55 protein-coding genes, 1 tRNA gene and 1 pseudogene (1 of these 57 cut by a window edge) are annotated in these 55,273 nt (G+C 67.6%); 28 read left to right on the forward strand and 29 right to left on the reverse strand.

Annotated elements, in window-relative coordinates:
* The coding region (locus L540_RS19505; RefSeq protein ID WP_197085672.1) for a hypothetical protein at positions 1-695 on the reverse strand (695 nt) is incomplete at its 3' end.
* A gap of 531 nt (positions 696-1,226) precedes the next feature.
* On the opposite strand from L540_RS19505, the gene L540_RS19510 reads away from it, so the two are divergent.
* Positions 1,227-1,961, forward strand: a complete 735-nt coding sequence (locus tag L540_RS19510; protein ID WP_043212239.1) for a FadR/GntR family transcriptional regulator — start codon at positions 1,227-1,229, stop codon at positions 1,959-1,961.
* Positions 1,962-2,040: 79 nt separating this feature from the next.
* Positions 2,041-3,951: an LTA synthase family protein gene (locus L540_RS19515; RefSeq protein ID WP_043212237.1), complete on the forward strand. Its 1,911-nt coding sequence runs from the start codon at positions 2,041-2,043 to the stop codon at positions 3,949-3,951.
* A 51-nt stretch (positions 3,952-4,002) separates the two neighbouring features.
* Here L540_RS19515 and fahA read toward each other — a convergent pair whose 3' ends face one another.
* Entirely contained in the window at positions 4,003-5,316 is a 1,314-nt protein-coding gene (fahA, locus tag L540_RS19520) for a fumarylacetoacetase (protein WP_043212234.1), read from the reverse strand.
* A 62-nt stretch (positions 5,317-5,378) separates the two neighbouring features.
* Positions 5,379-6,677 (reverse strand): homogentisate 1,2-dioxygenase, encoded by a 1,299-nt coding sequence (gene hmgA / locus L540_RS19525; RefSeq protein ID WP_043212232.1) that lies wholly within the window; start codon positions 6,675-6,677, stop codon positions 5,379-5,381.
* A 150-nt stretch (positions 6,678-6,827) separates the two neighbouring features.
* Here hmgA and L540_RS19530 point away from each other — a divergent pair, with 150 nt between their 5' ends.
* Positions 6,828-7,736 carry a LysR family transcriptional regulator gene (locus L540_RS19530; RefSeq protein WP_043212263.1) on the forward strand — a complete coding sequence of 303 codons (909 nt, stop codon included), beginning with the start codon at positions 6,828-6,830 and terminating at the stop codon, positions 7,734-7,736.
* 25 nt (positions 7,737-7,761) lie between these two features.
* Here L540_RS19530 and L540_RS19535 read toward each other — a convergent pair whose 3' ends face one another.
* From L540_RS19535 to mutM, 4 genes are all read right to left on the reverse strand, one after another.
* A complete protein-coding gene (locus L540_RS19535; RefSeq protein WP_043212229.1) occupies positions 7,762-7,965 on the reverse strand; it encodes a DUF2783 domain-containing protein in 204 nt (67 codons plus the stop codon).
* A gap of 10 nt (positions 7,966-7,975) precedes the next feature.
* Positions 7,976-9,652: an FAD-dependent oxidoreductase gene (locus L540_RS19540; RefSeq protein WP_043212227.1), complete on the reverse strand. Its 1,677-nt coding sequence runs from the start codon at positions 9,650-9,652 to the stop codon at positions 7,976-7,978.
* Between the two features lie 96 nt (positions 9,653-9,748).
* The gene (locus L540_RS19545) at positions 9,749-10,702 is read right to left on the reverse strand and encodes an MBL fold metallo-hydrolase (protein ID WP_043212225.1); all 954 of its coding nucleotides are present in this window, start codon (positions 10,700-10,702) and stop codon (positions 9,749-9,751) included.
* A gap of 116 nt (positions 10,703-10,818) precedes the next feature.
* Complete coding sequence (mutM, locus tag L540_RS19550) at positions 10,819-11,646, reverse strand: bifunctional DNA-formamidopyrimidine glycosylase/DNA-(apurinic or apyrimidinic site) lyase (RefSeq protein WP_043212223.1); 828 nt, start codon at positions 11,644-11,646, stop codon at positions 10,819-10,821.
* Between mutM and L540_RS19555 the strand changes: the two genes are divergently transcribed.
* The 13 genes from L540_RS19555 to L540_RS19615 all read left to right on the forward strand — a co-directional run bounded on the left by L540_RS19555 (position 11,645) and on the right by L540_RS19615 (position 22,676).
* Positions 11,645-13,534: a tetratricopeptide repeat protein gene (locus L540_RS19555; RefSeq protein WP_043212221.1), complete on the forward strand. Its 1,890-nt coding sequence runs from the start codon at positions 11,645-11,647 to the stop codon at positions 13,532-13,534. The two genes, mutM and L540_RS19555, sit on opposite strands and share 2 nt — an antisense overlap.
* On the forward strand, positions 13,531-14,127 hold the full coding sequence (gene lolB, locus L540_RS19560) for a lipoprotein insertase outer membrane protein LolB (protein ID WP_043212219.1): 597 nt from the start codon (positions 13,531-13,533) through the stop codon (positions 14,125-14,127). The genes L540_RS19555 and lolB overlap by 4 nt, the downstream gene beginning before the upstream one ends.
* On the forward strand, positions 14,124-15,050 hold the full coding sequence (gene ispE / locus L540_RS19565) for a 4-(cytidine 5'-diphospho)-2-C-methyl-D-erythritol kinase (protein ID WP_043212216.1): 927 nt from the start codon (positions 14,124-14,126) through the stop codon (positions 15,048-15,050). Before lolB ends, ispE begins: the two co-directional genes overlap by 4 nt.
* Position 15,051: 1 nt before the next feature.
* Positions 15,052-15,128, forward strand: a tRNA-Gln gene (locus tag L540_RS19570).
* 116 nt (positions 15,129-15,244) lie between these two features.
* Positions 15,245-16,195, forward strand: coding sequence for a ribose-phosphate pyrophosphokinase (locus L540_RS19575; protein WP_029578322.1), 951 nt, complete (start codon positions 15,245-15,247; stop codon positions 16,193-16,195).
* A gap of 118 nt (positions 16,196-16,313) precedes the next feature.
* Positions 16,314-16,910 carry a 50S ribosomal protein L25/general stress protein Ctc gene (locus L540_RS19580; RefSeq protein ID WP_043212215.1) on the forward strand — a complete coding sequence of 199 codons (597 nt, stop codon included), beginning with the start codon at positions 16,314-16,316 and terminating at the stop codon, positions 16,908-16,910.
* Between the two features lie 90 nt (positions 16,911-17,000).
* Positions 17,001-17,588 (forward strand): aminoacyl-tRNA hydrolase, encoded by a 588-nt coding sequence (gene pth, locus L540_RS19585; protein WP_043212212.1) that lies wholly within the window; start codon positions 17,001-17,003, stop codon positions 17,586-17,588.
* On the forward strand, positions 17,588-18,319 hold the full coding sequence (locus L540_RS19590; protein WP_043212210.1) for a CPBP family glutamic-type intramembrane protease: 732 nt from the start codon (positions 17,588-17,590) through the stop codon (positions 18,317-18,319). The genes pth and L540_RS19590 overlap by 1 nt, the downstream gene beginning before the upstream one ends.
* 171 nt (positions 18,320-18,490) lie before the next feature.
* Positions 18,491-19,582, forward strand: a complete 1,092-nt coding sequence (gene ychF / locus L540_RS19595) for a redox-regulated ATPase YchF (protein ID WP_043212209.1) — start codon at positions 18,491-18,493, stop codon at positions 19,580-19,582.
* Between the two features lie 367 nt (positions 19,583-19,949).
* Positions 19,950-20,771: a hypothetical protein gene (locus L540_RS19600; RefSeq protein WP_131726033.1), complete on the forward strand. Its 822-nt coding sequence runs from the start codon at positions 19,950-19,952 to the stop codon at positions 20,769-20,771.
* 164 nt (positions 20,772-20,935) lie between these two features.
* Positions 20,936-21,367 carry a hypothetical protein gene (locus L540_RS19605; RefSeq protein ID WP_043212204.1) on the forward strand — a complete coding sequence of 144 codons (432 nt, stop codon included), beginning with the start codon at positions 20,936-20,938 and terminating at the stop codon, positions 21,365-21,367.
* Positions 21,368-21,386: 19 nt separating this feature from the next.
* Complete coding sequence (locus L540_RS19610; protein ID WP_043212202.1) at positions 21,387-21,578, forward strand: hypothetical protein; 192 nt, start codon at positions 21,387-21,389, stop codon at positions 21,576-21,578.
* Positions 21,579-21,713: 135 nt separating this feature from the next.
* A complete protein-coding gene (locus L540_RS19615) occupies positions 21,714-22,676 on the forward strand; it encodes a Bug family tripartite tricarboxylate transporter substrate binding protein (protein WP_043212199.1) in 963 nt (320 codons plus the stop codon).
* 1 nt (position 22,677) lies between these two features.
* On the opposite strand, the gene L540_RS19620 is transcribed toward L540_RS19615, so the two are convergent.
* Genes L540_RS19620 through L540_RS19645 form a run of 6 tightly spaced genes read right to left on the reverse strand, consistent with a single transcriptional unit; the run spans position 22,678 to position 29,709 of the window.
* Positions 22,678-24,171: a class I adenylate-forming enzyme family protein gene (locus L540_RS19620; RefSeq protein WP_043212197.1), complete on the reverse strand. Its 1,494-nt coding sequence runs from the start codon at positions 24,169-24,171 to the stop codon at positions 22,678-22,680.
* Positions 24,172-24,173: 2 nt separating this feature from the next.
* Complete coding sequence (locus tag L540_RS19625; protein ID WP_043212195.1) at positions 24,174-25,541, reverse strand: MmgE/PrpD family protein; 1,368 nt, start codon at positions 25,539-25,541, stop codon at positions 24,174-24,176.
* Between the two features lie 20 nt (positions 25,542-25,561).
* Positions 25,562-26,746 (reverse strand): acyl-CoA dehydrogenase family protein, encoded by a 1,185-nt coding sequence (locus tag L540_RS19630; protein WP_048026690.1) that lies wholly within the window; start codon positions 26,744-26,746, stop codon positions 25,562-25,564.
* Positions 26,747-26,766: 20 nt separating this feature from the next.
* Positions 26,767-27,702: a hydroxymethylglutaryl-CoA lyase gene (locus L540_RS19635; RefSeq protein WP_043212193.1), complete on the reverse strand. Its 936-nt coding sequence runs from the start codon at positions 27,700-27,702 to the stop codon at positions 26,767-26,769.
* 10 nt (positions 27,703-27,712) lie between these two features.
* Positions 27,713-28,525, reverse strand: coding sequence for an enoyl-CoA hydratase/isomerase family protein (locus L540_RS19640; RefSeq protein ID WP_043212191.1), 813 nt, complete (start codon positions 28,523-28,525; stop codon positions 27,713-27,715).
* A complete protein-coding gene (locus L540_RS19645; protein ID WP_231584903.1) occupies positions 28,522-29,709 on the reverse strand; it encodes a CaiB/BaiF CoA transferase family protein in 1,188 nt (395 codons plus the stop codon). Before L540_RS19645 ends, L540_RS19640 begins: the two co-directional genes overlap by 4 nt.
* A gap of 135 nt (positions 29,710-29,844) precedes the next feature.
* Between L540_RS19645 and L540_RS21330 the strand changes: the two genes are divergently transcribed.
* The 3 genes from L540_RS21330 to L540_RS19660 all read left to right on the forward strand — a co-directional run bounded on the left by L540_RS21330 (position 29,845) and on the right by L540_RS19660 (position 32,586).
* Positions 29,845-30,639, forward strand: coding sequence for a GntR family transcriptional regulator (locus L540_RS21330; RefSeq protein WP_053073265.1), 795 nt, complete (start codon positions 29,845-29,847; stop codon positions 30,637-30,639).
* A 63-nt stretch (positions 30,640-30,702) separates the two neighbouring features.
* Positions 30,703-31,665 (forward strand): Bug family tripartite tricarboxylate transporter substrate binding protein, encoded by a 963-nt coding sequence (locus L540_RS19655; RefSeq protein WP_043212189.1) that lies wholly within the window; start codon positions 30,703-30,705, stop codon positions 31,663-31,665.
* Positions 31,666-31,737: 72 nt separating this feature from the next.
* Entirely contained in the window at positions 31,738-32,586 is an 849-nt protein-coding gene (locus tag L540_RS19660) for a fumarylacetoacetate hydrolase family protein (RefSeq protein ID WP_043212188.1), read from the forward strand.
* A gap of 18 nt (positions 32,587-32,604) precedes the next feature.
* On the opposite strand, the gene L540_RS19665 is transcribed toward L540_RS19660, so the two are convergent.
* From L540_RS19665 to L540_RS19675, 3 genes and pseudogenes are all read right to left on the reverse strand, one after another.
* Entirely contained in the window at positions 32,605-34,026 is a 1,422-nt protein-coding gene (locus tag L540_RS19665; protein ID WP_043212185.1) for a PepSY-associated TM helix domain-containing protein, read from the reverse strand.
* A 10-nt stretch (positions 34,027-34,036) separates the two neighbouring features.
* A pseudogene (locus L540_RS21665) lies at positions 34,037-34,237 on the reverse strand (TonB-dependent siderophore receptor); the annotation flags it as partial.
* Between the two features lie 277 nt (positions 34,238-34,514).
* On the reverse strand, positions 34,515-34,913 hold the full coding sequence (locus L540_RS19675; protein ID WP_043212181.1) for a DUF2946 family protein: 399 nt from the start codon (positions 34,911-34,913) through the stop codon (positions 34,515-34,517).
* 459 nt (positions 34,914-35,372) lie between these two features.
* Between L540_RS19675 and L540_RS19680 the strand changes: the two genes are divergently transcribed.
* Both L540_RS19680 and L540_RS19685 read left to right on the forward strand, forming a co-directional pair.
* The gene (locus L540_RS19680; protein ID WP_043212179.1) at positions 35,373-37,862 is read left to right on the forward strand and encodes an AsmA family protein; all 2,490 of its coding nucleotides are present in this window, start codon (positions 35,373-35,375) and stop codon (positions 37,860-37,862) included.
* Positions 37,859-38,242 carry an MOSC N-terminal beta barrel domain-containing protein gene (locus L540_RS19685; protein ID WP_043212178.1) on the forward strand — a complete coding sequence of 128 codons (384 nt, stop codon included), beginning with the start codon at positions 37,859-37,861 and terminating at the stop codon, positions 38,240-38,242. The genes L540_RS19680 and L540_RS19685 overlap by 4 nt, the downstream gene beginning before the upstream one ends.
* On the opposite strand, the gene L540_RS19690 is transcribed toward L540_RS19685, so the two are convergent.
* From L540_RS19690 to rsmD, 4 genes are all read right to left on the reverse strand, one after another.
* Positions 38,239-39,450: a benzoate/H(+) symporter BenE family transporter gene (locus L540_RS19690; RefSeq protein ID WP_043212176.1), complete on the reverse strand. Its 1,212-nt coding sequence runs from the start codon at positions 39,448-39,450 to the stop codon at positions 38,239-38,241. The two genes, L540_RS19685 and L540_RS19690, sit on opposite strands and share 4 nt — an antisense overlap.
* Positions 39,447-39,701 carry a YfhL family 4Fe-4S dicluster ferredoxin gene (locus L540_RS19695; protein WP_029578347.1) on the reverse strand — a complete coding sequence of 85 codons (255 nt, stop codon included), beginning with the start codon at positions 39,699-39,701 and terminating at the stop codon, positions 39,447-39,449. The genes L540_RS19690 and L540_RS19695 overlap by 4 nt, the downstream gene beginning before the upstream one ends.
* Before the next feature lie 62 nt (positions 39,702-39,763).
* Entirely contained in the window at positions 39,764-40,276 is a 513-nt protein-coding gene (gene coaD / locus L540_RS19700) for a pantetheine-phosphate adenylyltransferase (protein WP_043212174.1), read from the reverse strand.
* A 23-nt stretch (positions 40,277-40,299) separates the two neighbouring features.
* Positions 40,300-40,920: a 16S rRNA (guanine(966)-N(2))-methyltransferase RsmD gene (rsmD, locus tag L540_RS19705; RefSeq protein WP_043212173.1), complete on the reverse strand. Its 621-nt coding sequence runs from the start codon at positions 40,918-40,920 to the stop codon at positions 40,300-40,302.
* Positions 40,921-40,991: 71 nt separating this feature from the next.
* Here rsmD and ftsY point away from each other — a divergent pair, with 71 nt between their 5' ends.
* Entirely contained in the window at positions 40,992-42,167 is a 1,176-nt protein-coding gene (ftsY, locus tag L540_RS19710; RefSeq protein WP_043212171.1) for a signal recognition particle-docking protein FtsY, read from the forward strand.
* Between the two features lie 5 nt (positions 42,168-42,172).
* Here ftsY and L540_RS19715 read toward each other — a convergent pair whose 3' ends face one another.
* The 7 genes from L540_RS19715 to L540_RS19745 all read right to left on the reverse strand — a co-directional run bounded on the left by L540_RS19715 (position 42,173) and on the right by L540_RS19745 (position 49,172).
* Positions 42,173-43,750 carry a CYTH and CHAD domain-containing protein gene (locus L540_RS19715; RefSeq protein ID WP_043212169.1) on the reverse strand — a complete coding sequence of 526 codons (1,578 nt, stop codon included), beginning with the start codon at positions 43,748-43,750 and terminating at the stop codon, positions 42,173-42,175.
* 195 nt (positions 43,751-43,945) lie between these two features.
* Positions 43,946-44,767 carry a phosphonate ABC transporter, permease protein PhnE gene (phnE, locus tag L540_RS19720; RefSeq protein ID WP_043212166.1) on the reverse strand — a complete coding sequence of 274 codons (822 nt, stop codon included), beginning with the start codon at positions 44,765-44,767 and terminating at the stop codon, positions 43,946-43,948.
* Complete coding sequence (gene phnE, locus L540_RS19725; RefSeq protein ID WP_109842495.1) at positions 44,764-45,627, reverse strand: phosphonate ABC transporter, permease protein PhnE; 864 nt, start codon at positions 45,625-45,627, stop codon at positions 44,764-44,766. Before phnE (L540_RS19725) ends, phnE (L540_RS19720) begins: the two co-directional genes overlap by 4 nt.
* On the reverse strand, positions 45,615-46,385 hold the full coding sequence (phnC, locus tag L540_RS19730; protein WP_043212164.1) for a phosphonate ABC transporter ATP-binding protein: 771 nt from the start codon (positions 46,383-46,385) through the stop codon (positions 45,615-45,617). The genes phnE (L540_RS19725) and phnC overlap by 13 nt, the downstream gene beginning before the upstream one ends.
* Before the next feature lie 2 nt (positions 46,386-46,387).
* The gene (phnD, locus tag L540_RS19735; protein WP_043212163.1) at positions 46,388-47,392 is read right to left on the reverse strand and encodes a phosphate/phosphite/phosphonate ABC transporter substrate-binding protein; all 1,005 of its coding nucleotides are present in this window, start codon (positions 47,390-47,392) and stop codon (positions 46,388-46,390) included.
* Between the two features lie 164 nt (positions 47,393-47,556).
* Positions 47,557-48,357, reverse strand: coding sequence for an IclR family transcriptional regulator (locus L540_RS19740; protein WP_043212160.1), 801 nt, complete (start codon positions 48,355-48,357; stop codon positions 47,557-47,559).
* A 5-nt stretch (positions 48,358-48,362) separates the two neighbouring features.
* Entirely contained in the window at positions 48,363-49,172 is an 810-nt protein-coding gene (locus tag L540_RS19745; protein ID WP_043212158.1) for an HAD-IIB family hydrolase, read from the reverse strand.
* A gap of 130 nt (positions 49,173-49,302) precedes the next feature.
* Between L540_RS19745 and ribBA the strand changes: the two genes are divergently transcribed.
* The 6 genes from ribBA (at position 49,303) to L540_RS19775 (ending at position 53,621) form a co-directional block, all read left to right on the forward strand.
* Positions 49,303-50,478, forward strand: coding sequence for a bifunctional 3,4-dihydroxy-2-butanone-4-phosphate synthase/GTP cyclohydrolase II (ribBA, locus tag L540_RS19750; protein WP_043212157.1), 1,176 nt, complete (start codon positions 49,303-49,305; stop codon positions 50,476-50,478).
* Positions 50,479-50,487: 9 nt separating this feature from the next.
* On the forward strand, positions 50,488-51,009 hold the full coding sequence (gene ribH / locus L540_RS19755; RefSeq protein ID WP_043212155.1) for a 6,7-dimethyl-8-ribityllumazine synthase: 522 nt from the start codon (positions 50,488-50,490) through the stop codon (positions 51,007-51,009).
* A 19-nt stretch (positions 51,010-51,028) separates the two neighbouring features.
* The gene (nusB, locus tag L540_RS19760; protein ID WP_043212153.1) at positions 51,029-51,520 is read left to right on the forward strand and encodes a transcription antitermination factor NusB; all 492 of its coding nucleotides are present in this window, start codon (positions 51,029-51,031) and stop codon (positions 51,518-51,520) included.
* Between the two features lie 7 nt (positions 51,521-51,527).
* Positions 51,528-52,496: a thiamine-phosphate kinase gene (gene thiL / locus L540_RS19765; RefSeq protein ID WP_043212151.1), complete on the forward strand. Its 969-nt coding sequence runs from the start codon at positions 51,528-51,530 to the stop codon at positions 52,494-52,496.
* 67 nt (positions 52,497-52,563) lie between these two features.
* Positions 52,564-53,067 carry a phosphatidylglycerophosphatase A family protein gene (locus L540_RS19770; protein ID WP_043212252.1) on the forward strand — a complete coding sequence of 168 codons (504 nt, stop codon included), beginning with the start codon at positions 52,564-52,566 and terminating at the stop codon, positions 53,065-53,067.
* Positions 53,064-53,621, forward strand: coding sequence for a CinA family protein (locus L540_RS19775; protein ID WP_043212149.1), 558 nt, complete (start codon positions 53,064-53,066; stop codon positions 53,619-53,621). Before L540_RS19770 ends, L540_RS19775 begins: the two co-directional genes overlap by 4 nt.
* Before the next feature lie 4 nt (positions 53,622-53,625).
* On the opposite strand, the gene pyrF is transcribed toward L540_RS19775, so the two are convergent.
* Positions 53,626-54,444: an orotidine-5'-phosphate decarboxylase gene (gene pyrF / locus L540_RS19780; RefSeq protein ID WP_043212147.1), complete on the reverse strand. Its 819-nt coding sequence runs from the start codon at positions 54,442-54,444 to the stop codon at positions 53,626-53,628.
* A 5-nt stretch (positions 54,445-54,449) separates the two neighbouring features.
* On the reverse strand, positions 54,450-55,273 hold the 3' portion of the coding sequence (locus L540_RS19785; RefSeq protein ID WP_043212145.1) for an NAD(P)/FAD-dependent oxidoreductase. The gene runs 490 nt beyond the window's last position; 824 of the gene's 1,314 nt are visible here — the last part of the coding sequence; its start codon lies off the right edge, out of view; it ends in the stop codon at positions 54,450-54,452.

The following is a 55,273-nucleotide window of genomic DNA, read 5'->3' on the forward strand; positions in this document are numbered from 1 at the left end:
CCCGCGGTCAGCGTGCCGCCGGCCTGGGCCTCGTCGTCCGGGCCGCCACCGATGAGGACCTGGCTGTGCTTGCCGGCGAGATGGAGGGTCTGATCACCGAGGTCCAGGGCGCCGCGGTTGGAGAGCTGGATGCCGGCCTTGCTTTGCAGTTTGAACGTCCCTTCGGAATGGTGCCACCGGGATCCCTCGCCATCGACAAGAATGCGGGTCGTTCGGATCTCGTAGCGCTGGTACATCTTCAGTCTTGGGGTGCCGAAGGTGGCGGCATGCTTGCTGATCAGGCTGCCGCCGTCCTGGATCTTGATCGTGGCGGCGCCGCCCATCGTGGAGTTCAGGCCTTTGTTGAGGGTGACGACGCTCGATGCGCCGCTGACCAGCAGGGTTCCGGCATCGTCAGGATGGAAGGTGAATTGGGCAGTGGCATGCGAGATAACGGTGCCACCGTCCTTGACCTCAAGCGTGCCGTTGCCGTCCCAGCCGACGTAGTTTTTGGGATTTCGGCCGAGAGCGAAGGCGCCGTAGTCGCGGATAGTGAGGCTGGAGCCTGGGCCGCTGACCACGGTCTTGCCTTGATGCAGATTGAGCGTGTGTACATGCAGCCGGCCTTGGTTCTCCACGTGTAGCGTGGGGGTTCTGCCGCCGAGCAGGATTTCGCCGGTGACAAGCGAGGACCCTGGGCCCGTGATATGCACCACGCTCCTATCCCCGCTCAGGGTCACCCCTGAGCCGGGCGCCCAGGTGCCCCCGTCTTTGACGGTGACTTTCGCAGTGCCCTGCAAGGTGATCCGGTGTTTGTGGTGCAAGTCGCGCGGGGTCGCACCGGGCATGACCTCCAGCGCTTGTTGTGTACGGATCGTGGCGTCAACGTTTTGTCCATGGACGATCGACGGCCCGATCAGCAGGGGAAGGCAAAGCGCGATTGGGGTAGGACGAAATGACGGGGGGGGGGGGGGGGGGGGGCGAGGGGCGTTGAGTGTATGGCATATCGGTTGACCTGATACGTGTTGATGACCTTGGGTATTCGGACGTCACACATATGATCAACAGCGCCCTGTTTGATCGAGGGGCTTGCCACCCCGATTAAGACCAGTCTGCTACTAGAAAGACTTTCCCGGATACGCGGGTAGCGTTGTCGTACAATTTTCCGTCAGTATTCGTACAACCCCGCCGGTATAATCGGCCGGGTTTTTTCCTCCGCCCGGCCGCAGGCCACCGGGGTCTTCTCGATGACTGTTCCCTACGAATCGCAGGCCGTGCCACGGCGCCCGCGCAACCTGGCCCAGGGGCTGGTTGAGAACTTCACCGGGCGCATCCGCGCCGGCGATATCGCGCCGGGGCAAAAACTGCCGACCGAGTCGGAGATCATGCGTCAGTTCGGCGTGAGCCGCACGGTGGTGCGCGAGGCGCTGTCGCGCCTGCAGGCTTGCGGCCTGGTCGAAACCCATCATGGCGTCGGCACCTATGCCTTGCGGCCCAGCGGGGAGGACGATTTCCGCGTCGATCCGGCCGGTCTGGCCACGGTGCAGGATGTGCTCGTCCTGCTGGAATTGCGCATCTGCCTGGAGACCGAGGCCGCGGGTCTGGCGGCCCAGCGCCGCACGCCCGAGCAGCTGGCCGCCATGCGCCGCACGCTCGACGCCTTCCAGGCGCGCTTGCGCGCCGAGGGCGACACCGTCACGCCCGACTTTGAATTCCACCTGCTGATCGCCCAGGCGACCGGCAACCGGTATTTCGCCGGGCTGATGTCGCACCTTGGTTCGGCCGTCATTCCCCGCACCCGCATCAATGCGGCGCGCATGGCCGGCGATGACAACGAGCCCTATCTGGTGCGCGTCAACCTTGAACACGAGACCATCTTCGAGGCCATCCGCCGCCAGGATGCCGAAGCCGCGCGCGCGGCCATGCGCACGCACTTGAGCAATAGCCGGGAGCGCCTGCGCCGCCTGGACGGGCAGCGCTGACAGTCCTTAATATCCGGCGGGAGACACCCGCCGCCTTCATCCGGACCGGGTATCGGCCGGCTTGTCTACGGAGCGGATTTTGCGCAGATTGACTTTACGATTCGTGATCGCGGCCTTGCTGTTGCTCACGGCAAGCCGGCTGGGCCTGGCCTGCTGGCAATGGGACCGCGTGGAGGCGGCCGGCGGCCTCTGGCCGATTGTGTTCGGCGGCTGGCGCATCGATCTGGTGATGGTGGGCATGGTGATCGCCATCCCGGCGGTCTTTTCCTATTGGTTTGGCCACCGGCCGCTGGCCGTGCGTATCACCGCCTGGTGGTTCCGCCTCTGGTGGATGCTGCTGGTGCTGCTCGAGGTGTCCACGCCGCAGTTCATCGCCGAATACGATACCCGTCCCAACCGCCTGTATTTTGAATACCTGGTCCACCCGCGCGAGGTCGCCGGCATGCTCTGGGAGGGCTATAAGGGGGTGTTGCTGGCGGCTTTGCTCGTGCTGCTGCTGGCGGCCTGGGCGGCGCGGCGCCTGTTTCCCACGGACAGGATCGATCCGCGCATGAAGTGGTGGAAACGGCCGCTGGCTTCCGTCCTCACCCTGGCCGTGGTCGTGCTGGCCATACGCGGCACGCTGGAACACCGGCCCATCAATCCGTCTGTCGTCGCCTTCAGTGGCGACGCCATGGTCAATACCCTGCCGCTGAACTCGCTTTACAACGTGCTGGACGCGGCCTACCGGCTGCAGGATGAGCGCTCGTCCGCCGCGCTGTATCCCAAGATGCCGGTCGGGCGCATGAATGAAGCGGTGCGCCGGGCCGCCGGCCTCGAAGGCCCGCCGCTGGATGCCGACTTCCCCAGCGTGCACGCCCAGAAGGCCACGGTGCGCCGCGACAAGCCGCTGAACCTGGTCATCATCCTGCAGGAGAGCCTGGGGGCTCAGTACGTGGGCAGCCTGGGCGGCGCCAACCTGACGCCGGAGCTCGACAAGCTGGGCAAGGAGGGCTGGATGTTCCACCGCGCCTATGCCACCGGCACCCGCTCGGTGCGCGGCATCGAGGCGGTGACGGCGGGCTACCTGCCCACCGTGGCCGAAGCCGTCGTCAAGCTGCCGCGCTCGCAGACCAATTTCTTCACGCTGGCATCCTTGCTGCGCACGCACGGCTACCAGTCGCGTTTCGTCTACGGCGGCGAGTCGCACTTCGACAATATGCGCGGCTTCTTCCTGGGCAATGGCTTTGACCAGATCGTCGACCGCAAGGACTTCATCGATCCGGTGTTCGTCGGCTCCTGGGGCGCTTCGGACGAAGACATGTTCACCCAGGTGGATCGCCTGCTGCGCCAGGACGGCGACAAGCCGGTGTTCACGCTGGCCTTCTCGGTGAGCAACCATTCTCCCTGGGAGTATCCGGCCGGCCGCATCCAGCCGCAAGGAGAGCCGGCCTCGGTCGAGAACACCGTGCGCTACGCGGACTGGGCCATCGGGCAGTTCTTCGAGAAAGCCCGCAAGGCGCCGTATTGGGATAACACGGTGTTCCTGGTCATCGCGGACCATGATTCGCGCGTCTTTGGCGCCAACCTCGTGCCCGTGCGGCATTTCCAGATTCCGGCCCTGATCCTGGGCGGCAGCATCGCGCCGCGCCAGGACGAGCGCCTGGTCAGCCAGATCGATATGGCGCCGACCCTGCTCTCGCTCATGGGCGTGGACAACGTCAATCCCATGCTGGGCAGCGATCTGACGCAGCGCGATCCCAATCGCGCCATCATGCAGTATGGCGACAACTTCGGTTATCTGCGCGGCGACTCGCTGGTGGTCATCGAGCCGCATAAGGCGCCGGCTGCTTTCCGCTATGTGCGCTTGCCGCGCGATCAGGAGGACAGGTTCGAGCCCGTAGCCGAAGACGCCGCGCTGACCGAAGAGGCGCTGGCCTATGCCTTGTGGCCGAGCTGGGCCTACCGGGAAGGGCGCTACAAGACGCCGCCCCAGACTTTGGGCCGATAACAAGCAAGCGGGCCTGGCATAGCCAGGCCCGCTTGCTTTGGCGCAGCGCGCTTACAGGCGCGCCGGCGTCACCGTGCCCGCGCACTGGCCGAAGCCGATGCGCGGATAGCCGGGTTTGACGCACTCGGCCCGGATGATGATCTGGTCGCCGTCCTCCAGGAAGGTGCGCGTCTCGCCCCAGGGCAGCGCGACGGGCGTCTTGCCGCCCTGGCTCAGTTCCAGCAGCGAACCAGCCTCGCTGGCGCCAGGACCGGACAGCGTGCCGGTGCCCAACATGTCGCCGGCTTGCAGATTGCAGCCGTTGACGGTGTGATGGGTGATGAGCTGGGCCACGTTCCAGTAGGCGTCGCGGAAGTTGCTGCGCGACAGGCGGGCCGGCGGGGCCTGGCGCGCGCGCGAGGCTTCGGTGGTGATCAGGACTTCCATCTGCACATCGAAAGCGCCTTGGGCGCGGTTGGCTTCCGACGCCAGGTAGGGCAGGGGCTGCGGATCGCCTTCGGGGCGCTTCCATTGCGTGCGGAAGGGTTCGAGCGCTTCAAGCGTGACGATCCAGGGCGAGATGGTGGAGGCGAAGTTCTTGGACAGGAAAGGCCCCAGGGGCTGGTATTCCCAGGCCTGGATGTCGCGCGCCGACCAGTCGTTCAGGATGCCCAGGCCGAAGACATGCTGTTCGGCCGAAGCCAGGGCGATGCGATCGCCCTGCGCATTGCCCTGGCCGACGAAAATGCTCAGTTCGAGTTCATAGTCCAGGCGCTTGCAGGGACCGAACAGCGGCGCCTCGCCTTCGGCGGCGGGGCGTTGCTGGCCCACCGGGCGGGGAAAGCGCTGCTCCACGCCGATGGAGGAGGCGCGGCCGTGATAGCCGATGGGAACCCACTTGTAGTTGGGCAGCAGCGGGTTGTCCGGGCGGAACTGCTTGCCCACGGCGGTCGCGTGATGCAGCGAGATATAGAAATCGGTGTAGTCGCCGATGCGCGCCGGCGTGGTGAACTCCGCCTCGGCCTGGGGCACCAGCAGGGGTTCGATCAGGCCGCGCTGCGCGGCGCCTTCGCGCAGGGCGCGCGACAGGGCCAGACGCAGGGCGCTCCAGGCCTGGGGGCCCAGGGCCATCAGCGTGTTCAGCTGCGTGTCGGCGCAGGCTTCCAGGGCCCGCGCGGCGTCACCCTCGAAGGGGCGGGCGGCGCGCAGCGCGCCCAGGTCCACGATGGCCTGGCCGATGGCCACGCCGGGGCGGAAGGCCTCTTGCGAGCCGCGGCGGCGGAAGGACGCGAAAGGCAGGTTCTGGATGGGAAAGTCGGTCTGGCCGTCGTTGGCGCTGGCGACCCAGCTCTTCAAGGACGGGTCATGGGTTTCGTTCAGGGTCATGTCGCTTGGATCTCGGTTGCCGGCCGCCAGGGGCGGCCGGGTATTGTTCTTTTGATGGGGCCTTAAGCGCGTTCGGGATTGAAATGCTTCTTCAGTCCCTGCCAGCACTGATAGTAATCGCCCTGCAGCTGCGGGGACTTCAGGGCTTGTTCGGTGGGGCGGATGACACGGCGCGTCTCGAACATGAAGGCCATGGTGTCGCGGATGTAATGCGGTTTGCTGGTGTCGGCCACGCTGGCCTTCTCGAAGGTGTCGGCGTCCGGGCCGTGGCCGCTCATGCAATTGTGCAGGCTGGCGCCGCCCGGCGCGAAGCCTTCCGCCTTGGCGTCATAGACCCCCTGGATCAGGCCCATGAATTCGCTGGCGATGTTGCGGTGGAACCAGGGCGGACGGAAGGTGTCTTCCATCGCCAGGATGCGCGGCGGGAAGATGGCGAAATCCATATTGGCCGTGCCCGGCGTGTCCGAAGGCGAGGTCAGCACCGTGAAGATGGACGGATCCGGATGGTCATAACTGATGGAGCCGACCGTATTGAAGCGGCGCAAATCGTATTTGTAGGGCGCGTGCGTGCCGTGCCAGGCCACGACGTCCAGCGGCGAATGCGCCAGCGGCGCGCGCCAGAAGCCGCCGCTGAACTTGGCGATCAGCTCGAAATCGCCTTCGACGTCTTCATACCAGGCCACGGGTGTGAGGAAGTCGCGCGCATTGGCCAGGCCGTTGGAGCCGATGGGGCCGAGTTCGGGCAGGCGCAGGGCCGTGCCGAAGTTCTCCAGCATGTAGCCGCGCGCCTGGCCGTCGGGCAGCTCGACGCGAAAGCGCATGCCGCGCGGCAGCACGGCGATCTCCAGCGGCTCCAGGTCGATAAGGCCCATTTCGGTGGCAAGGCGCAGCCGGCCTTGCTGCGGCACCAGCAGCATCTCGGCATCGGCGTTGTAGAAGAAACGTCCCTGCATGCTCTGGTTGGCCGCATACAAATGGATGCCGACGCCGCTGTGCTCGTCCGGACTGCCGTTGCCGCCCCAGGTCTGCATGCCGTCAATGAAATCCGTGGGTTCGCTGGGCAGGGGCAGCGGGCTCCAGCGCAGCTGGTTGGGGGTGACAGGGCCCTGGCCGAAGTCGGACAGCCAGCGGCGCGCCCCGGCATAGGGCTGGAACGGCCGGTGCACCACGCCCGGACGGATGCGGTAGAGCCAGGAGCGGCGGTTTTCGCCGCGCGGGGCGGTGAAGGCCGTGCCCGACAGTTGTTCGGCGTACAGGCCGTAGGGGCATTGCTGCGGCGAATTGCGGCCGGCGGGCAGGGCGCCGGGCAGTGCTTCCGTGGCGCAGGCGTTGCCAAAGCCGGATTGGTATTTCAGGGACATGGTTTGTCTCCGGTGGGCCGCGCATGGGCCCGATCGTTATGAATGCCGGGCGAGATGCCCGCAGCTGAGTCGATTTTGCGCAAAATTGCCTAGCGTGGAAATGGGAATGTATAAATACAAACTATAAATTTCATGAATAATGCTGCCGCCATGGACGAATTGCGCAAACTGGATCTCAATCTGCTGGTGGTGTTCCAGCATCTGCTCGAAGAGCGCAACATCTCCGCCGTGGCGCGCCGGCTGGACCTGTCGCAGCCGGCCGTGAGCAATGCGCTGCGCCGGCTGCGCGAGGCCTTCGGCGACGAGCTTTTCGTGCGCACGGCCCGGGGCATGCTGCCCACCCCCCTGGCCGAGGGCATGGGCGGGCCGGTGGGCGAGGCGCTGTCGCTGCTGTCCCACCTGACGGACGCGGCCCAGCCTTTCGAACCGGCCACCACCCAGCGGCGGCTGCGCATCGCCATGTCGGATGTGGGCGAGATTCATTTCATGCCCAGCCTAATGGAACTGTGCGCGCGGCACGCGCCCGGCGCGCGCATCGATTCGCTGCGCCTGGCCGGCGCCGATCTGCAGCGCGAGCTGGATGCCGGCCGCGTGGACCTGGCGCTGGGCGCTTTCGAGGGGCTGGGCGGCGGCATCGTGCAGCGCATGCTGTTTCGGCAGGGCTACGCGACCCTGTTCCGCGCCGGCCATCCGCGCGCCCATGCGGGGATGACGCTGCGCGCCTTCCGTGCCGAGCGGCATCTGGTCGTCTCGCGGGCCGCGCCCGACGGGCAGGTCAACCAGGCCTTGGAGCGCGCCGGCGTCGTGCTGGCCGACCAGTTCAGCGTGCCGCATTTCGCGGCCGTGCCTTATATCGTCAGCACCACCGATCTGCTGGCCACCGTGCCGCAGAAGCTGGCCGCCAGCGCCGCGCCTCACTTCGGCCTGCGGGTGCTCACGCCGCCGGTGAAGGTCCCGTTTCTGCAGACCAATCTGTATTGGCACCGCCGCTTCCAGCGCGACGGCGGCAACCAGTGGCTGCGCGCGCTCATCATCGAGACCTTCGCCGACCGCGCCTGAGCCGGCCGCGCCTAGCCGGCCGCGCCTAGTTTGACCGCGCCGCCGAGGCGCGGGCCACGGCCAGCGCCTCGGTGAGCACCGCCATGTCGCCGATATGGTTGGACAACACCAGGATGAGGGCCGCGTTCATCTCGCGGCTTTGCTCGTCGCTCAGATCCTGGTGCGCGTCGATCAGGGCCTGGTAGAAGGCATCCGGCGCGCTGAGATTGGGAGTCAGGTTCAAGGGCATGGCGCTTCCTTCAGGACTGGCCGGCGGCGCGGGCGAGCGCGGCGCGCAAGGCGGTGGCATCGGTATCGCGGCGGCGCGCGGCGATGTGCTGATCGGGGCGGATCAGATAGCAGCTGCCCGGCCGGGCGTCGTAGCGGGCCGCGAGCAGTCCGGCCGTATCGCTCACGCCGCGGGTGCCGGCGGGGGCTTGCCAGGACGCGCCCGCCGGGCGCACCAGCACGATGCGGGGCGCCAGCGGGCTGTCGGCCACGGCGCGCAGATCGGCCAGCACCCGCGCATCGGGCGCCTGCTCGCCGCCGAACCAGGCCAGGGTGAACCCTCCGTCCAGCACCTGCAGCCACCATTGCTGTCCCGCGTCGTCGGCCACGGGCGCATCGGCCGCCACGCTGCCGGGCAGCATGGCGCCGGCAAAGGCGTGCGCATCGGGCGTGTTCAGCGGCGAGTCCGCATAGCGCGCCGGCAGCGACAGCCGGCCGCTGTTGACCAGGCCGCGCGCAAACGCATGGTCGCGCGCCAGGTTGAGCACGGCATTGCGGAAGTTGCGGCTGATCTCGCTCTTGGGCGTGATGAAATCGGTCGAGCGCGAAGAATTGAGGATGTTCTCGTCGGCGGCGTATTCGCGCTCGCTCGCATAGCTGTCGATGAGGCGGTCGGGCGCGTGGCCGTCGAGCACCAGCTGCAGCTTCCAGGCCAGGTTTTCGGCATCCTGCACGCCGCTGTTGGCGCCGCGCGCGCCGAAGGGCGAGACACGGTGCGCCGCGTCGCCGGCGAACAGGACGCGGCCATGGCGGAAGCGGTCCATGCGCTCGCAGGCAAAGGTGTAGACGCTGACCCATTCCAGCTCGAAGGGCGTGTCCGGCCCGAGCAGGGCGCGGATGCGCGGCAGCACGTTGGCGGGCTTGACGGCTTCGACCGGATCGGCGTTCCAGCCGAGCTGGAAATCGATGCGCCAGACATTGTCGGGCTGCATATGCAGCAGGACCGACTGGTTGGGATGGAAAGGCGGGTCGAACCAGAACCAGCGCTCGGCGGGAAAGGGCGCGCTCATCTTCACGTCGGCGATGAGGAAGCGATCCTTGAAGATGCGGCCATGCGCTTCCTGGCCCAGCAGCTTGCGCACCGGCGAGCGGGCGCCGTCGCAGGCGATGAGCCATTCGGCTTGCAGCGCGTAAGGGCCGTCGGGCGTATCGACGTCCACCGTCACGCCCGCGTCGCGCGGCGTGACGCCCGTCACCTTGTTCTTCCAGCGCAGCTCGATATTGGGCTCCGCGCGGGCGGCCTCAAGCAGATAGCCCTCGGCGTAGTACTGCTGCAGATTGATGAAGGCGGGCCGACGGTGGCCGCTTTCGGGCAGCAGGTCAAAGCGCCAGACCTCGCCTTCGCGGAAGAACACCTTGCCCACATTCCAGGACACGCCCTTGTCCACCATGCGCTGGCCCACGCCGAGGCGGTCCCAGATCTCCAGGGTGCGCTTGGAAAAACAGATGGCGCGCGAGCCGGTGGACAGCCGGCAATCGTCGTCCAGCACGATCACGCGCGTGCCGCGCCGGGCCAGGTCCAGGGCCGTGGACAGGCCCACGGGGCCCGCGCCGACGATCACCGCGCGATGCGCGGCCGAGGCGCCGGGCTGCTGATCGGCGCACGCTTGATAGGCGAACTCCAGCGCCTGGTAATCAATGTCTCCCACGACGGTCTCCTGCGTGGCTTTTTTATTGTGTATTGAGCATGGCGCGGCCCGGCCCGCGTTGTCGACGGGCCGGCGCCGGCGGGTCCTGCGCGGCGGTCAGCCTTCGAGCTGCTTCCACATGTCGATGTCGCGCTTGTCGGTCCAGATGCGCGGATCGACGATGCCCTGCGCTTCGTCATAGGCGCGCGACACGTCGAAGGGCATGCAGTGATCGAAGATCACCCAGTCGCTGTAGCGCGGTTTCATGAAGTCGTAGACTTCGCGGTAGATGGCCTTGAGGTCCTTGCCCTCGGCCACGCCGCGGTTGACCGCGCCGTACAGATCGGTCAGGAAGGCGCGCGTGCCGGCCAGGCCCCGGCGCACTTCCTCGGCGTTCTTGAGCGCCGGGCCGCGGCCGGGCACCATCTTCTCGGCGGCAAAGCCGGCCAGCGTGTCCAGCGTGGTGGGCCAGTCGCGGAAATAGGCGTCGCCGCAATACGGCGTGGATTGATACTCGACCAGGTCGCCGGCGAACAGGATCTTCTGCTCGGGCAGCCAGGCGATGGTGTCGCCCTTGGTGTGGCCGCGCCCGACTTGCAGCAGCTTGACTTCCAGATTGCCCAGGTTGACCGTCATCTCGCCCTTGAAGGTCATGGTGGGCCACACCAGGCCCGGCGGGATCGATTCCGCATTGCGGAAAAGGCGCGGAAAGCGCCCGATTTCGCTGGCCTTGTCCTGCTCGCCGCGCTCGGCGATCAGGTCCCAGGTGTCGCGGCTGGCCAGGATCTCCTGGGCCTGGTAGGCCGAGGCGCCAAAGACCCGCACCGCGTGATAGTGCGACAGCAGGATGTATTTGATCGGCTTGTCCGTGACTTCGCGGATGCGGCGGATCACGTCCTGCGCCATGACCGGCGTGGCCTGCGTGTCGACCACCATCACCGCCTCGTCGCCGATGATCACGCCCGTGTTCGGATCGCCTTCGGCCGTATAGGCATAGGCGTTGTCGGACAGCTTCTCGAAGGACACCACCTTGTCCTGAAGATCGGCGTGCGATGCGAATTGCTTGCTCATCTTGTCTCCTTACCTTGATAGGGGGCGCGCGCTCTGCGGGCGGGCGCGTCTGGAGGAGACTATAGCGAGGCGTTAGTTTTTATGCAATACGTTCGTTATAGACAAATACCTGGGGATCAGCGTTTCTGACAATGGGGACAGAAGTAAGTGGCCCGCTGCCCTTGGACGATGCGCCGGATGGGGCTGCCGCAGATCCGACAAGGCTGGCCGGCGCGCTCGTAGACGGCGGCGTGAATGGCGAAATAGGCCCCCGGCTCGCCGGTGGCGCCGACGTAGTCGCGCAAGGTGCTGCCGCCCGAGGCCAGCGCATCGGCCAGGGTGGCGCGCACGGCCTCGGCCAGCCGGTCGCAGCGCGGCCGCGACACCTTGCCGGCCGGCAGGCGCGGGTCGATGCCGGCGCGGAACAGGCTTTCCGAGGCGTAGATATTGCCCACGCCGACCACGGCGTGGCCGGCCAGCAGCGCCTGCTTGATGGCCACGCGCTTGCCGCGGAAGTGGTCGTGCAGCCACTTGCCGTCAAAGCGCGGATCGAAGGGTTCGATGCCCAGGCCGGCCAGCAGCGGATGCGCCTCGACCGGGCCGGTCGCGGCCGGGTGCCAGAGCACGGCGCCGAAGCGGCGCGGATCGTGCAGCCTGAGGATGGCGTGGTCGAAGACCCAATCGACATGGTCGTGCTTGCGCGGCGCCTCGTCCATGGACACGCGGCGCAAGGAACCCGACATGCCCAGGTGGACGATCTGCACGCCGTGCTCGAAGCGCAGCAGCAGGTACTTGCCGCGGCGGTCCGTGGCCAGGACCGGGCGGTCGGCCAGCAGGGCGGGAAGGTCGGCGGGAATGGGCCAGCGCATGCGTGATTCCCGAACGACGAGACGGCGCAGGGCTTGGCCCGTGATGACGGCGTCGATTCCTCGGCGCGTGGTTTCGACTTCAGGCAGTTCCGGCATGAGCCAGTGTAAGATGGACAATTACGTGTACAAAGATTGTGCCATCAACCGGACGGGCCGCGTGAAGTTGTCGCTCAAACACATTAATTTCGGATTGGCCTCGTTGGCATTGGCGCTGGCGAGTGTGCAGGCGGTCACCGCCCAGGCCGCCGAGCCGCGTCCTTCGAGGGACGCCACCGGCCCTCGGCTGATCGAGGCGCCGCGGCAACCGGAAACCCAGGTCATCCGCCTGCATCCGGGCCGCCTGCCCGATGTCACGCTGACCGGCGACATCTTCTACCGCATCGTGGCCGCCGAAATCGCCGCCCAGCGCGGTCTCTATAGCCCGGCGGCCACGACGCTGCTCAACCTGGCCCGCGAGACCAGCGACCCCCGCCTGGCCCGCCGCGCGCTGGAGTTCCAGCTGGCCGGCGGCAACCTGCCCGGCGCGCTGGACGCCTCGCGCGTCTGGGCCCGGCTGTCGCCGGGCGACGTCGAAGCCAATTCCACCGAGCTGGCCCTGGCCGCGGCCAACGGACAGACCAAGGGCCTGGCCCAGGCCCTGCGCCAGCGCATCGACGCCACGCCCGACAAGGTGGCTGGCATCACCCAGGCCATGGGCGTGCTCAGCCGCCTGAACGACCGCCGCCTGGCCCTGCGCATCCTCGATGAAGCGCTCTCCGACAATGTGCGCAAACTGCCCGCCGCCCACCTGGCCCTGGCCGACGTGGCCCAGGCCGCCGGCGACTTCCCGCGCGCCGACAGCGAGGCGCGCGCCGCGCTGGCCGCCGATCCCCGTTCCGAAGCGGCCGCCCAGCGCGTGCTCGAATACGGCGCCAAGGTCGATCCGGTGCGTGCCGAGGCAGCCGCGCGCGCCTTCATCGCGCGCAATCCCAATGCCCGCAAGCTGCGCCTGATGCTGGCCGGCCAGATGGCCGAGCGCGGCGACTACGAGGGCGCCCAGGCCGAGCTGTCGGCCATGTCGCGCCGCTCGCCCGAGGATTTCGACCTGCTCTTCATGCAGGCGCAACTGGCCTACAAGGCCAACCATCTGAACCAGGCCCGCTCGCTCCTGAAGCAGTACCTCGACGTCCAGGACCAGCGCAAGCAGGCCACCGCGCCCGGCGCCTCGGATGCCGGCGCCGCGGCCGCCGACGCCCATGTGCTGCTGTCGCGCATCGCCGAGGACCAGGGGCGCTATGACGAGGCCATCGCCGAGCTCGGCCAGATCGACGACCCCTCCATGCGCTATGCCGCCCACATGCGCCAGGCCACGCTGCGCGCCCGCCAGGGCCGTATCGACGATGCGCTGGCGCTGGTCGATGCCGCCGGCCCCCAGGATGACGAAGAGCGCACCCTGGGCGTCTTGACCAAGGCCCAGATCCTGCGCGATGCCGACCGCCTGGACCAGGCCATCGCCCTGCTGGCCAAGGCCGACCAGGCGCTGCCCGATACGGTCGAGATCAAATACGAGCTGGCCATGCTCTACGAGCGCAAGGGCCAGATCGATCAGCTGGAAAAGCTGCTGCGCCAGGTGATCGCGCTCGACCCCGAGCATGCCCACGCCTATAACGCGCTGGGCTATACGCTGGCCGACCGCAACCAGCGCCTGCCCGAGGCCCTGGACCTGATCACCCAGGCCCTGGAGCTCTCGCCCGATGATCCCTTCATCCTGGACAGCATGGGCTGGGTCAAATTCCGCATGGGCGACCTGCCCGCCGCGGCCGAATATCTCAAGCGTTCCTATGCCAAGCGGCCGGAACCGGATATCGCCGCCCACCTGGCCGAGGTGCTGTATGCCCAGGGCCAGCGCCAGCAGGCCGAAGAAATGCTGCGCGGCGCCTACCGCAAGGAACCCAAGAACCGCACCGTGGTCGACACCATGAAGCGCCTGGGGGTGCGGCCGTGAGCGCACGCCGTGACTGGCTGGCGCGCGGCGCCCGCCTGGGGCTGGCCCTGTCGCTGGGCGTCATCGCCGCCTGCACCAGCCTGCCCAAGTCGCAGGGCGTGGCCGGCGACACGTTCGCGCGCTCCGGGCGTTTCGCCATCACCGCCACCGAAGTCGACGGCCGCCAGCAGGCGGTGCAGGGCGGCTTCAGCTGGCAGGACAACGGCCGCGAATATGTGCTGGACCTGACCAACCCCCTGGGTTCGACCGAGGCCCGGGTGCAGGGCGGGCCGGGCTCGGCCCTGTTGACGCGGGCCAATGGCAGCCGCCTCCAGGCCGCGGACCCCGACACCCTGGCCGAAGACGCGCTGGGCAGCCCGGTGCCCGTCTCGGGCCTGCGCGACTGGCTGCGCGGCCGCCTGGCCAGCCAGCCCGAGGCGCAAGCGGTGCAGCGCGACGAGGCCGGCCGTCTCACGGGCTTCGAGCAGGGCGGCTGGTCCGCCCGGCTTTCGCGCTACGACAACGCCGGCCCCCAGCTGCTCATGCTCGAGCGTCAGGAGCCGGGCCGCCGCATCGTGGTGCGGCTGGTCGTCAATCCCGTATCCGCGCCGTGACGCTCTACGACGTACCGGCGCCCGCCAAGCTCAACCTGTTTCTGCACATCGTCGGCCGCCGCGCCGACGGCTATCACCTGCTGCAGAGCGTTTTCCGCTTTATCGACCTGTGCGACACGCTGTCCTTCGAGGCGCGCGCCGACGGCGCCATCGAGCGCGCCTACGAGCTGCCGGGCGTGGCGCCCGAACAAGACCTCGTGGTCCGGGCCGCCCGCGCCTTGCAGGCGGCCACCGGCACGAAGCAGGGCGCGCGCATCGGCCTGGACAAGCGCATTCCGCAGGGCGGCGGGCTGGGGGGCGGATCCAGCGATGCGGCCACCACGCTGATCGCCCTGAACCGCCTGTGGGGCTGCGGGCTGTCGCGCCGCGAACTCATGGCCCTGGGCCTGCCGCTGGGCGCCGACGTGCCGGTGTTCATCTTCGGCCAATCCGCCTTCGCCCAGGGCGTGGGCGAGGACTTGCAGGCCGTGGCGCTGCCGCCGGCCGCCTACCTCGTGCTGCAGCCCGAGGCCAGCGTGCCCACCGCGGAGATTTTTTCCGCCCCCGATTTGACACGCGACTCAAAACACGTCAGAATTACGGACTTTCTTGCTTTGCCTAATTTCGGTTTCGGCCGGAATGACATGGAAGCGGTGGTTTTCCGGTTGTATCCTCAAATCGAGGCCTGCGTCCGGGGACTTGCGGGGCTGGGTATCCGGGTCCGCATGTCAGGGTCTGGCGCGTGTTTGTTCGCCGAGTACCCAACACTGTCCGCCGCCCGTGAAGCTGAAGGCGTTTTGGCAAAGTTCGAAAATACCGCTACAATGCGCGGCGCTGACAAAACAGTCAGCGAAACGCAGCCCGAATTTCAGTTGGGTTTTCGCTTGATCAAGGCATGCGCCGGGTTGAACGAGCATCCGCTGCGAAGTTGGATTGCAAGCTAGTTGGGGAGTCGCCAAGCTGGTTAAGGCACCGGATTTTGATTCCGGCATGCGAAGGTTCGAATCCTTCCTCCCCAGCCAAACCAATATATAAAAAAGCTGTTGAACTCCGCCTTCAGACTGGCTCAGGTTCAGCAGCTTTTTTGTTTTGCGGGCGCCGCGAGCGCCCTCAGTGTTAAACGACCATCATCTGCATCATGGCAAACGACAGCTTCATGATTTTCACGGGCACGGCGAACACCCGCCTGGCCGTGGACGTAGTCAACCATCTGGACATGTCCCTCGGCAAAATGACCGTGGGCCGCTTCTCGGATGGCGAGGTGATGGTCGAGATCAATGAAAACGTCCGCGGCAAGGATGTCTTCGTGCTCCAGCCGACCTGCGCGCCGACCAACGACAACCTGATGGAAATCATGGTGATGGTCGATGCCTTGCGCCGCGCCTCGGCTGGCCGCATCACCGCCGCCATTCCGTATTTCGGCTACGCCCGCCAGGACCGCCGTCCGCGTTCGGCCCGCGTCGCCATCTCGGCCAAGGTCGTGGCCAACATGCTGCAAGTCGCCGGCGTCGACCGCGTCCTCACCATGGACCTGCACGCCGACCAGATCCAGGGCTTCTTCGACATCCCCGTGGACAACATCTACGCGGGCCCGATCCTGCTGGGCGACCTGTGGCGCCGCAATCTGTCCAACCTGGTCGTCGTGTCCCCGGACATCGGCGGCGTGGTGCGCGCCCGCGCGCTGGCCAAGCAGCTCGAAGCCGACCTGGCCATCATCGACAAGCGCCGCCCGCGCGCCAACGTCTCCGAGGTGATGAACATCATCGGCGAGGTCGACGGCCGCACCTGTATCATCATGGACGACATGGTCGATACCGCCGGCACGCTGTGCAAGGCCGCCCAGGCCCTGAAGGACCGTGGCGCCGGCGCCGTGTACGCCTATTGCACCCACCCCGTGCTGTCCGGCGGCGCCGTCGAACGTATTTCCACGTCCTCGCTGGACGAACTGGTCGTCACGGACACGATTCCGCTGTCCGAAGAAGCCCAGGCCTGCGGCAAGATCCGCCAACTGTCCTGCGCCGCGCTGCTGGGCGAGACCATCCTGCGTATTTCCAACGCCGAATCGGTCAGCTCGCTGTTCGCGGACTGAGCCGCAGCCAAGAATTTGCCCGTCGCTGGTCGCGGCGATGGGCGGATGCCGCGCCAGGCATGTCGCCTGGCGTGTTTTAACAGGCGAGTCTGCTCGCCAGATTGTTTGGAGTTTTTCCATGAAATTCAATGCCACTGCGCGTAGCGTCCAGGGTTCGAGTGCGAGCCGCCGCCTGCGCCGCGCGGGCCGCGTTCCCGCCATCGTTTATGGCGGCACGGCTGCCCCGCTGAACATCGAGCTGGACCACAACGAAATTTTCCATGCCCTGCGCAAGGAACAATTCCACGCCTCCATCCTGACCATGGCCCTGGAAGGCGGCAAGAGCGAGCAAGTCCTGCTGCGCTCGGTCCAATGGCACGCCTACAAGCCGCAAGTCCTGCACGTTGACTTCCAGCGCGTGGACGCCAACCAGGCGCTGCACACCAAGGTGCCCCTGCACTTCGTCAACGCCGATACCTCGCCGGCCGTCAAGCTGAGCGGCGCCATCATCTCCCACGTCATCACCGAAGTGGAAGTGACCTGCCTGCCGCAAGCCCTGCCGCAATTCATCGAAGTCAACCTCGGCGATCTGCTGGGTGGCGCGTCGGTGCACCAGAAGGACATCGTCCTGCCCAAGGGCGTGACCTTCACCCACCCCAACGATGAGCTGGTGATCGCCACCGCCGTCGTCAAGGGCGGCGCCGCCGAAGCCGAAGAAGCTGCTCCGGCCGCCTGATAGGCCAGGCGGGCCTGCGCCCGCCGCTGCCGCGAACCCTGCGCCTGCGATTTGCATGCGCAGGGTTTTTTATGTTCTAAACACGCCATCATGTCCGAACCGATCCGCCTGATCGTCGGGCTGGGCAATCCCGGCCCCGACTACGAAACCACCCGGCACAACGCCGGCTTCTGGCTAGCCGACCACCTGGCCGATGACTTGCGCGCGTCCTTCACGCTCGAAAAGGCCTTCATGGGCCAGGTCGCCAAGGCGCGCTTCGAGGGCGAGAACGTGCTCCTGCTCAAGCCCATCACCTATATGAACCGTTCCGGCCAGGCCGTGGGCGCGCTGGCGCGCTTTTACAAGCTGGCGCCCGAACAGGTGCTGGTCCTGCACGACGAGCTCGACCTGCTGCCCGGCCAGGTCAAGATGAAGCAGGGCGGCGGCCACGCCGGCCATAACGGCCTGAAAGACATCCAGGCCGCGCTGGGCACGCCCAATTTCTGGCGCCTGCGCATCGGCATCGGCCATCCGCGCACGCTCAACCTGGCCCAGCAAGTGGCCGATTTCGTGCTGCACCCGCCGCGCCGCGACGAACAGGCCGAGATCGAGAAAGTCATCGATCGCTGCCGCGCCGTCGTGCCCGCCCTGCTGCGCGGCGACTTCGCGCTGGCCACCCGCCAGCTGCACGCCGCCTGATGGCGCGCCTGACCCTGCGCCAGGAGGTCGCCGACTGGTGGCGCTTTCTGCGCCGCCCGAAGCTCAGCCGCCTGGGCCCGCGCCAGGGCGGCGCCATGGCGGATTGGCGACTCAACATCCGTCCCGGCCGCCTGTTGGCCTGGGCCGGCCTGCTCTGGCTGATCAACCTCGTCGTACTGGGCCCCATCGCCGTGGGCGCCGCCACCCTGGGCGGCGCGCAGCACCGCATGGACCCGGACAACATCCCCTGGCTCACCGCCGTCATCTGGGCGCCCCTGGTCGAAGAAATGCTGTTCCGCTACGGCTTGCGCCGGCCGGTGCAGGCAATATGGGTCGTGCCGGCCATCCTGCCGGCCGTGCTCTGGGGCCCCAAATTCTGGACCGGCTGCATCACGGCGGCCGTCATCCTGCTGGCCATCCATGGCACGCGCCGCATGGCGGGCTTCAAAAGCGCGCCGCGGCGCTTCTATCACCGCCACTTCGGGCTGGTCTTCCACCTGGCCGCGCTGACCTTCGCCGCCGTGCACCTGAGCAATTTCTCCTTCAATCGCATGCCCTGGTGGATGCTGCCGCTCCTGGTGCTGCCGCAATGGCTGACCGGGCTGGTGCTGGGCTGGATGCGCGCGCGGCGCGGCATCGCCGCCTCCATCGCCCTGCATGCCCTGTTCAACGCCGGACCCATGGTCATGATCTGGCTGCTGCTCAAGCTCGTGCCGGACATGGCGCTCTGAACGGCGGCCTCTGGGCCGACTCCCGGCCAACCGGGTAAAATCACGGTTTTCGCGGATCGATCGCGGGGCGCCCGCCAGCCAGGCGCCGTGTCCCCGGATTACCCAATACAGGCGCAGGCGCAAGCGGCCGCGCACCCGGCAGCGCCGGGACATCATCATTCAAGGATTTCCATGGCTCTGCAATGCGGCATCGTCGGCCTGCCCAACGTCGGCAAATCGACCCTCTTCAACGCGCTGACCCGCGCCGGTATCGCGGCCGAGAACTACCCCTTCTGCACCATCGAACCCAACGTGGGCGTGGTCGAAGTGCCCGACCCCCGCCTGGGCAAGCTGGCCGAGATCGTCAAGCCCGAGCGCGTGCTGCCGGCCACGGTCGAATTCGTCGACATCGCCGGCCTGGTGGCCGGCGCCAGCCAGGGCGAAGGCCTGGGCAACCAGTTCCTCTCGCATATCCGCGAAACCGACGCCATCGTCAACGTCGTGCGCTGCTTCGAGGATCCCAACGTGATCCACGTCGCCGGCAAGGTCGATCCCATCGCCGACATCGAAGTCATCGAGACCGAACTGGCCCTGGCCGACTTGCAGACCGCCGAAAAAGCCCTGCACCGCCACTCCAAGACCGCGCGCTCCGGCGACAAGGACGCCCAGCGCCTGGTCAGCGTGCTCGAAAAATGCATCGCCCACTTGAACCAGGCCAAGCCCGTGCGCGGCCTGGGCCTGTCCGATGAAGAATTCGCGCTCATCAAGCCGCTGTGCTTCATCACCGCCAAGCCCGCCATGTATGTCGGCAACGTCAGCGACGACGGCTTCAGCAACAACCCCCTGCTGGACCGCCTCGCCGAATTCGCCGCCCAGCGCAACGCGCCCGTCGTCGCCATCTGCGCGGCCATCGAATCCGAGATCGTCGATCTGGCCGATGACGACCGCCAGGCCTTCCTGGCCGACATGGGCATGGAAGAACCCGGCCTGAACCGCCTTATCCGCGCCGCCTTCAAGCTGCTGGGCCTGCAGACCTACTTCACCGCCGGCGTCAAGGAAGTGCGCGCCTGGACCATCCCCATCGGCGCCACCGCCCCGCAGGCCGCCGGCGTCATCCACACCGACTTCGAACGCGGCTTCATCCGCGCCCAGACCATCTCCTACGACGACTACATCGCCTGCAAGGGCGAGCAGGGCGCCAAGGAAGCCGGCAAGATGCGCGCCGAAGGCAAGGAATACGTCGTGCAGGACGGCGACGTGATGAACTTCCTGTTCAACGTCTGACGATATTTCGGACCTCAGAAGCGCTTGGCGGATGAGCCGCCCTTGGCATCAAGGGTTGGCTGGTCCGCGAAGCGTTGCTATTGCTCATCGAGGTCTGAACGACCTGCCGTATGGACTCCGGCGGGACGTCGGCGCTGATTCAGAAGGGAGCGGGCTGTACTGGCAGCTGGGGCCTGGCCGGATGACTCATTGCAGTGGATGAAGCCGCCGCCGTCTTGTCGCGCCGCTTGTCCGGCAAAGGTCTGCTTTTCTGTGACAGTAGAATGAAGCTAGATAAGCGAGCCTGGAAACATTTCTCGTAGGGGAAGCGTTTTTCCCCGGGGCTCGCATTGGTAAAAAGCTGGATTGGGCGGAAATTCTTGCGCGTATGAAAAAAAAGGTAGGGTGGGTCTCAGTAGTGCTGGGCTGTGTCATCGTCGCGGGATTGGGCGGTGCCGCGGCTTCTCATGTCAATCAGCCGGCGGATGCGCGATCGAGCGATCATTTGCTTTGCCTGAGCCCGGATAAACTGGCGGGTGTCCGGGCGGACCCCAGGAAAGCGATCCCGGCACTCTACGAGAGCTGTGCCTCGGAAGTAGACCAAAAACTGGGCCCTCTGGACTTGACCGCGGAGGAAGAAAGAATTGCATTCCTGTCAGTCCTTGCGCATTCTTTGGCTCCGTATGGGGCGAGTCGCTCGTTGAAGCTGGAAGACCTGCTGGCCGACACGTCGATGGATTGCGACAACTACGCGATCTTGACGGGCTACTTCAATGATCTGTTCGCCGGCAGGACGAGCAAGCTGAAGTTCGCGGGCTTCGATGGCGGCGCGGTGGGCAATCATGCGCAGCTATTCGTCAACACGGAAAAAGGGCTTTTGCTCGACCCCACTATTGGCCTGGTCGCGCGCATCGGCTTCGATGACTTGCTGCAAGGCAAACCCTTGAATCGTAGCCAGATTGTCATCTTCCGGCAGCATGAACAACCGGACTTGGATTTCTTTGTCAACAAGGTATATGACGCGATTCTGCTTGGGAAATACAAGCCGCGCGACATTCTTTACTACTTTGACTCTATTCAGGAGTATATGAAGTTCAGCGAGCGTATCGGCCCGCTATGGGGCAAGGAAGTGGATGAGTTGTTGCTCCACTTTCCGACGCCCGCGGCCGGCGCTTTGCGAAGAAACCTTAATTCGCAAAGTACGGATTAAGGGGGGTGTGCCGGCGGATCTTTATGCTCCGCCACGATGGCCCGCCCGCCGCTTCATGCATAGCTGGATTTCGCAAACCGGTATTGTTGCCGGGCAAGGCCTGTCGTCCAATGGCTCGTCCCCGCCTCGGGGGCGATAAGCATCCATACAAGGGAGACAGAGCGGTGCAAGCGGAGAATTCCCCCTGGAAGTACCTGATCCTGTGGTTGCGCTTTTACTATGCCATCCACTTCTTGAAGTCCGGGATCAATTACGCGGTCTTTGGCGTCATCCCGGATTTCAGCAAGGCGGGCGCGGTGGGGCCCTATCTGAACGCGATGAACGATATCGGGTTCTATCCTTTCATCAAGTATCTGGAGATCGTGCTGGGCACGATGCTGCTGTTCAATATCCTGACGCCGCTGGCGCTGGCGGTCATGGCCGGGATTGCTTTCCAGATCGGCTATCTGAATCTCTTCGTTTCTCCTCATCCCAGGCAGTTGTTCACGGGCACGCAGGAGCTGCTGCTTTGCGGTTTGCTCATCCTGGCCTATGGCAAGAGCTATGCCGGGATGCTGACGGCGCGGGCGAGGCCGGCGTTCTTGTGGCAGAAGTAAATCGTTTGGGGAGCAGGATATGAAGACCTCGTTCGGCGCCAAGCCGTTTGTCATCGTCATCGCGGTGGCCTTGATCTGGACCCTCGTCGTGATCGGTTTTTCCACGTCCATGGGGGCGCGGCCCTTGCGGCTGTACGACTGGGGGCCGCCGGTCGCGGCCTGTCTGTTGACCTTGGTGTGCATGGTCAGGGACGCCTGCCGCCGGGGCTGACCCGCCATCCGTGAGGGCGCCGTCGCGATTTTGATTGGCCTCGGACAAATGTACGTACATAATTAATATTCATAGTATTTTTTATGTACGGATGTAGGCGAAGACCTGCGCCGTGACCGTCAAAGGAGAGCGAGGATGCGCAATTGGATTGCAGGTCTGTTGCTGGGCGCGGTGTGTGGGATGACGGCGGCGCAGGCCGCCTATCCGGAGCGCGGGGTCAAGATCATCGTGCCGTATCCGGCCGGGCAGACCACGGACGTGATTGCCCGGGCCATCGGGCAGGAGCTGGGCGAGGCCATGGGCCAGGCTTTCTTCGTGGACAACCGGGGCGGCGCGGGCGGCATCATCGGGATGGAGGCGGCCAAGCGCTCGGAGGCGGATGGCTATACCCTGCTGATGACGGCCAGCGGCCCGGTGGCGATCAATCCCGGGCTTTATCGCAAGCTGCCCTATAACGTGGAGAAGGATTACGAGCCCGTGGCCCTGGTGGCCATGGTGCCGCTGTTCCTCGTGGTGCGGGCGGATTTCCCGGCCAATAATGTGCGCGAGCTGTTGGACTATGTGAAGCGCCATCCGGGCGAGCTGAACTATGGTTCGGGCGGCAGCGGGTTGACCAATCATCTGGCGATGGAGATGTTCAAAAGCCAGGCTGGGCTGAACATTACGCATGTGCCCTATCGCGGCGCGTCGGCGGCGCTCACGGGTTTGATGAGCGGCGATGTGGCCATGATGTTCGAGGCCGGGCCGGCCATCATGCCTCATGTGCAGTCGGGCGCGCTGAAGGTGCTGGCCGTGGGCGGCAAGGAGCCCGCCCGCGCTTTTCCCAAGGCGCGGCCGGTGTCGGCCGAGGGCGTGCCCGGGTATGAGGCCCAGGCCTGGATCGCGCTGCTGGCGCCGGCGGGCACGCCCAAGCCTGTCATCGAGCAGCTCAATGCCGCCACGCGCAAGGCGCTGAGCCGCGCCGATCTGCAGGACAAGCTGGCGGGCCTGGGCGCCGAGACGGTGTCGGTCAGCCCGGCCGACACGCGCCAGTTCATCCAGCGCGAAATCTCGGTCTGGGGCCAGGCGGTCAAGACCTCGAACGCGCGCGTGGACTGAGTCAGCGCGCCCGCAGGGCGGGATAGGGGCCGTCGGCCAGGGCATAGGCCGACAGCACCAGGTCGCGCACGGCGCGGCGGCTGATCTTGCCCTGCGGATTGCGCGGCAGGGCGTCGACGGCGATGTGGGCGCGCGGATGTTTATAGCGCGCCAGCCCCTGGACATGCTGCCGGGCCTGGTCTATCCAGGCCGCGCCGGCGCGTTCGGCCACGGCGATGATGACTTCTCCCCAGTAATCCGAGGGCAGGGCGACGATGCAGATCTCGCCGCAATCGGGCAGGCCGGCCAGCGCGGCTTCGATTTCGTCGGGATAGATTTTGTAGCCGCCGCTCTTGATGACGTCGGCCATGCGGCCCAGCAGCCAGAGCCGGCCGCGTTCGTCGATGCGGCCCAGGTCGCCGGTGCGATGCCAGCCGTCGGCGTCGGGCGCGTGAAAACCGTCCTGGTCCACATGGCCGATATACATATGGCGTGAACGCAGTTCGATTTCGGCGTCGGCGTTGATGCGCAGCTGCACGCCGGGCGCCGGCCAGCCCAGGCAGGCGCCGTCGCCGCCGCCTTCGGCAAAGCAAGCCTCGGTGGCGGCGGGGTCGAGCACGGTGATGGGGTTGACGTTTTCGCTCTTGCCGTAGGTGATGCGCACGGTCGGGCCGAACAGGGCGCGGGCCTTGGCGTAGAGGCCGGGCGTGAGGGTCTGCGTGCCGGTGAAGACGCAGCGCACGCCCGGAAATTGTTCGCCCTCGAAGGCGGCGGCCAGCTTGGCCAGCACGGTCGGGGGCGCGAACACGGCGTCCAGGGCGCCGCCGCGCAATTCGCGTCCGGCCGCCTCCAGGTCCACGCCCTGGAGCAGCACCGCCGTGCCGCCATGGTCTATCCAGGCGCGCGCTTGCATGGAGGCGCCGTGGACATAGGGCGTCATCAAGAGCACGCGCGAGCCCGGTCCGGGAGTGAAGGGCAGCACGGCGCGCAGCATGACGGCGGCCAGCCAGCGCCGGCCTTGATCGTAGACCAGGGCCTTGGGCTTGCCGGTGGTTCCGGAGGAAAAAATAACGCGGCCCCAGTCTTCGGCATTGACGGCGGGCAGCAGGGGCGGCGCGGCCAGGGGCGCGATATCTTCACAGAGGATGAGCGCCGCGCCCAGGTCCTGCACGGTATGGGCATGGGCGCGGTCGGTGATGATGTGGCTCATGGGCGTGAGCTGCTGGCTCCAGCGGATTTCATCACGGGTATAAGCCGCGTTCAGGTGCACGAGGCAGGCGCCGCTGATCGTGGCGCCGTAGTCGGCCCAGACGGCCGCGCAGCCATTGGGCAGGTAGATGCCGACGCAGCCGCCCGCGCCCACGCCGGCTGTGTGCAGCGCGCAGGCCAGCGCATGGGCGCGGGCATTGAGTTCGGCATAGCCCAGCCGTTGCTGGCCGTCATCGACGGCCACGCCCTGCGCAAAGCGCTGGGCCAGGGTGTGCAGCTCCAGCGACCAGGGGATGGTGTCGGCCATGCTCAGCTCCGGAACAGGGTGCGCACATCGTCGATCCGCGCCAGGCTGGCCAGCCTGTCGTACAGGGCGCCGCCCGAGGGCAGTGCGTCGTCCGGCGCCTGGCGGCGCCAGATGGCCAGGCAATCCTCGAACTTGGCGCGCAGCTCCGCTTCGGGCAGGGGCAGGTGGGCGTGGCCGCGCGGATAGCGGATCTCGCCCGAGCGCAGCACGCGCCCGTCGCGCGTCGTGATCGCCACGGTGTCATAGCGCGAAAACGCGGCGTCCTCGGGGTCGGGCTCTTCGACGATGCCGATGTCCACTTTGTCGTAGAGCGTCCGCAGCGCCGGGGCATTGACGACGTCATCGTCCAGTTCGGACAGGCCCACCTTGCCGCGCGCCAGCGCCGCGGCGACCGCGAACTGGGCGCTGAATTTGGCTTCCAGCGCGGTGACGGGGGCGGGGTTGCGCAACATGGAGGCTTGCGGCCGGCCGATGCCGATGGCCACGCGCTCGACCTGCGAGGCATCCAGGGCATGTTTGCGCGCCAGGTCGAGCACGGCGTCGATGACGCGGTGGCCCGAGTAGCAGACGGGGTATTTCTTGATCGACAGGCCGGTGGCCAGGATGCGCGGTTCGCCCGGCGCGAAGGGGCGTTCGCGGTCGGCCCGGCCCTGGGGCGAGAGCGCCGCCAGGAAGCCGGCATGATGCTCCAGCGCATCGGCCGCGGCCGTCAAGCCCAGGCCCGTCAAGGCCAGGGCTTCGAAGGCCAGCGCGGCCGCGCGGCCGGCGTGCAGGGGTTTGGTCATGGTGCCGAAGTTGGCGACCAGTCCGCTGGCCAGGCTGGCGCCGATGGCCAGCGCGCGGGCGGCGTCGGCCGATGACAGGCCCCGCAGACAGGCCAGGGCGGCCGTGGCGGCCACGGTGCCGAACACCGCGGTCGGATGCCAGCCCTTGATGTGATAGGGATCGGGTTCGCGCGAAGTCAGCTCGGCCCAGACTTCATAGCCCACGATATAGGCGCGCAGGCAGGCCTGGCCCGAGGCGCCCTGGGCATGGGCCTGGGCGAGGATGGCCGGCGTCAGCACGGTGCTGGGGTGGCCGGACAGGGCCACATCGTCGTAGTCCAGGGCGTGGCCGGCCACGCCATTGACGAAGGCGGCCTGGGCGGGCGGCAGCGATTCGGTGGCGAACCACAGGGGCGCCTGCCCGGCGCCGCCCAGGCCGCGGGCATGTTCGAGCGCGATGCGGGTGACGGTTTCGCCGCGCGCGGCCAGCGCCACCGCGATGGTGTCGGTCATGCCCTGGCGGGCGATGGCCTCGGCCTGCGCTTGGCGCGGGCCGAACTCGGGTTGGGCGATATAGGCGCCCAGCGCCTGGGTCAGTCCGGTCATGAGGATCTCCGTCCGCGCGCTCAGAAGGAGCGCGGCATGCCCAGCATGTGCTGGCCGATGTAAGAAAGGATGAGGTTGGTGGAGATGGGCGCGATCTGCAGCAGCCGCGTTTCGCGCCATTTGCGCTCGACGTCGTATTCGCGCGCGAAGCCGAATCCGCCATGGGTCTGCAGGCAGGCTTCGGCGGCGTGCCAGGCGGCCTCGGAAGCCAGCATCTTGCCCATATTGGCCTCGTCGCCGCAGGGCAGGCCGGCCTGAAAAAGCGTGGCGGCCTTGCGCAGCATCAGGTCGGCGGCCTGGGTCTCGGCATGGGCGCGCGCGATGGGGAACTGGATGCCCTGGTTCTGGCCGATGGGGCGGTCGAAGACGCGGCGCTCGCTGGCGTAGGCCACCGACCGGTCGGTGAACCAGCGCGCATCGCCGATGGCTTCGGAAGCCACCAGGATGCGCTCGGCGTTCATGCCGTCCAGGATGTAGCGAAAGCCCTTGCCGGCTTCGCCAATCAGGCTGTCGGCGGGGATGCGCAGGTTGTCGAAAAAGACTTCCGTGGTGTTGTGGTTGATCATGGCCTTGAGCGGCCGGATGTCCATGCCGTGGCCCAGCGCGGCGCGGATATCGACCAGGAAGACCGACAGGCCGTCGCTTTTCTTCTGCACCTCGTCATAGGGCGTGGTCCGCGCCAGGAGCAGCATGAGGTCGGATTGCAGCGCGCGCGAGGTCCAGACTTTCTGGCCGTTGATCACATAGCTGTCGCCGTCGCGCACGGCGCGCGTCTTCAGGCGCGTGGTGTCGGTGCCGCTGGTGGGCTCGGTCACGCCAAAGGCCTGCAGCCGCAGTTCGCCGCGCGCGATGGCCGGCAGGTAACGGGCTTTCTGTTCGCGGCTGCCATGGCGCAGCAGGGTGCCCATGGTGTACATCTGGGCGTGGCAGGCGCCGGCATTGCAGCCGGCGGCATGGATTTCTTCCAGGATGACGGCGGCCGCGCGCAGCGGCATGCCGCTGCCTTCGTATTCCTCGGGGATGAGGGCGGCCAGAAAGCCCGATTCGGTGAGCGCGGCGACGAACTCGTCGGGGTAGCGCTCATCCTGTTCGAGACGGCGCCAGTACTCGCCGGGAAACTGCTCGCAGATGCGGCGCACGCTGTCGCGCACTTCGGGGAAGTCTTCGCCCAGGGGCATGGCAAGCGGGGAGGGAAAAGTGTCCATGGTGTCTCGAATGAAGGGGGTCAGGCGGCCAGGGCCTCGCGGGCCGGGGTGAAGCCGCGCGGCAGGCCGGCGCGCGCCAGGCCGCCGTAGAGGGTGGCCTCGGGCAGCGCGGCCTGCAGCAGCTGGCGCACTTCGAGCAGGGCGTTCAGATCGATGCCGGTATTCACGCCCATGGATTCCAGCATGTAGGCGGCGTCTTCCATGACGATGTTGCCGGTGGCGCCGGGCGCGAAGGGGCAGCCGCCCAGTCCGCCCAGCGAGGCGTCGAAGGCGCGCACGCCGCAGTCCAGCGCGGCCAGCAGATTGGCCAGGCCGGTGCCGCGCGTGTCATGGAAGTGGGCCGCGACCGGCAGCGAGCCGACTTCGGCCAGCACGGCCTTGAAGACGCGGCGCACCAGCGCCGGGTTGGCATAGCCCACGGTGTCGGGGATGATGAGCTCATCGGCGCCGGCCTCGGCCAGCGCCACGGCGTAGCGCACCACGTCGTCCACCGGCACCGCGCCTTCATAAGAGCAGCCCAGCGCGGTCGCCAGGCCGCCGCACAGGATGGGGCGGCGCGCATGGGCGCGCGCCAGCGCGGCCATGTCGCGGAAGTCGGCCAGCGACGCTTCGCGGCTGCGGCGCACATTCTTTATGTTGTGCGTCTCGCTCACCGACATGACGAAATTGATCTTGTGCACGCCCAGTTCCAGCCCGCGCTGCGCGCCGCGGGTGTTGGGCACCAGCGCGGCCACCGTCAGCCCGGCCACGCGCAGGGCGCCGGCGGTGACGTCGGCGGCATCCACGAATTGCGGCAGCAGCTTGGGCGGCACATAGGAAGTGACCTCGATCTCGGCCACGCCGGCGGCCGCCTCGCGGCGTATCCATTCGAGCTTGGCCTCGGTCGCCACAAAGGTGGCGACGCTTTGCAGGCCGTCGCGCAGGCCCACCTCGCGCAGGATGACGTCTCTTGCCATGATGTTCTCCTCAGCGGCCCGTGAAGACGGGCTTGCGTTTTTCGTTGAAGGCCAGCACGCCCTCGCGGCGGTCGTCGGTATCGACCAGGTGGTTGTAGGCCTCGATTTCGAAGCGAAAGGCGGTGCGCAGCTCCATTTGGCCGCCGTAGCGCACGGATTTCTTGATCTGACGCACCGACAGGGGCGCGTTGCCGGCGATGACCTCGGCCGTGGCCAGCGCGGCCGGCAGGACGTCGGCCGGCGCGTGCAGCGCATTGGCCAGCCCCCAGTCCAGGGCCTGGGCGGCATCGAAGGGGCGGCCCGTCATCAGGATCTCCTTGGCGCGGCGCTCGCCTACCGCGCGCGGCAGGTTCTGGGTGCCGCCGGCGCCGGGCATGATGCCCAGCGTGACTTCGGTCAGCGCGAAGCGCGCCTCGCGGCTGGCGTAGAGAAAGTCGCAGGACAGCGCCATTTCCAGGCCGCCGGCATAGGCATGGCCATTGACCGCCGCGATCACCGGCAGCGGCAGGTCCACCAGGGTCCAGTACATGCGCTCGAAGAGTTCATGCTGGCGCTGCCAGGTTTCGCGGCTCATGCCGTTGCGCTCTTTGAGGTCGCCGCCGGCGCAGAAGATGCGCTCGCCCGCGCCGGTGAGCACCACGCAGCGTATCTGGCCGGCATCCTCGGTCAGCCGGTTCCAGAGATCGAGCAGGTCGCGCCCCATCTGCGTGTTGATGGCATTGCCCGCCTGCGGGCGGTTCAGCGTCACCACCAGGACGTGTTCGCCATGCGGCCGCGCGGTCACGGTCTCGTAGTCGGGCAGGGGCGGTGGGGTGGGGCTCATGTGCGGGTCTCCATGGTGGCCGGGGTCTGTCCCAGCAGCGTCGCGGTGTGTTCGCCCAGCATCGGCGGGCGTGATTGGGGCTGGGGCCGCTGGCCGTCGAAGCTCAAGGGCAGGCCGATGAAATCCATGCCCGTGCCGGGCACGCGCTGCACCAGGCCCAGGGCCTGGGTCTGCGGATGCGCCAGCATCTGGTTCATGTCGTTGACCGGCGAGCAGGGCAGGCCGGCCGCCTCCAGCCGTTCCAGCCAATAGGCGGTGGGCTGGCGCGCGAAGATGGCGTCCAGCGCCCCGTAGAGTTCGGCCTGGTTGGCCACGCGGCTGGGGTTGTCCGCATAGCGGGGATCTTGGGCCCACTCGGGGTGGCCGACCGCCTGGGCCAGACTGCGGAACAGCCCGTCATTGCCGGCGGCCACGACGATCTCGCCGTCGGCCGTGGCATAGCCTTTGTAGGGCACGATGCTGGCCGTGCCCGAGCCGTAGCGCGGGGGCGCTTCGCCCGAGACCAGCACCTGCGCGGCGATGAGGGACACCCAGGTGGTCGCCGTCTCGAACAGCGAGACATCGACAATGCGGCCGCGGCCGCTGGCCTGGCGTTGCAGCAGCGCGGCCAGCACGCCGATCACCGCCCACATGCCGGTGCCCATGTCGACAATGGACGCGCCCACGCGCACCGAGGGCCGGCCGGCCTCGCCGGTGGTGCTCATGATGCCGCCGAAGGCCTGCATCAAGGGGTCGTAGCCCGGATGCTGGCGCAGCGGCCCCACGCCGCCGAAGGCGCCCATATTGCAGTAGACCAGGGAGGGCTTGCGCGCCAGCAGCGCCGCGCCGCCCAGTCCCAGCGCGTCGACCTGGCCGGGGCGCAGGTTCTGCAGCACCACATCGGCGCGATCGGCGATCAATTGCCTGAGGGCTTCGGTCTGCGCCGGATCGCGCAGGTCGCAGACGACGGACTGCTTGTTGCGGTTAAGGGCCTGGAAGAGGGTGGCCGCGCCTTCCTGGAAGGGAGGGCCCCAGGCGCGGGCGGCATCGCCCTCCTGTTTTTCCACCTTGATGACCGTGGCGCCCAGTTCGCCGAAAATCTGTCCGGCGAATGGCGCGGCCACGCTGTGCCCCAGCTCGACCACCACCATGCCCTCGAAGGGGCGGGCGGGCGAGTCCGGGGCGGTGTCGCTCGTGTGTTGCATGGATTTGTCTCCGTCCAATGCCCCCGCGGGCGGGCGCTCAAACGCTAGGTCTAATGTACGTACATTTATCACTTTACATTGAGTTTTAATGTACGTACATTGCTTTCTAAACTTTTTTGGATCTAAGGTGGACGCATGTCCAAGAACGACGGCAAGCCCCTGGGCAAGCCCACGCGGGCCACGCCCAGGAGCAAAACCCAGCCGCGCTATGCCTGGCTGCACCAAAGCCTGCTGGACGGCATCATGTCGGGGAAGTACCCCGTGGGCTCCCTGCTGCCGACCGAGGCGCAGCTGAGCGCCACTTTCGGCGTGAGCCGCCATACGGTCCGGGAAGCCACCCGGCGCCTGGTCGACACCGGCATGATCGTGCGCTATCCCAGCATCGGCACGGTGGTGATGTCGGCCCAGCCGGGCGCCGCCCAGCCCAGTTATGTGGCGGGCCTGGGGACCATGAAGGACCTCCTGGCCTACACGGACCAGACCCGCCTGGAGGTCTTCGGCGAAACCGTGGCGGTGGCCGACGAGGCCATGGCGGAGTCGCTGCGCTGCGAGGCCGGCTCGAAATGGCTGGTGCTGCATACCAACCGTTGCCTGGTCGAGAACGGCCGCGTGATTTCGTACACGCGCGTCTATCTGCGTCCCGAGTTCGAGAAGATCAAAGAAAAACTGCATGGCAATCATCCCAGCATCTACAAGATGCTGCGGGACGATTACGGTCAGGAGATCCACCGGATCCGCCAGCAGATTGAAGCCACGCTGATGCCTGAGAACGCCCTGTTCCAGCTCGGCCTGGACAGCGGCAGCCCCGCCCTGCGGATGCTGCGCGCGTATTTCGACCCGCAAGACCGTCTGCTGACGGTATCTGAAAACTTCTACGTGGCCGACCGCTTCAAGTTGCAGACCGAATGGGAACATGGAGAGGAGCCATGAGCTGACTTTCCTTTCGGCGCATTTGTAGCGTGCTCGGACAAAAAAGGATGGAGGAGACAGTCCATGAAACGAGCACTCGCAGCATTGTTATGCCTGGGCGCCCTGTCCGGCGCGGCGGCCAAGGCCGACTACCCCGACCGGGGCGTGAAGATCATCGTGCCCTTCCCGGCCGGACAGACGACCGACGTGCTGGCCCGCACCATCGGCCAGCAATTGACGGAGTCGCTGGGCCAGGCATTTTTCGTCGACAACCGCGGCGGCGCCGGCGGCATCATCGGCATGGAGGGCGCCAAGCGCTCCGATGCCGATGGCTATACGCTGCTGATGGCCTCCAGCGGGCCGCTGGCGATCAACCCCGGGCTCTACAGAAAGCTGCCCTACGATACGCTGAAGGACTTCACCGCGGTGTCCATGGTGGTGGCGGTGCCGCAGTTTCTCGTGACGCGCGCCGATTTTCCGGCCAATAATCTCAAGGAACTGATCGACTACGTCAAACAACACCCCGGGCAGCTGAACTATGGTTCGGGCGGGACGGGCCTGACCAATCACCTCACGATGGAAATGTTCAAGCGCCAGGCCGGGCTCAACATCATGCACGTTCCCTATCGCGGCGCGGCCGCCGCCCTGACCGGGCTCATGAGCGGCGATGTGGCGATGATGTTCGAGTCGGGGCCGGCCATCATGCCGCATGTGCAGAAGGCCGCCTTGAAGGTCTTCGCCGTGGGCAGCCGCAACGGGTCCAAGGCGCTGCCCGACATCCCGACCATGGATCGCGCCGGCGTGCCCGGCTTTGACGCCCAGACCTGGGCCGCGCTGCTGGTGCCCAAGGGCACTGCCGCGCCCATCGTCGAGAAACTCAACAAGGCCATGCAGATCGCCTTGCGCAATCCGGCCGTGCAGCAGCAGCTGGGCGCCTTGGGCGCGGAGGTGATGTTGAGCACGCCCGACGAGACCAACACCTATATCAAGGCCGAGATCGCCCGCTGGGGCGACACGATCAAGACCGCCAACGTCCAGCTGGAATAGGGCGGCGAGCAAGTCGTGGCGCGGGGGCGGCCCCGCGTCTTTCATCATCAAAGCAGCAATGAGGAAGCAAGCATGAAACTGGTGAGATTCGGCCCGGCGGGCCAGGAAAAGCCCGGCCTGATCGACGCGCAAGGCGTGTTGCGGGATCTGTCGGGCGTGGTGCCCGATATCGGCGCGGCGCAACTCGGCCGCCAGGCGCTGGCCTCGCTGGCCGCCCATGATCCGGCCGGCCTGCCGGCCGTGGCGGGCGAGCCGCGCATGGGATGCCCCGTGGCCAATGTGGGCAAGTTCATCGCCATCGGCCTGAATTATTTCGACCATGCGGCCGAGGTCGGCGCGCCGGTGCCCAAGGAGCCCGTGATCTTCATGAAGGCCACGTCCTGCATCCAGGGCCCGGACGATCCCGTCATGCTGCCCGAAGGGTCGCAAAAGGGAGACTGGGAAGTGGAGCTGGGCATCGTCATCGGCGAGCGCGCGCGCTATGTCGAGGAGGCGGCGGCGCTGGATTACGTGGCCGGCTATTGCGTGGTCAACGACGTGAGCGAGCGCGAATTCCAGATGGACCGGGGCGGCACCTGGGACAAGGGCAAGGGCTGCGACACCTTCGGGCCCATCGGCCCCTGGCTGGTCACGCGCGACGACGTGCCCGATCCGCAGTCGCTGGACCTGTGGCTGGACGTGAACGGCCAGCGCATGCAGACCGGCAATACGCGCACGATGATCTTCGGGGTGAAGACCATCGTGAGCTATGTCAGCCGCTTCATGACGCTGCTGCCGGGCGACGTCATCATCACCGGCACGCCGCCGGGCGTGGGCCTGGGCATGAAGCCGCCGGTCTTCCTGCGCGAGGGCGATGTCATGACCCTCGGCGTGCAGGGCCTGGGCAGCCAGCGCCAGCGCGTGGTGGCTTTCGCGCGCTAGCGAGCGGCGGCGGCCGGCCTATCCGGCGCGGGCCGCCGCCAGCCGCAGGGCCAGCCTGTCGAGCAGCCACATCAGGATGAGCGACAGGCCCACCAGCGGGAAGACGAGGCCGCCGATCACCATGATGGTCAGCACGCCGCGCAGGGCGCGGGCTTCGCGCGGCGCGGGCGGTATGCCCAGCCGGCCGGCGGGCCTGCGCTTCCACCACATGACGGCCGCCGACACCGACAGCAGCACGATGCCCAGGCAGGCCAGGCTCAGGATAATCTGGTTGGCCAGGCCGAATTCCTGGCCCATGTGCACATTGATGCCCCATTCCAGTGTCTTGCCCAGCGGGCCGTAGTCGGCATAGCGCATGTCCAGCAGCGGTTTGCCGCTGTATTGGTCCAGGTGCGCGACGCGCTGCTTTTGCAGGTCGTTGGGATAGACGGAGGCCGTATAGACGCCGCGCGGGCCGTTGGGCAGGTTGATGGCATAGCCCGGCGCCAGGCCGAGGCGCTCGAAAGCCGCCACCGCGCGGTCCAGGCCGATGGCGGCCGGCGCGTCCCCGGGCATGGCCGGGTGGGCGTGCGCCGGGCCGTTGGCGTCATGGCCGGCGTGGCCTTCATGCCCGCCGCCGGACAGCGGCAGCCGCGCCTGCTCCAGCGACCAGGTGGTTCGCCCTTGGTCGGCCAGCTTGAGGTCGGACATCGGAAGCTGCACGCGCACGCCCGCCGGATAGCCGAAATTGCTGCCATTGGCCCATTGGTTGACCTTGGCGCCCCAGACCTGCGACCAGGGCAGTCCGGTCAGGGCGAGGAACACGATGAAGAAGGCCGCGAACAGGCCGGTCACCGCATGCAGGTCGCGCCAGAAGATCCGCCGGCCTGGCCCGCCGCGCACCGTGACGACGCCCTGACGGCGGCCGCGCGGCCACCAGAGATAGAGGCCGCTGGCCACCAGCAGCACAGACCATCCGGCGGCGACCTCGATCAGGGCGTTGGCCACGGGCCCGAAGTAGTCCAGGCTGTGCAGCCGCCGGATGGTCCACATCAGGGTGCCGCGCTCGGGCAGGCTGCCCAGTATGCGCCCGGTATAGGGATCGACATAGATCGATAGCCGCTCGCCCGCCGGTGTGCGCACCACGGCCTGCGCCGAAGCGCGCGCCGAGGCGGGCGGCAGGTATTTGAGCAGGGCGCCGCCGGGCTGGGCGGCCAGCGCGGCGGCGGCGATGGCTTCGGGCGCATGCGGCGCGCCGCTGGCCGCGGGCACTTGCCGCAGGTCGCGGTACCAGGCATCCTCGATCTCGTTGTGAAACAGATAGAGGGCGCCGGTGAGGGCCAGCACGATCATGAAGGGCAGGACCAGCAAGCCGGCATAGAAGTGCCAGCGCCAGACCGCGCGGTACAGGTCGCCCGAGGCGGCGCGTTCGGCCAGGCCTTCGTTCAGGGGCAGGGACATCACACTCTCCTCAGAAGCGGTCGTTGGCGCTCAGTTCCGCGCGCCGTCCTTCGCCGACCAGCCATTGGGTCTGGTTGTCGTAGGCGGTCTCGGCGTACTGGCGGTCGAAGACGTTGTAGCCACGCAGGGCCAGGGTGAGGTCGCGGCGCGCCTCCCAGATGAGCGCCGGGTCGGGGGTGGTGTAGCCGGCCATCTCCAGCTTGTTGACCGCGCCGCGTTCGCGCAGCTGCGCGCTGTCGGCGATGTCGAGGCTGGCTGGCGTCTGCAAGGGCGTCAGGCCCGGCAGGGTGCCGGTGGCGGCGGGTTGCAGCAGAACAGCGTCATCGCCGCGCACGGCGATGCTGGGCAGGGTGGCCACGGACGCGCAGCAACGTGCGGCCAGGCGCATCCTGACGAAGGGGGTTCGCATGGAATCTCTCGTTCAAATCGTTGAGAACCGTCCGAAAGGGACGGCAAGCATCAGGCCGGCAGCACGCTGCCGGCGGCGATCAGGCGAGAGAGCGGGGAGGGGCGCGCGCGCCGAGCGGCGCGCTGAGGACGGGATAGGCGCGCGGCGCGGGCGGGGCGCGCGCGGCGATGGGCAAGACCTGCTCGGCAACCGGCGCCGGCGCGGGCGGCGCGCCCAGCAGGGCCGCGGCGGCCACGGCCGCGCCCACCGAACAGGCGGCGGCCTGCGCGGCATGGCGCTCGTCGGGCGCGTGATCGGCCTTGGACGGGCCCTGCACCCAGATGGGTCCGGAGGCCGAGCAGAGCTGGATCAGTGTGCCGCCATGCGGCGAGCCGGGCATGAAGCCCTGGGGCACCAGGGCCTTGAGCGCGAACAGCAGCAGCGCCAGCCAGAAAACGGCGGCGCGGCATCGCGGCAAGGTGGCGGCCCGGGCATGCATGATGGCTGGGGATTCTAGACCACTTGCGGGCGGCGGCGCGCCGCCGGGCAGGGCCGCGGCAAGTTGCAAAACTCGCCATTGCGCAACAAAACCTGCCGCGCGCCACTGGGAAAGCGGCGATTCGGGGCGGGTTTTCAGGCATGAAGAGCCTGCCAGGCCTGGGATTTTCCCTTATGCTTGCGCAAACGCAGGGGTTTTGGCTTCCGGGATGCGCGGCATTTCCTTGGGGGCGCCCCTGATTTGTTACGATAGCGTTATCCGGCGCGGCTGCGCGCGGATCAAGCCGTTGACGCTCCCTTTTCCCCGAAACCTCTGCCTTGTCGCCTCGGCCAGGCCGATGTGGCTTGCCTTGAATGCTGGCGGTCCTGGTTGGCGGAGGGTAGCCACGGTGAACGCGCCGGTCCCGACGGGGCCGGCCCTTTTGGGATTATTCCAAGTCGAGTTATCGACGGGGCGGCAATGAAGACGTGGTTCAAGCGCATTTTGATAGGCTTGGTGGTGTTGGTGCTGGTGGCGGTCGTGGGATTGGCCATCTTCCTGCTGACCTTCGATCCCAATGCCTACAAGTACAAGCTTGAGGAACTGGTCCAGGAGCGCTATCAGCGCACGCTGACGATCGAAGGCGAGATCGAGCTTTCGCTGTTCCCGCGCATCGGCCTGTCGGTGCAGGGCGTATCCCTGTCCGAGCCCAAGAGCCCCGAGACCTTCGCGTCCATCGACAGCATGCGCCTGGCCGTGGCTGTCTGGCCCTTGCTGTCCAATAACCTGGTGGTCGACCACGTCACCATCAATGGCTTCAAGGCGCGCGTCATGCGCGACAAGAGCGGCCATTTCAACTTCGAGAATCTGGTTGGCGGCCCGGTGCAGAACACCGGCGTGCCGGCCAATGCGGCCGAGGCCACGGCGGGCGCCATCTCGGGCGCCGCCCAGGCCCTGTCCAGCGGCACGGTCAGCGCGCCGCGCAGCATGCAGATCGATATCGCCGGCCTGGACCTCAAGGACGGCGAACTGCAGATGCAGGACGCCATGACCGGCATGGCGGTATCGGTCACGCAGCTCAATGCCAATACCGGACGGGTGACGTTCAACCAGCCTTTCGACGTGAGCCTGACGGCGCGCGTCGAGGGCGGGGATCCGCGCTTTGACGCCGGCCTGACCGGCCAGGCGTTGCTGCGCCTGGATCCGGCGGCCAAACGCTATTCCGCCCAGCGCCTGGATCTGCGCATGGAGGGCAAGATCCCCAGCGCCCAGGCCAAGAGCTTGGTGGTGCGCGGCAACCTGGCCTTCAATGGCGCGACCTCTTCGCTGGACGTGGCCGGCCTGGAGATGCTCTTCCAGGGCGATATCGCCCACCCCTCGGCCAAGCTGACGGGCGTGGAAGCCAGCGTGGCGGTGCCCAAGCTTTCCATGGACCCGCACAAGACCCAGTTGCAGGTCGAGAAACTCGCCGTGCGCGCCAAGGGCACGGCCGCCGATGGCCCCTTTGAATTCGCGCTGGATACGCCCAGCCTACATATCTCGCCCACCTCGGCTGGCGGCGATGCGCTCACCGGGCGCATCCGCAATCAGGCGCTGGACACCAGCTTCGGCCTGACCGGCATCAGCGGCAATGCCTCCGAGCTGGATATCAAGGAAGCCAAGGTCGACGGCAGCTTCAAGCAGGGCGAGCGCGTGGTCAAGACGGTGTTCGCCTCGCCGGTGTCGCTGAACCTCGCGCAGCGCGTCATCGGCCTGGCCGCGCTCAAGGGCGACGTCAACATCACCGACCCGGCCCTGCCCAAGGGCAGCCTGCAGATCCCCGTGATCGGCAGCATGTCGGCCGACCTGCTCAAGGACCAGGCCAGCGCCAAGATCAACGCCGTGCTCGAGGGCGGCAAGTTCGACCTCACCGCGGACCTGGCCCAGCTCTCGGCCCAGCCCGTGCTCAAGTTCGCGCTGGCCGTGGACACGCTGGATCTCGACAAGCTGGCGCCGCCCGTGGCGGCCGCGCCCGCCAAGCCGGCTGGCGACGGCAAGCAGGACGAATCCAAACCGCCGGCCAAGCCCGCCGCGCCGGCCAAGCCGGCCGACGACAGCATCAATCTTTCCGGGCTGGTGGGCCCCACCGCCAATGGCACGATCAAGGTCGGCCAATTGGTCGTGCGCGGCCTGAAGGCCTCGCAGGTGGGCGCCAGCATCAAGCTGGAGAAAGGCAAGCTGGATGTCACCGGCCTGGCCGCCGATCTCTACAACGGCAAGCTGGCCGGTACGTTCTCGGTCAATGCGGCCGAGGGCAACCAGATGGCCGCCAAGCTCAACCTCAACGGCATCGCCATCGAGCCCTTGCTGGTCGATGTCGCCAAGCGCAATACCTTGTCGGGCAATGGCAGCCTGGCGCTGGACCTGAGCACGTCCGGCGCCAACAGCTATGCGCTGACCACCAATCTGGGCGGCTCGGCGCAGGTGCGCCTGCGTGACGGCGCGGTCAAGGGCATCAACCTCGTGCAGACCCTGCGCGAGCTCAAGGCCCTGGTCAGCGGTCAGGCCGAGGACATGACCTTCGCCGCCGACAACGCGCGCCAGACCAACTTTAGCGCCATGGAGGGCGACCTGACGCTGGCCAAGGGCGTGGGCACGGTCAAGCGCCTGGACATCGCCACGGACTACCTGCGCGTGTCGCAGGGCCAGCCGGCCGCCATCGACTTCGTCAACAACACGTTCAACCTCGTGGCGATCGCGCGCGTGGTCAATACCAGCAACGAAGGCAAGGACCTCGCCGAGCTGCGCAACCTGCCGGTGCCGGTGCTCATCAGCGGCACGTTCGACAAGCCGGTCTACACGGTGCAATGGCGCCAGATCGCCGGCACGCTGCTCAAGCGCGGCGTGGAGAGCAAGATCAAGGAAGCCCTGGGCGGCAAGGCCGGCAAGAGCAATGTGGGCAAGGCCCTCAAGGACGTCCTGGGCAGATGAGCGCGACCTATCAGCCAGTGGCCGGCTGCGGCCGCACCGAACAGGCCCAGGCGGCCGATTACGAACGCCGCTGGCTGGTCAGCAATGACGCCGGCCAGTGGCTGACGCGCGAACTCTGCCCCGGATTGGAGCAGGTCAGCGTGGAGTTGCGGCTGGGCTATCTGGTGCTGCGGGCGCCGGGCATGCTGCGCCTGGACATCCCGCTGGATGTCATCGAGGACGATGACAGCGTGCGCTACCAGGTCCTCATCGGCGGGCAGGCCGTCGATGTCGTCGACGAAGGCGAACTGGCCGCGGCCTGGATGTCCAACCATCTGGGCATCCCGGCCCGGCTGCTCAAGGTGCACCCCGATATGGAGGCCGTGCGCTGGCCGGCCTAGGCCCGGGCGCGCAGGCTGAACACCGCGTGGGCCAGCAGGCCCGCGGCCAGGCCCCAGAAGGCCGATCCTATCCCCCAGAAACTCACGCCCGAGGCCGTGGCCAGCAGGGTGATCAGCGCCGCCTCGCGGCGCTGCGGGCTGCCCATGGCATTGGCCATGCCGCCCATGATGGCGCCCAATAGCGCAAGCCCGGCCAGCGCGGCGATGAGCGCCGCCGGCAAGGCCTGGAAAAACACCGCGACCGTGCCGGCCGCCACGCTCAGGAGCACATAGCTCAGGCCGTAGGTGGCCGCGGCCACATAGCGCCGGGCGGGGTCGGGATGGGCTTCGGGGCCGGTGCACAGGGCGGCGATGATGGCGCCCAGCGTGATGCTATGGGCCCCGAAGGGCGCGGCGGCCAGGCCGGCCAGGCCAGTCAGGGCCACCAGGCGCGAGGCCGGGGGGCGGTAGCCCGCCGCTTGCAGGATGGCCAGGCCGGGGAGGTTTTGCGACGCCATGGCCACCACGAACAGCGGCACGCCCAGGCTGATGGCGGCCTGCAGCGTGAAGGTCGGCGTGGTCCAGACGAACTCGGTCCACTCCCATCTCACGGTGTCCAGGTGCAGCAGGCCCTGGCCGGCGGCCACGGCCAGGCCCAGGCCCAGCACGGCCATGATGGCAAAGCGCGGCAGCCAGCGTTTGAAGACGAGATAGGCCAGGCACATCGTGAGCACCAGCGCCGGCGCGCCGGCCATGCTGCGGAACACGCCCATGCCGAAATTGAGCAGCACGCCCGCCAGCATGGCGCCGGCGATTTCGCCCGGGATGCGGCGCACGATGGGATCGATCCAGCCGAAGACGCCGCAGATGAGGGTGAGCAGGGCGGCCAGCATGAAGGCGCCGACCGCCTGGTCAAAAGGCACGCCGGCCAGGCCGGTGACCAGCAGCGCCGCGCCCGGCGTGGACCAGGCGAAGACCACGGGCAGGCCGGTGCGCAGGCTGACCAGGGCGCCGCCCAGGCCCAGCGCCAGGCAGATGGCGCCCAGCCAGGAGCCGATCCGCGCGGTGTCCAGGCCGCCGGCATGGCCGGCTTGCACCATCAGCACGGCGGTGCCGCTGAAACTGACGATGACCGCGACCAGCCCGGCGACCACGGCCGAGGCCGAGAGATCCTGGGCGGCGGGACGGTGGGCGGCGCTGAGCGCGGAAGACGATTCGGGCCCGCTCATGCGGGCGCGCCGGTCAGGCGGCGGTACTTGGCCATCAGGGCCTCCTGGCCTTCTTTCCACTGGGGGTGCAGCTCGATGCACTCGACCGGGCAGACCACCTTGCACTGCGGCTCGTCGTAATGGCCGACGCATTCGGTGCAGCGGTCAGGATCGATGACGTAATAGTCCTCGCCCATCGAAATGGCTTCGTTGGGGCACTGCGGTTCGCAGACGTCGCAGTTGATGCATTCGTCGGTGATGAGTAAGGCCATGGCAGACGGCGCGAGGGACGGGAGTCCCTCGCATTGTAGCGCCGGGCGGCCCGGCGCCGGGATCAGCCGGCGTTATTGGGCCAGGATTGCTCGCGGCGTTCCTTGGCCTTGGCTTGCAGCCAGCGCTCGACCGAGGGGAAGACGAACTTGCTGACGTCGCCGCCCAGCTGCGCGATTTCGCGCACGATGGTGCCCGAGATGAACTGGTATTGATCCGAGGGCGTCATGAACAGCGTCTCGACGTCGGGCAGCAGATGGCGGTTCATGCCGGCCATCTGGAATTCGTATTCGAAGTCGGACACGGCGCGAAGGCCGCGGACGATGACGCGCCCGTTCTGTTCGCGGACGAAATCCTTGAGCAGGCCGCCGAAGCTCTGCACTTCGACATTGGGGTAATGCCCCAGCACCTCGCGCGCGATCTCCACGCGCTCGTCGATGCTGAAAAAGGGCTTTTTGTTGCGGCTGTAGGCCACTCCCACAACCACTTTGTCGAACAGGGTTGCGGCGCGGCGAACCAAGTCTTCGTGACCGCGCGTCAGCGGGTCGAACGTGCCGGGGTATACGGCGGTGATCATGCGGGCTCCCAAACCTTATATGTTTATGGCGTTACACCATCCTCCGAACCCGGATTATTGTCCGTTTTCCGCAATGCAGCAAATTGAAGCAGGCAGTAATGGACAGCTCCGGCCTTGCCATCGCGCAAAAGCGTGAACGCCGGCGGGGCCGGGACGGGCGATTCCGATTCCACATAGACCAGGGCGCCATCGGCCAGCACCGGCGGCAGAAGCGGCCAGATCCGCTCCAGCCAGCCCTGTCCGAAAGGCGGGTCCAGCAAGACGAGGTCAAAGCGCGAGGCATCCATGCGCGACAGGGCCTGCAGCGCGTCGCCGGCGTGGATGCGGATTTGCTCGGCCTGCAATTTGTCGCGCAGTGTCCGTAGCGCGGACACCGCGGCCCGGTCGCGCTCGACCATCTGGACTTGCGCCACGCCGCGGGAGGCGGCTTCCAGCCCGAGCGCGCCGCTGCCGGCGAACAGATCCAGCACGCGCTTGTCATGGAAATCGCCTTGCCAGAGATGGGCCAGCCAGTTGAACAGGGTTTCACGCACCCGGTCGGGGGTGGGGCGCAGGCCGGGGACGTCCGGCACGGTGATCGGGGTGCGGCGGAACTGGCCGCCGACAATGCGGATGGCGCGCGCGCCGCTTGCGGATTGCTTCAAGAACGGAACCTCCTGGCGCGAATAGTAGCCGTTCGGGCGTGGCAAGGGCGATCCCGAATATACTTTTGAACATGTTCAGCTTCTTCAAGAAAAAGACCCCTCCGCCCGCCGCGCCGGCCACGCCCGCGCCGCCGCCGGAGCCCGCCGTCCAGCCGGCCGAGCCTGTCCCGCCGCCTGTTGACCCGTCCCCCGTTGATTCCGCCCCGGTCGAGCCGCCGCCCGTCGCGTCGGTCCCCGTTGAGCCCGCGCCAGCCGAGCCGCCACCCCCGGTCCCTCCAGCGCCCGCGCCCCAACCGCCCGCGCCCGAAGCCGAGCCGGCCGCCGCCGCGCCCAAGAAGGCCTCCTGGCTCAGCCGGCTCAAGCAGGGGCTGGCGCGGACCGGCCAGAGCATCGGCGGCATTTTTGTCGGCGTCAAAGTCGACGAAAACCTGTTCGAAGAACTGGAGTCGGCCCTTATCATGGCCGACGCGGGCATAGAGGCCACCGAAAAACTGCTCACGGCGCTGCGCGCCCGCGTCAAGAAAGAACGCATCGAGGATCCCGCCCAGGTCAAGGTGGCGCTGCGCCAATTGCTGGCCGAGCACCTCAAGCCGCTGGAGCGCGGCTTTGACCTGCAGCGCGGCAAACCCCTGGTGGTGATGATTGCCGGCGTCAATGGCGCGGGCAAGACCACCTCCATCGGCAAACTGGCCCATACCTTCCAGCGCCAGGGCGCCAGCGTGCTGCTGGCCGCGGGCGACACTTTCCGCGCCGCGGCGCGCGAGCAATTGATCGAATGGGGCAGCCGCAACAACGTCACCGTCATCGCCCAGGAGGGCGGCGACCCGGCGGCCGTGGCGTTTGACGCCGTCAACGCGGGCCGCGCGCGCGGCGTCGGCGTGGTCATGATCGACACCGCCGGGCGCCTGCCCACGCAGCTGCACCTGATGGAAGAGCTCAAGAAAATCCGCCGCGTCATCGGCAAGGCCGATGCGGCCGCGCCGCATGAAGTGCTGCTGGTGGTCGACGGCAATACCGGCCAGAACGCGCTGGCCCAGATCCGCGCCTTTGATGCCGCCATCCAGCTCACCGGCCTGGTGGTGACCAAGCTGGACGGCACCGCCAAGGGCGGCACCTTGGCCGCGGTCGCGGCCGGCAGCCAGGGCGTGCGCCCCGTGCCGGTCTATTGGATCGGCGTGGGCGAGGGGCTCGAAGACCTGCAGCCCTTCGTGGCCGAGGAGTTCGCCGCCGCGCTATTGGCCGATTGAGGCCGCTAGGCCTTCCAGAAGCCCTTGCCCTTGGCCAGCCTGGCGAAGGCGGGCTGGGCCTGGGTGGCCAGCGTTTCCAGGCGGGCGGCGATCCAGCCCAGCGCGAACCAGGCCTGCGGATGGTTCAGGGTTTGGGCGCGATAGTGGTCGGCGGCCACCGCGAGATCATTGATTTCGCCCAGCAGATCCTGCACCTGGGCCAGCAGCTTGCGGTACTCGCGCAGCCGGCTTCCGGGCAGGAGCGATTCGGCGAATGACAAACCATAGCGCAGCCGCTTGGCGCGCTTGCGCAGCTCATGGCGGGCGGGCAGTTCCAGGTCGCCGAAGCGCACGCCCTGCGAGACCACCTGTTTATGCCATTTGCGCAGGCGCCGCGTCAGGAAGGGCAGCAGGGTGGGCTTGGGCGGCGCGGCGTCCAGCGGGATGATGGCCGGCTCCAGGGGCTGGCCCTCGGCCCCGGCGGGCGCCGGCGGGGCAATGTCCGCCGGACGCAGGCTCCATTCGTACAGATCCAACAGCCAGCCCTGGAAGGCCGCGCCGCTGCACAGCGCATGCGCGTCGGCGCCGCGCACCACCGGCTCGACCGGGATGTCGGGCATGCCGGCCTGGGTGAGGGCGGGCACGATGCTGTCGGCCAGCACGTCCTGGTCGCGGCTGGCGCCCAGGGCGCCGAAGTATTCGCGGATGCCGGCTTGCAGCGGGGCGGGCGGCGTTTCGACAGCATCCTCGAACAGCCGCCAGGCCGAGCGCAGCCGGCGCATGCCCACGCGCAGCTGGTGCACATGCTCGGGGCCGCCAGCGGCATAGACCCCGGCGGTGTCGACCTCGGCCAGCATGGCCGCATTGCGGATGATCTGCTCCAGGCATTCCTCGGCCACGCGGCTCATGGCCTGCCCGGGCGTCATGTCGGTGCTCAGGCGGATGGCGGCCGCGCCGCGGGGCGCCCAGAAGCGCGCCACGATTTGCCGGGCGCTGGCGTCATCGTCGGCCAGGGCGAGCTCGGCGGCCAATTGCGCCAGCGCATCGCCGCGCTCGGACTTGCTGCGCGAGTCCAGCACCAGGCCATGGCGCTTCTGCCAGCCGCGCGCGATGCTGAAGATGGCCTGCGGGCGGCCCGAGAGCAGCTCGAATTCGATTTCACAGATGGGCAGCTCCAGGCCGCCGGCCCGCAACACGCCTTGATCCAGGGCGGCCTCGACCGTGCCCTCGCGGGCGCGCAGCTTGCAGAGCAGGCGCTGCACATCGGTTTCGTAGCGCACGCCCAGCTGACCCTGGACGCGCGACAGGGCTTCGCCCACTTCGGTGCCGGCATAGACCGACAGATCCAGCACCGGGCCGGGCCGCAGGTGATTCAGCTCGATGCGGCTGATGGCGTTGGCCCCGGGCATCTTGACCGTCTGCACCCAGGCATCGCCCTCCTGGCGCAGCCGCAAGGCAATCCGGGCCTTGACCAGCTCGCGCTCGGGGGTATCGAAGTACATGGCGCGCAGGGGCAGGCGCGTGGCCTGCCGCCTGGCGATTTCCTGCCTGACGCCGCCGACCGCGGCGGCGGGGATGTGCAGTTTCAACTCTTGTTCTGACATGTCGGCCTGCCCACGCAAAAGTCGGGATGATAATCATGGCACAACCGTTTCTTGATGACTGTTCATATTCTGGAAATAAATCAAGAAACCCTCGGTAAAATACATCGAACGCCGGCAAATCCGCCGCCAAAAGCCGTTTGGCGATAAAAAAGGGCCGCCCCGGAGGGCGGCCCGATGTTTTCCCGTCGCGCGGGCTCAGAGGATGCGCTTGCGCGCCTGGGTGATGATGACTTCGGCCACGACCACGATGGCGAAGATCGAGGCCAGCACCAGGGCGACGCGGTCCCACTGGAAGAGATTGAGCGCCGTGTCCAGCGCCATGCCTATGCCGCCGGCGCCCACCAGGCCCAGCACGGCCGATTCGCGCACATTGATGTCCCAGCGCAAGAGCACGATGGACCAGAAGGCCGGGCGGATCTGCGGCCAATAGCCATACCACAGCACCGCGCCCCGGCTGGCGCCGGTGGCCGTCAGCGCTTCGATGGGGCCGCGATGCGCCTGCTCGATGGCCTCGCCCACCAGCTTGCCGACAAAGCCTATCGAGCGAAAGGCGATGGCCAGCGTGCCGGCCAGGGCGCCCGGCCCGAAGATGGCGATGAACAGCAAGGCCCACACCAGCGAATTGACCGAGCGGCTGGAGACGAGGATGAGCCGGGCCAGCTGGTTGAGGAGGCGGCTGGGCGTGAGGTTGTTGGCCGCCAGCAGGCCCACCGGCACGGCCAGCACCACCGACAGCAAGGTGCCCAGGGTGGCGATGTGCAGGGTTTCGACCAGCGGGCCGTGCACGCCTTCGGCATAGAAAGACCAGTCCACGGGCCACATGCGGCTCAGCAGGTCGCCCATCTGCTCCGGCGCATCGTAGAGAAACTCCGGGATCACCTCGACGCTGCGCACCGCCTGCACGACGGCGGCCACCACCAGCAGGTAGAGCATGAAACGCAGCAGGCGCTGGCCGGCGCTATAGCGCTGCCAGCCGCGGCGGCCGGTCTGGACTTGGGAAGCCAGGGTTGTCGTCATGGACGGGCCTCCGGTTTGCCCAGGCCGCGCGCGCCGGCAAAGCGCCTGGCGAGGATGCGGTCAAAGCTCCAGCCTTCCAGGAAGACGGCCCGCACCATGCCGGCCAGCATTTCGCCCAGCATGATGATGGCGATCAGCGTGAGCAGGATGGCCGATACGAAGTCGTAGTCAAAGCGCTGGAATGCCGAGAACAGCGTGCCGCCCACGCCGCCGGCGCCCACGATGCCCACCATGGTGGAGTTGCGCAGATTGGAATCGAACTGATAGGTTGCAAAGCCCACGAAGCGCGCGAACACCTGGGGCAGCACGCCGAAGATGATGAGATTGGGAAACGACGCGCCGGTGGCGCGCACCGCCTCGACCTGCTTGAGCGAGATCTCCTCGATGGCCTCGGTGAACAGCTTGCCGATAAAGCCGATGGAGGCCACGGTCAGGGCCAGGATGCCGGCCAGGGCGCCAAAGCCCACCGCCTTGACGAAGAGAATGGCCACGATCACCGGGTGCAGCGAACGGCACAAGGCCACCAGCGCGCGCGCCGGCCAGGACACCCAGGCCGGCATCATGTTGCGCGCGCCCAGCAGCCCCACCGGCAAGGACAGCACAATGCCCAGCAGCGAGGCCAGCACCGCGATTTCCAGGCTTTCGGCGATGCCCTTCCAGAGCGTGGCCGGTTTCTCGAAATTGGGCGGGAACATGCGCGTCAGAAAGGTCGAGGCATGGCCCAGGCCGTCGCGGATGCGCGGCCAGTTGAAGTCCAGCTGCGCGGCGGCGTAGACGGCGTACACCACCACCAGCACGGCCAGCAGCCGGGTCTGCCACGACAGGGCGAAGGGCCGGCGCCCGCGTGCTACTGCAACCACGACTCGCCTCCGTAGATGGCCTTCAGCATCGCCGTGTCCAGGCCTTGCCCATCGCCGTCATAGACCACGTTGCCGCCCGACATGCCGACGATGCGCGTGGCATAGCGGCGCGCCAGTTCCACGTCATGGATGTTGACCAGCACGGGGATGCCGTTGGCATTGCCCTGTTCGGTGAGCAGTTCCATGATTTCGACCGAGGTCTTGGGATCCAGCGAGGAGGTCGGTTCGTCGGCCAGCAGCAGCTGCGGGCGCTGCATCAGCGCGCGCGCGATGCCCACGCGCTGGCGCTGCCCGCCCGACAAGGCATCGGCGCGCTGGTCGGCAAAGCCCGCCAGGCCCACCGTCTCCAGCAGTTCGAAGGCGCGGTCGATGTCGGCCGGCTCGAAGCGGCGCATCCAGGCCTTGAAGGCCGAGGTGTAGCCCAGGCGGCCGGTCAGCAGGTTTTCCATCACGCTCAGGCGCTCGACCAGGTTGTACTCCTGGAACACCATGCCGATGCGCCGGCGCGCATGCCGCAGCGCCTGGCCGCGCACGCGGGCCAGGTCCACCGTGGCGCCGTCGGCCTGCAGCACGATCTCGCCGCGCGTCGGTTCGATCAGCCGGTTCACGCAGCGCAGCAGCGTGCTTTTGCCCGTGCCCGAAGGGCCGATGATGGCGGTCAGCCCCTGGCCGGCCACCTGCAGGTCGATGCCCTTGAGCACCGGCTGGCCGGCCCGGTACTCCTTGACCAGGCCGGTAATGCGCAAAGAAGTTGCCATGCTTACTGCTTGCCCTTGTTCTTGGCGTTTTCGCGGTCATAGGCCGCGCGGTTGAAGCTCTCGCCGCCGGACTCGGCCACTTCGCGCACGATGGCCCAATCTTTTTGATAGGTCACCGGATAGAAGCGGTCGGCGCCATCGAAGGCCTTCTTCATCTCGTCGGGGAAGCGGTAGTCATAGAAGCACTTGAGCATCTGGTCGCGGAACTTCGGCTCCAGGTCATGCGCATAGGCGAACGACGAGGTGGGGAATTTCTCGCTGCGATAGATCACGCGGAAGTCGTCTTCCTTGATCTGGCCGCGTTCGGCCATGCGCTTGAACACATCCGAGGCCACGGCCGCGGCGTCGTAGTCGCCGGAATTCACGCCCATGACCGACTGGTCATGCTTGCCCGAGAACACCACCTTGTAGTCCTTGTCGGGCGTCAGGCCTTCCTTGGGGAAGAGCGCGACCGGCGCCATATGGCCCGAGTTGGACGAGGGCGCGGTGTGCGCCAGCTTCTTGCCCTTGAGGTCCGTGAGTTTCTGGTAGGGGCTGTTTTTCTTGACGATGACGATCAGGTTGTAGCCCTGGAAGCCATCGGCATACCCCTTAACCGCGAACGGCACCGCGCCGGCGATATTCACCGCGAAGGCGGTCGGGCCGGTCGAAAAACCGCCCACGTGCAGGCGGCCCGAACGCATGGCCTCGATCTCGGCCGCATTGCTCTGCACCTGGTAGAACACCACGCGCTTGCCCGTGCACTGCGCCAGATGCGTGGTGAAAGGCTTGAAGATGTCTTCGTACACGGCGGGGTCTTCCACCGGCGTGTAGGTGAAGACCAGCGTCGATGGCGTCTTGAGCTTGGCCGGATCGGCCGGCGTGTCCGCCACCAGATCCTTGTTGGCATCGCAATACATTACATCCAGGTCGCCCCGGTTGGAGCAGGTGTCGGCGGCGAAAGCGGCCTGGGCGCCGGCGCCCAGGGCCAGGGCGAGGGCGGCTTGCAGCATGCGCGTGGCTTGCATGGGTTTGTCTCCTTTCTGCGTTTTATGACAGTCATGATTCTTGTCACGACATTCAAACACAAAAAAACGCGCAGGAAACCTGGGAAGTTCCCGATCTTTTTTGACGCCTTTTGTTCGTTTTGAGCGTTTTGTTTTCGTTTGGGATCGGGAAAAGGCCGCGCGGCTCAGGCGGCGCGCCAGCCCAGTTTGTGCGAGATCTCCTGGGCGCAGGCCAGCAGCGGTTGAGCGATGCTGCCGTTCCAGGAGACGTCGAACAGGCCGCTGGGGCCGATGGCCGTGATCGCCAGCGCCAGCTTGCCCGCATGGTCGAACACCGGCACCGACAGGGCGTCCACGCCTGGCAGCGGGTTGCCGACGGCGCGCGCCATGCCGTGCACCCGGATGTCGGCCAGCATGGCCTGCAGGTGCGCGGGCTGGGCCGATTTCAGCGGCGTGGCCAGCGTCGAGGTGACGGCGGTGTCGTTTTCTTCGCGGGCGATGTAGTGCTCGGCCACCTTGGGCGGCAGCCAGGCCGCGAACACCAGGCCGGTGGCCGTGTTGAGCATGGACATCACCGTGCCCTGGCGCATGTTCACGTGGACCGGATAGCTGGCCTCGGTGATATGCACCATGGTCGGGCCGTGCGAGCCCAGCACGGCCAGGCCCACGGTGTGGCCGATGCCGGCCTGGAATTGCGCGATCTCGGGCAGCGCCACGCGCACCGGGTCCAGGCGCTGCAGGCTGACCAGGCCCATCTGCAAGGCGAAGGGGCCCAGTTCGTAATGGCCGCTGATGCTGTCCTGCTGGACCAGGCCCACGCGGATGAAGCTCACCAGATAGGGGTGGGCCTTGGCCGAGGTCATGCCGGCCGCGGCCGCCAGGTCGCGCAGCGTCATGGGCCGGGCCGCGTCGACCAGGGCCGCCAGCAGCGGAAAGCCCACTTCCACCGACTGGATGCTGCGGCGGCCGTCGTTGGCAGTCGCCATGATGTTCAGCCTCCGTGGCCGCGCCGCGCGGCGAGCAGGCGATCGGCCATTTCGACAAAACCCGCGCCGCCGCGCGAGGGCGTGACGAAGGCCGGTTTCTGCTTGATGCGGTGCAGTTGCGACTGGATATTGGCCACGCCCACCGACAGCGGGAAGAACCCGAACATGGGTTCGTCATTGGGCGAGTCGCCGATGAACAGCGTCGTGGGCAGGGCCTGCACGATGTCCTGGCCCAGTTCGCGCTCGAACAGCCGCCGCGTCATGCTGAGCTTGTCATAGTCGCCATACCAGCCGTTGACGTGGATGGAGCTGACCTTGGCCTGGGCGCCGGCCTCCTCGAAGATGCGCACGATACGGTCGACCTGCGCCTGCGGCAGCGCCGGCACGTCCTCGCAGAAATCGATCGCCAGGTCGGCCGCGCGATAGGCCTGGTCGCTGGCCAGCGCCGCGCCGGGCACGTCGCGCAGCACGCGGTCGCGGATGGCGTCCAGCCGCGCGCGATTGGCGGCGCGGGTGGGCGCATCGTCCCAGTAATAAGTCTTCATGCGATGGGCGCTGCGGTCGTAGGCGTAATAGAAGGCGCCGTTTTCGCCGACCACGGCGCGCACCGGCCACATGCGCACGATGTGGTCGCACCAGCCCGCCGGGCGGCCGGTGATGGGGATGACGCGGATGCCGGACAGCTCCAGGCGCTCCATCGCGGCATAGGCGGCGGCGGTGAGGCGGCCATCGGTGGTGATGGTGTCGTCGATGTCCGTCAGCACAGTGCGTACCGAGGCCGCAACCGAGGTGGGCAGGGCGGCTAGGGGTTGCATGTCACTCCTTTGTCTGGTGATTGTCCGGCAGGCCGATGCAGTGTACCCGCGGGCCGCATTTTGCCTTCGGGACGCGAAGGGGCCAAGGGCGGTAAAATCGGGACTTTCCCGCCCGCTGGTCACTTTTCCCATGTCTGCCCAGATTTCCCCCGTTGCCGCCGAGGCCGTTTCGGACTTCGGCATTGCTTCCGTTCCCGAGATCATCGCCGAGCTGCGCGCCGGCCGCATCGTCATCCTGGTTGACGAAGAAGACCGCGAAAACGAGGGCGATCTGGTCATGGCGGCGGAGTTCGTCACGCCCGAGGCCATCAACTTCATGGTGACCCACGCCCGCGGCCTGGTCTGCCTGACGCTGACCGAAGAGCGCTGCCGCCAGCTGGACCTGCCGCTGATGGCCAGCCGCAATGGCACGCGATATGGCACCAATTTTACCCAGTCCATCGAGGCCGCCGAAGGGGTCGAGACCGGCATTTCGGCCGCCGACCGCGCCCGCACCATCCAGGTGGCCGTGGCGCGCGACGCCAAGCCCAGCGACCTGGTCCAGCCCGGCCATATCTTCCCCGTGCGCGCCGTGCCCGGCGGCGTCCTGGTGCGCGCCGGCCACACCGAGGCCGGCTGCGACCTGACCGCCATGGCCGGGCTGACCTCGGCGGCGGTCATCTGCGAAATCCTCAAGCCGGACGGCACCATGGCCCGCCTGCCGGACCTGGTGCAGTTCGCGCGCGAGCATGGCCTGAAGATCGGCACCATCGCCGACCTGATCCAGTACCGCAGCGAGCACGAATCCATCATCCAACGGGTGGGCGAGCGCCAGATGCAGACGCCCTGGGGCGAGTTCCGCGCCATCGCCTACCGCGATGACGCCACCGGAGCGCCCCATTTGGCGCTGGTACACGGTAAGATCGATCCGACCCGGGAAACCCTGGTGCGCGTGCATGAGCCGGCGTCGCTGCTCGACGCCCTCGACACGGGCGCCAGCCCGCATAGCTGGGGCCTGGGCCAGGCGCTGACCGCCATCGCCGCGGCGCCCGCCGGCGTGGTGGTGCTGATGAACTGCCAGTCCTCGACCGAACACCTGTTTGGCCAGATCGCCCACTGGAGCGAACCCGGTCAGCAGGCCAAGACCCAGGACGGCGGCGATCGTTTCGGTCTGCGCACCTATGGCATCGGTGCCCAGATCCTGCGCGATCTGCACGTTGGCCAGATGCGGCTGCTTGCGCGTCCGCGCAAGATGCCGAGCATGGCTGGGTTTGCCCTGACCATTACGGGTTACGATTGCCCCCCCGCCCGCAACACTGACGAATAAGGCCGACGAATGAACCCCTATATCCTTACCCCCGACCTCAATGGCGAAGGGCTGCACATCGGTATCGTGCGCGCTCGCTTCAACGAAGAAGTCGGGCAGACCGAACTGGCCGCCTGTCTGGAAGAGCTCGCCAAGCTGGGCGTGGACGAGCGCGACGTCATGGTGGTGTCCGTGCCGGGCGCCCTGGAGATGGGCGTGGCCCTGGCCCGCATGGCCGAATCCTATGAGTTCGACGCGCTGATCGCCCTGGGCGCCGTGATCCGCGGCGAAACCTATCACTTTGAAGTGGTCAGCAATGAGTCGGCCACTGCAATCACCCGCATTTCCCTGGAAACCGGCATCCCGGTGGCCAATGGCATCCTGACGGTCGACACCGACGAGCAGGCCGCCGCCCGCGCCGAAGGCAAGGGCCGCGATTGCGCCCAGGTCGCCGTCGAGATGGCCAATCTGGTCGCCGCGCTGGAGCCCGAGGAAGACGACGAAGACGACGAGGACGAAGATTTTGACGACGAAGAAGACGACGAGCGCTGATAGCGCGGCGGCTGCCCCCTTGGCGGCGGCCGCCCATGCGGGCGCGGCGCGCGCCAATGCGCGCAGCGCCCGCCGCCGCGCGCGCGAGTTCGCGCTGCAGGGCGTGTACGCCTGGCTGCTGCGCGGCGGCCAGGGCACCCAGGACGCCGGCGAGATCGACGCCCATCTGCGCGATGCCGAGGATTTCTCCGAGGCCGATGCTCAGTGGTTCAAGACGCTCCTGCATGGCGTGCTGCGCGAGGCGCCGAGCCTGCGCGAGCGCTTCACGCCCTATATCGACCGTCCGCTGGGCGAGCTCTCGCCCGTGGAGCACGGCATCCTGCTGATCGGCAGCTATGAGCTGGTGCATCACGTCGAGGTGCCCTACAAGGTCGCCATCAACGAGGCGGTCGAACTGGCCAAATCCTTTGGCGGCACCGACGGCTTCAAGTTCGTCAATGGCGTGCTCGACAAGCTGGCCGCCGACGTGCGCACCGCCGAGGTCCAGGCCGCGGCCCAGCAGCGCCGCTGAGGCGCCCGTGGCCTCGGAGTTCGACCTCATCGCCCGCCATTTCAGCCGCGCCGCGCCCGGGGACATCCTGGGCGTGGGCGACGATTGCGCGCTCTTTCCGGTGCCCGCCGGCATGCGCGTGGCGGTGAGCAAGGACCTCCTGATCGCTGGACGCCACTTCTACCCGGACGCCGACCCCGAGGCGGTGGGCCACAAATCGCTGGCCGTCAATCTGTCAGACCTGGCCGCCATGGGCGCCCAGCCCCTGGGCTGCCTGCTGGGCCTGGCCCTGCCCGCCGTCGACGACGCCTGGCTGGCGGCCTACGCGCGCGGCTTCCATGCGCTGGCCCAGGCCAGCGGCTGCCCGCTCATCGGCGGCGACACCACGCGCAGCCTGCAAGATCTCACCATCAGCGTGACCGTCTTCGGCGCCGTGCCGGCCGAGACGGCCCTGCGCCGCGATGCCGCGCGGGCGGGCGACGATGTCTGGGTGTCCGGCGCCCTGGGCGCGGCCGACATCGCCTACCGCCTGCTGGACGGACAACTGCCGGCCGACGCGGCCCGGCTGGCCCTGACGCGCCGCGCGCTCGAATGGCCCCAGGCCCGTCTGGCCCTGGGCCTGGGCCTGCGCGGCCTGGCGCATGCCGCCATCGACATCTCCGACGGCCTGGCCCAGGACCTCGGCCACATCCTCGCCGCCAGCGGCGTGGGCGCCGAGCTGCGCTATGCCGAGCTGCCCCGGGCGCCTGGCCTGGAGGGGCTGGACGAAGCCAGCCTGCAGCGGGCGCTGCTGGGCGGCGGCGATGCCTACGAACTCTGCTTTACCGCCGCGCCCGCGCAGCGCCAGGCCATCGTCCGCGCCGCGCAGGCCTGCGGGACGCCGGTCAGCCGCGTGGGCGGCATCGTGGCCGCGCCCGGGCTGCGCGTCATCGATGCCCAGGGGCAGGCGCTGGCGCGGATCCCGGGCGGATTCGACCACTTTGGCGGCGCGGCCTGATACCATCCCGGGCACGCCCGTTCCGGGTTCGATCCGCCCCGACATGACCGATCCCCATTCTTCTTCGATGCGCGAGCGTTCGCGCGTGGACTACCCCGCCTGGATCTGGGTCCGCGCCCGTCCGGGGCGTTTGCTGGCCTTTGGCCTGGGCAGCGGCCTGATCCGGCCGGCTTCCGGCACCTGGGGCACGCTGGCCGCCTGGATCATCTGGCTGCTGCTGCCGGCCATCCCCGACCTGGCCATGGGCATGGCGCTCCTGGCGGCGTTCGCCTATGGCTGCTGGGCCTGCGGCAATGCCGGACGGGAACTCGGCGTGCACGATCACGTCGGCATGGTGTGGGACGAAATGGTGGCGTTCTGGCTGGTGCTGTGGCTGGTGCCCGGCGGCTGGCTGGCCCAAGCCCTGGCTTTTTTGCTCTTCAGATTCTTCGACATCGTCAAACCGCCGCCCATCAAGGCTTTCGATGCCCGGCTCTCGGGCGGGTTTGGCGTCATGTGGGATGACATCCTGGCGGCCGCCTACACCTTGCTGGTCATGGCGCTCGCCGTTCGCCTAGGAGTGTTGGCATGAGTTTGCAGAACAGCAAGGGCTTGGCGCCGGCCGCCCTGAGCGCCGCGACCATCCAGGGTTTGGCCGAGCAGCTGGGGCCGGCCCTGCAAGAAAGAGACTGGTTCCTGGGCACGGCCGAGTCCTGCACCGGCGGCCTGCTGGCCGGCGCCGTGACCTCGGTGGCCGGCTCCAGCGGCTGGTTCGAGCGCGGCTTCGTCACCTACAGCAACCAGGCCAAGGTCGATGAGCTGCGGGTCTCGCCCGAGACCCTGAATCACTTTGGCGCCGTCAGCGAAGAGGTCGCCCTGGAAATGGCCCAGGGCGTTCTGCTGGCGTCGCGTGGCTGCCATGTCGCGATCTCGACCACCGGCATCGCCGGCCCGGGCGGGGCCACGCCGGGCAAGCCGGTGGGCATGGTGTGCTTCGGTTTTGCCACGCGCGCGCAGGGCGGCATCAATTCGCGCGCCGTCACGCATGTCTTCGCGGGCGATCGCGCCCAGGTCCGCCAGGCATCGGTGGAGTTCGCCCTGCGCGGCATCCTCGAATACCTGGGCGCGCCGGTCAACCGGCGCTAGGCGCTCAGCGCACCGCGTTGATCGCGTCGCGCAGGCCCAGGGCGGCCCGGGCGGCCGCTTCGCGCCAGTCCTCGCCATTGCTGGCGTAGATGATGGCGCGCGAAGAATTGATCATCATGCCGGCGCGCGCCTGGTTGGCGCCGGCCTGCACGGTGGCGTTGATATCGCCGCCTTGCGCGCCGATGCCGGGCACCAGCAGGGGCATGCTGTCGCCGATGCGCTTGCGCACGGCGGCCAGCTCATTGGGGAAGGTCGCGCCGACCACCAGGCCGCACTGGCCGTTGCGGTTCCATCGTTCGGCCACCAGGCCGGCCACATGCAGATAGAGCGGCTGGCCGTCGGCCATCTGCAGAAATTGCAGGTCCGAGCCGCCCGGATTGGAGGTGCGGCACAGCACGATGACGCCTCGGTCGCCCCAGGCCAGATAGGGCTCGACCGAATCCAGGCCCATATAGGGGCTGACCGTCACGGCATGCGCCTGGTAGCGCTCGAAGGCTTCGCGGGCGTAGTTCTCGGCCGTTGAGCCGATATCGCCGCGCTTGGCGTCCAGCACGATGGGCAGGTCGGGATGCTGGCTGCGGATATGCGCGCACAGCGCCTCGAGCTGGTCTTCGGCGCGATGCGCGGCGAAGTAGGCGATCTGCGGCTTGAAGCTGCTGGCATAGGGCGCGGTGGCGTCGACGATGCCGCGGCAGAATTCCAGGATGGCGTCGGGCCTGCCTTGCAGCTCATGCGGAAAGCGTTGCGGATCCGGGTCCAGGCCGACCTGCAGCAGGGAGTTCCGGGTCGCCCAGGCGTGTTCGAGTTTTTGTAGGAAAGTCATGGGGATCAGTGCAATTTGACCCTGGGATGCGTGCGCCGCATCAGCAGGCGCGCCAGGGCCATCGTGGCGGTTCGCGAGACGCCCAGCACCGCTCGGTGGTGCATCAGGTGCAGACTCATGTACATCAGGCGTGCCAGTGTACCGCTTACGAACAGCCCCCGTCCGGCAAGCTTGCCCATCAGGCTGCCCACGCCGGCCCCCTGGCCCAGCGACACCAGCGAGCCATAGTCGCGGTAGACATAGGGCGCTTGCGGCTCGTCCTCGCCCTTGAGGCGGGCGCCCAGCTTTTTGGCCAGGTAGCTGGCCTCCTGGTGGGCCGCCTGGGCCCGCGCCGGCACGATGCGCTCGCCATCCCAGGGGGCGGCGCAGCAATCGCCCAGCGCCAGCACATGGGGGTCTTCGGTCTCCAGGCGCTCATTGACGATCAGCTGGCCGGCCTTGTTCACGGGCAGGCCCAGCTGCGAGAGCAGGTCCGGCCCCCGTATGCCGGCCGCCCACAGGCAGAGCGTGGCCGTGAACTTGCGGCCATCGGCCGTCTTGACGCTGTCGGGAGCCACTTCGGAAACCCGGCAGTGCGTCTCCACCCGTATGCCCAGCTCCGTCAGGCGGGCCGTGGCCGCGCGCGAGATTTTTTCGGGCAGGGCCGACAGGATGCGCGGCGCGCCTTCGACCAGGGTGATGGCCATGTCGCGGTCGGCGCGGAAATTGGGCAGGCCATAGGCGCTCACGACATGGCTGGCCTCGGTCAGCTCGACGGCCAGCTCCACCCCGGTGGCGCCGCCGCCCACGATGACCAGGTCCAGGCGGGCCGAAGGATTGCGCAGCTTGT

The organism is Bordetella pseudohinzii, from assembly GCF_000657795.2.
GTDB classification, from domain to species: domain Bacteria; phylum Pseudomonadota; class Gammaproteobacteria; order Burkholderiales; family Burkholderiaceae_B; genus Bordetella; species Bordetella pseudohinzii.

Bases quoted from the DNA above. Each gene is read 5' to 3' on its own strand.
- L540_RS19510 (WP_043212239.1), top strand. From the start codon at position 1,227: ATGACTGTTCCCTACGAATCGCAGGCCGTGCCACGGCGCCCGCGCAAC.
- fahA (WP_043212234.1), bottom strand. From the start codon at position 5,316: ATGACCCTGAACGAAACCCATGACCCGTCCTTGAAGAGCTGGGTCGCC.
- hmgA (WP_043212232.1), bottom strand. From the start codon at position 6,677: ATGTCCCTGAAATACCAATCCGGCTTTGGCAACGCCTGCGCCACGGAA.
- L540_RS19530 (WP_043212263.1), top strand. From the start codon at position 6,828: ATGGACGAATTGCGCAAACTGGATCTCAATCTGCTGGTGGTGTTCCAG.
- L540_RS19535 (WP_043212229.1), bottom strand. From the start codon at position 7,965: ATGCCCTTGAACCTGACTCCCAATCTCAGCGCGCCGGATGCCTTCTAC.
- L540_RS19545 (WP_043212225.1), bottom strand. From the start codon at position 10,702: ATGAGCAAGCAATTCGCATCGCACGCCGATCTTCAGGACAAGGTGGTG.
- L540_RS19555 (WP_043212221.1), top strand. From the start codon at position 11,645: ATGAGCCAGTGTAAGATGGACAATTACGTGTACAAAGATTGTGCCATC.
- mutM (WP_043212223.1), bottom strand. From the start codon at position 11,646: ATGCCGGAACTGCCTGAAGTCGAAACCACGCGCCGAGGAATCGACGCC.
- L540_RS19575 (WP_029578322.1), top strand. From the start codon at position 15,245: ATGGCAAACGACAGCTTCATGATTTTCACGGGCACGGCGAACACCCGC.
- L540_RS19580 (WP_043212215.1), top strand. From the start codon at position 16,314: ATGAAATTCAATGCCACTGCGCGTAGCGTCCAGGGTTCGAGTGCGAGC.
- pth (WP_043212212.1), top strand. From the start codon at position 17,001: ATGTCCGAACCGATCCGCCTGATCGTCGGGCTGGGCAATCCCGGCCCC.
- L540_RS19590 (WP_043212210.1), top strand. From the start codon at position 17,588: ATGGCGCGCCTGACCCTGCGCCAGGAGGTCGCCGACTGGTGGCGCTTT.
- ychF (WP_043212209.1), top strand. From the start codon at position 18,491: ATGGCTCTGCAATGCGGCATCGTCGGCCTGCCCAACGTCGGCAAATCG.
- L540_RS19600 (WP_131726033.1), top strand. From the start codon at position 19,950: ATGAAAAAAAAGGTAGGGTGGGTCTCAGTAGTGCTGGGCTGTGTCATC.
- L540_RS19610 (WP_043212202.1), top strand. From the start codon at position 21,387: ATGAAGACCTCGTTCGGCGCCAAGCCGTTTGTCATCGTCATCGCGGTG.
- L540_RS19615 (WP_043212199.1), top strand. From the start codon at position 21,714: ATGCGCAATTGGATTGCAGGTCTGTTGCTGGGCGCGGTGTGTGGGATG.
- L540_RS19620 (WP_043212197.1), bottom strand. From the start codon at position 24,171: ATGGCCGACACCATCCCCTGGTCGCTGGAGCTGCACACCCTGGCCCAG.
- L540_RS19625 (WP_043212195.1), bottom strand. From the start codon at position 25,541: ATGACCGGACTGACCCAGGCGCTGGGCGCCTATATCGCCCAACCCGAG.
- L540_RS19630 (WP_048026690.1), bottom strand. From the start codon at position 26,746: ATGGACACTTTTCCCTCCCCGCTTGCCATGCCCCTGGGCGAAGACTTC.
- L540_RS19635 (WP_043212193.1), bottom strand. From the start codon at position 27,702: ATGGCAAGAGACGTCATCCTGCGCGAGGTGGGCCTGCGCGACGGCCTG.
- L540_RS19640 (WP_043212191.1), bottom strand. From the start codon at position 28,525: ATGAGCCCCACCCCACCGCCCCTGCCCGACTACGAGACCGTGACCGCG.
- L540_RS19645 (WP_231584903.1), bottom strand. From the start codon at position 29,709: ATGCAACACACGAGCGACACCGCCCCGGACTCGCCCGCCCGCCCCTTC.
- L540_RS21330 (WP_053073265.1), top strand. From the start codon at position 29,845: ATGTCCAAGAACGACGGCAAGCCCCTGGGCAAGCCCACGCGGGCCACG.
- L540_RS19655 (WP_043212189.1), top strand. From the start codon at position 30,703: ATGAAACGAGCACTCGCAGCATTGTTATGCCTGGGCGCCCTGTCCGGC.
- L540_RS19660 (WP_043212188.1), top strand. From the start codon at position 31,738: ATGAAACTGGTGAGATTCGGCCCGGCGGGCCAGGAAAAGCCCGGCCTG.
- L540_RS19665 (WP_043212185.1), bottom strand. From the start codon at position 34,026: ATGTCCCTGCCCCTGAACGAAGGCCTGGCCGAACGCGCCGCCTCGGGC.
- L540_RS19675 (WP_043212181.1), bottom strand. From the start codon at position 34,913: ATGCATGCCCGGGCCGCCACCTTGCCGCGATGCCGCGCCGCCGTTTTC.
- L540_RS19680 (WP_043212179.1), top strand. From the start codon at position 35,373: ATGAAGACGTGGTTCAAGCGCATTTTGATAGGCTTGGTGGTGTTGGTG.
- L540_RS19685 (WP_043212178.1), top strand. From the start codon at position 37,859: ATGAGCGCGACCTATCAGCCAGTGGCCGGCTGCGGCCGCACCGAACAG.
- L540_RS19690 (WP_043212176.1), bottom strand. From the start codon at position 39,450: ATGAGCGGGCCCGAATCGTCTTCCGCGCTCAGCGCCGCCCACCGTCCC.
- L540_RS19695 (WP_029578347.1), bottom strand. From the start codon at position 39,701: ATGGCCTTACTCATCACCGACGAATGCATCAACTGCGACGTCTGCGAA.
- coaD (WP_043212174.1), bottom strand. From the start codon at position 40,276: ATGATCACCGCCGTATACCCCGGCACGTTCGACCCGCTGACGCGCGGT.
- ftsY (WP_043212171.1), top strand. From the start codon at position 40,992: ATGTTCAGCTTCTTCAAGAAAAAGACCCCTCCGCCCGCCGCGCCGGCC.
- L540_RS19715 (WP_043212169.1), bottom strand. From the start codon at position 43,750: ATGTCAGAACAAGAGTTGAAACTGCACATCCCCGCCGCCGCGGTCGGC.
- phnE (WP_043212166.1), bottom strand. From the start codon at position 44,767: ATGACGACAACCCTGGCTTCCCAAGTCCAGACCGGCCGCCGCGGCTGG.
- phnC (WP_043212164.1), bottom strand. From the start codon at position 46,385: ATGGCAACTTCTTTGCGCATTACCGGCCTGGTCAAGGAGTACCGGGCC.
- phnD (WP_043212163.1), bottom strand. From the start codon at position 47,392: ATGCAAGCCACGCGCATGCTGCAAGCCGCCCTCGCCCTGGCCCTGGGC.
- L540_RS19740 (WP_043212160.1), bottom strand. From the start codon at position 48,357: ATGGCGACTGCCAACGACGGCCGCCGCAGCATCCAGTCGGTGGAAGTG.
- L540_RS19745 (WP_043212158.1), bottom strand. From the start codon at position 49,172: ATGCAACCCCTAGCCGCCCTGCCCACCTCGGTTGCGGCCTCGGTACGC.
- ribBA (WP_043212157.1), top strand. From the start codon at position 49,303: ATGTCTGCCCAGATTTCCCCCGTTGCCGCCGAGGCCGTTTCGGACTTC.
- ribH (WP_043212155.1), top strand. From the start codon at position 50,488: ATGAACCCCTATATCCTTACCCCCGACCTCAATGGCGAAGGGCTGCAC.
- L540_RS19770 (WP_043212252.1), top strand. From the start codon at position 52,564: ATGCGCGAGCGTTCGCGCGTGGACTACCCCGCCTGGATCTGGGTCCGC.
- L540_RS19775 (WP_043212149.1), top strand. From the start codon at position 53,064: ATGAGTTTGCAGAACAGCAAGGGCTTGGCGCCGGCCGCCCTGAGCGCC.
- pyrF (WP_043212147.1), bottom strand. From the start codon at position 54,444: ATGACTTTCCTACAAAAACTCGAACACGCCTGGGCGACCCGGAACTCC.